Here is a 49,667-nt window from a genome sequence, read left to right on the forward strand (position 1 = left end):
CACCTGGCCTTCCTTGTGCGGGAACGCCTCGTCGTACCGGCCGCCGATGCGGTTGAACGCCTCAGCCTGGATGGCGCGGTACTCCTGACGCGAATTGTCCGGTTCCGATTCGATTGTCATCATCGCCGCCGTTAATGATCAGCCGTCTTTGCCTCCTTCTAGATAGGGGGCTGAGCCTCAACAAGTCAAGACATTCCACGGCTAAATGGGCGTTTTGGCCAGCTATTGTGTCAAAGATCGTTGTAAACTGTGATCCGAGGTGCTTGATCACCGATCTTGATGGGCATCTGACCGCCCACAAAGGGGCAAGAAAAAAGGCGACCGGATGGCGCTGAGCCGTCCCGGCCGCCCTCTGGCGATCCTCGATGTGGAGCTATGGGGATTCGAACCCCAGACCCCTTCCATGCCATGGAAGTGCGCTACCAGCTGCGCTATAGCCCCTTGCGACGCAGTCAGTGTATAGGAGTCCATGCGAGGGTGGTAACCGGACGAGCCGACGTCGTGCCGGAGACGCTGTTCCCGCTGGTACGGGCCGCACGCGAAGCGGGCCCTCCCTCCTCTTTCGAGGAGGAAGGGCCCGAGATCGTCGGCCGAGCGTCAGAATCCCTGCGCGAGCCGATAGTAGGCCTGGTTCCACCGCAGTTCCTTGACGAACTGGCGGGAGGTCGTCGCCTCGTCGATGACGAGCAGTTCGACGCCGAGCATGTCGGCGAAGTCGGTCAGCTCCTCGGACCCGATGGCCGAGGAGAGCACGGTGTGGTGCGGGGCGCCGGCCGTGATCCACGACTCGGCGGAGGTGCGCAGGTCGGGCCGGGGCCGCCACACGGCCCGGGCGACCGGCAGGGCGGGCAGCGGCTCGGGCGGCGCGACCACGTCGATCTCGTTGGCCACCAGGCGGAACCGCTCCCCCATGTCCGACAGGCCGACCACCACGGCGGATCCGGGAGCGGCGTCGAACACCAGCCGCACCGGGTCCTCCCGCCCGCCGATGCTCAGCGGGTGGATCTCGCACGAGGGGGTGTCGGCCGCGATCGTCGGGCAGACCTCCAGCATGTGCGCGCCGAGGATGAGCTCCTCACCCGGCGTGAGGTGGTAGGTGTAGTCCTCCATGAACGAGGTGCCGCCGGGGAGGCCGGCCGACATGACCTTGAGCGTGCGCAGCAGCACCGAGGTCTTCCAGTCGCCCTCGCCGCCGAAGCCGTAGCCGTCGGCCATCAGCCGCTGCACGGCCAGCCCGGGGAGCTGACGCAGCCCGCCCAGGTCCTCGAAGTTCGTGGTGAACGCCTTGAAGCCCCCGCTCTCCAGGAAGTACCGCAGGCCCAGCTCGATGCGGGCCGCATAACGCAGCGACTCGTGCCGCTCTCCACCTGCGCGCAGCTCGGGCGCCATCCGGTAGAGGTCCTCGTACTCCTTCGCGAGGGCCGACACGTCCGCGTCCGTAGTGGCGTCCACGGCCTCGACCAGCTCGTTGACCCCGTAGGTGTTCACCGACACCCCGAACCGCAGCTGCGCCTCGACCTTGTCGCCCTCGGTCACGGCGACGTCCCGCATGTTGTCGCCGAACCTGGCCAGACGCAGCGAGCCGACCTCCGCGCGGCCCGCCGCCGCCCGCGCCCAGGTGGCGATGCGGCCCGCCACCGAGGGGTCGCTCACGTGCCCGGCGATGGTCTTGCGCGGCACGCCCAGGCGCGTCTGGATGTAGCCGAACTCGCGGTCGCCGTGGGCGGCCTGGTTGAGGTTCATGAAGTCCATGTCGATGGAGCTCCAGGGCAGCTCCACGTTGGCCTGCGTGTGCAGGTGCACCAGCGGCTTGCGCAGCGCGTCAAGCCCGGCGATCCACATCTTGGCCGGGGAGAACGTGTGCATCCACGCGATCAGGCCGATGCACTCGTCGTCGCCGTTGGCCTCCAGGCACACCCGGCGGATGGCCGCCGCGTCGGTGAGCACGGGCCGCCACTCGAGCTCGAACGGCAGCGCCTCGCCCAGCTGCTCGGCGATGCGCCGGGACTGCTCGGCCACCTGCCGCAGCGTCTCCTCGCCGTACAGGCCCTGGCTGCCGGTCAGAAACCATAGCCTCACAGGTGACTCCTCTGTCCGTAGACGTTCTGGTAGCGGTCGTACAAGCTGTCGACGTCGGCCTTCTCGATCGGCAGCGGCTGGCCGAGCTGGCAGGAGATGTGCACCGTGCGGGCCACGTCCTCGCACATCACGGCGGCCTTCACCGCCGCCTTCGGCGACTCGCCGATCGTGAACACCCCGTGGTTCTGCATCAGCACCGCCGGGGAGCGGTGCCCGGTCAGGGTCTCGACGATCCCCTTACCGATGTCGTCGTTGCCGATGAGGGCGAACGGCCCGACAGGGATCTCGCCGCCGAACTCGTCGGCCATCGCGGTGAGCACGCACGGGATCGACTCACCGCGGGCCGCCCACGCCGAGGCGTACGTGGAATGGGTGTGCACCACGCCGTTCACCTCCGGCATGTGCCGGTAGACGTAGGCGTGCGCGGCCGTGTCGCTGGAGGGGGCCAGGTCGCCCTCGACGAGGTTGCCGTCAAGGTCGCAGACCACGATCGACTCGGGGGTCAGGTCGTCGTACGACACGCCGCTCGGCTTGATGACGAACAGGTCCTCGCCGGGCACCCGGCCCGAGATGTTGCCCGCCGTCCACACCACCAGACCATAACGGACCAGCTCGGCGTGCAGTCCGCAGACGGTCTTACGGAGATCATCGATCATGCGCTTGCCTCGTTCCTGATGGCGCGGAGCCGGTGGAGCATGCCGCCGTCCGCGAAATGGTCGTGCAGCCCGCGATACTCGGCGTACAGCCGGTCGTAGGCGTCGGCCCGCTCGGCGTCGGGCACGTAGGCGGCGGCCTCCCGCTTGCCCATCGCCGCGGCGGCAGCCGTGATGTCGGGGTACGCGCCCGCGGCGACGGCCGCGTGGATCGCCGAGCCGAGGGCGGGCCCCTGATCGGAGCCGATCACCGACAGCGGGCGGCGCAGCACGTCGGCGTACGTCTGCATGAGGAAGCCGTTCTTGAGCAGACCGCCGGCGACCACGAACTCCTCGACCGGCACGCCCGAGGCCTCGAACGTCTCCACGATCGTCCTGGCGCCGAACGCGGTGGCCTCGATGAGCGCGCGGTAGACGTCCTCGGGGCGGGTGGCGAGCGTCTGCCCGACGACGACGCCGGACAGGGTGTGGTCGACGAGGACCGAGCGGTTGCCGCCGTGCCAGTCGAGCGCGACCAGCCCGTGCTGGCCGACCTTCTGCCCGGCCGCGAGCGTGGTCAGGTAGTCGTGCAGGCCGACCCCGGCCTCCGCCGCCCGCTCCGCGTAGGAGGCGGGCACGCAGTTGTCCACGTACCAGGCGAAGATGTCGCCGACGGCGGACTGGCCGGCCTCGTAGCCCCACAGCCCGGGGACGATGCCGTCCCGCACGACGCCGCACATGCCGGGGACCTCGGCGAGCTGGTCGGAGCACATGACGTGGCAGGTCGAGGTGCCCATGATGGCGACCATCTGGCCCGGCCGCACGGCGTCGGCCGCCGCGGCCGTGACGTGGGCGTCGACGTTGCCGACCGCGACCGCGATGCCCTCCGGCAGCCCGGTCCACTCGGCGGCCCGCGCGGTCAGGTGACCGGCGAGCCCGCCGAGCGGAGCGAGATCCTGGCCGAGCTTCCGGGTGAACCCCGAGAAGGCGGGGTTCAGCGCGGCCAGGAAGTCCTCGGACGGATAGCCGCCATCCTGGTGGATGGCCTTGTAACCGGCGGTGCAGACGTTGCGGGTCTCCACCCCGGTGAGCTGCCAGATGATCCAGTCGGCGGCCTCGATCCAGCGGTCGGCCCGGGCGTAGAGTTCCGGATCCTCCTCCAGCAGTTGCAGGCCCTTCGCGAAGGCCCACTCAGAGGAGATCTTGCCGCCGTACCGCGGCAGCCACGCCTCGCCGCGCTCGGCGGCGAGGGCGTTGATGCGGTCGGCGTGGGGCTGCGCCGCGTGGTGCTTCCACAGCTTCGGCCAGGCGTGCGGCCGTTCGGGGAACTCCTCGCACAACGGGTGGCCGTCGGCGGTGGCGGGCAGGATCGTGCAGGCCGTGAAGTCCGTGCCGATGCCGATCACCTGCTCGGGCGGGACCTGGGCCGCGGCCAGCGCCTTCGGCACGGCGTGCCGCAGCACGTCGATCCAGTCGGCCGGCGACTGCAGCGCCCAGTCGGGGCCGAGGCGGACGCCGGAGCCCGGCAGCGCGTCCTCGATCACGCGGTGGGCGTACTCGTGGACCGCGCCGCCCACCTCCTCGCCGTCGCTCACCCGCACCACGACCGCACGCCCGGACAGCGTGCCGTAGTCGACGCCGATGACGTAACGCTCGCTGTTAGCGTTCACACATACTCCAAATCGGAGAAGGGAGAGATACTGCCGCTCTGCTTCGCAGCGTCTACCTGCGACGGGCGGTGATCAAGCGCTGAAGCAGGATGAAGGCGAACAGCAGCAGGCCGATGAAGATCTTCGTCCACCACGAGCTCAGCGTGCCCTCGAAGCTGATGATCGTCTGGATCAGTCCGAGCACGAGCACCCCGAGCACGGTGCCGAGCAGATAGCCGCTGCCTCCGGTGAGCAGCGTGCCGCCGATGACGACCGCGGCGATCGCGTCCAGCTCCATGCCGACCGCGTGCAGGCCGTAGCCCGACAGCATGTAGAAGGACAGCAGCACGCCGCCGAGCGCCGAGCAGAAGCCGCTGATCGTGTAGACGGCGATCTTCGTACGGGCCACCGGCAGGCCCATCAGCAGGGCCGACTGCTCGCTGCCTCCCGTGGCGTACACGTTGCGGCCGAGGCGCGTGTAGTGCAGCACGTACGCCGCGGCCAGCACGACCAGCACCGCGATCACCACGCTCGGCGAGATCCACATGTCGCCGACGAGGTCGATCCTCGTCTGCGCGAACGACGTGAACGTCCCGTTCTCGATGGGGATCGAGTCGGTGCCGATGGTGTAGCACAGGCCGCGGGCGAGGAACATGCCCGCCAGCGTCACGATGAACGGCTGGATCTCGAAGTAGTGGATGATCGCGCCCATGCCTAGGCCCAGCACGGCGCCGATCAGCAGCACGAGGCCGATGACCCCGAACGCCGGCCAGCCGTCCTTCAGCAGGCTCGCGGCGATCATCGTGGAGAGCGCGACGACGGACCCGACCGACAGGTCGATGCCGCCGGTGAGGATGACGAACGTCATCCCGACCGCGACCACCAGCAGGAAGGCGTTGTCGACGAAGACGTTGAGCACGATCTGCCCGGTGGCGAAGCCCTCGTAGCGGATGCCGCCCGCGACGAACATCGCCACGAACAGGCCCGCGGTCACCAGGACCGGGATGTACTTCTGCGGGAGCTGGACGCGGCCGGACCGCAGGCCGCCGGCGATGCTCGTCATGCCGACACCCTCACCTTCTCTTCGGTCGCCGGGCTCGGCGCCACCGGGCGCCTGCGGCGGCGGAACGCCTTCTCGCGGAAGGCGGGGGACTGCAGCAGGCAGACGATCGTCACCACGAGCGCCTTGAACAGCAGCGTGGTCTCCGGCGGGACGCCGATCGAGTAGATGGTGGTGGTCAGCGTCTGGATGATGAGCGCGCCGAGCACCGTGCCGCCGAGCGAGAAACGGCCTCCCGCCAGGGAGGTGCCGCCGATCACGACGGCGAGGATGGCGTCCAGCTCGATCCACAGGCCGGCGTTGTTGCCGTCCGCGCTGGAGACGTTCGAGCTGATCATCAGCCCGGCGATGCCCGCGCACAGCGCGCAGAACGCGTACACCATCATCAGCACGCCGCGGGCGCTGATGCCCGACAGGCGGCTCGCCTCGGCGTTGCCGCCGACCGACTCGATGAGCAGGCCGAGCGCCAGGCGCCGGGTGAGGAAGGCGGTGAGCGCGAGCACGACCGCCACGATGATGATCCCGAACGGCAGCGTCAGCCAGTAGCCGCCGCCGATCAGCTTGTACGGCGAGCTGTTGACCGTGGTGATCTGCCCGTCGGTGATGAGCTGCGCGAGGCCGCGCCCCGCGACCATCAAGATCAGTGTCGCGATGATGGGCTGGATGCCGATGCCCGCGACGAGGAAGCCGTTCCACGCGCCGAGGATCACCGACAGCACCAGCGCGATCCCGACGGCCCCGAGGACCCCGCCCACCGAGTTCTGGTCGGACAGGTCGCTGATCTGCAGGCAGGCCAGGGCGCCGGCGACCGCCACGACCGACCCCACCGACAGGTCGATGCCGCCGGTGGCGATGACGAGTGTCATGCCGAGCGACACGAGGATCAGCGGCGCTCCGAACCGGAAGATGTCGATGAGGCTGCCGTAGAGGTGGCCGTCCTTCATCTGGATGCGGAAGAAGTTGTCGGTGAAGAACAGGTTCAGCAGCAGCAGCCCGGCCAGGATGACCAGTGGCCAGAACAGGCGATGCCTGATGAACCGCGTCATGATCTGGCTCCGCTCGCGATCGTCTCCGTCAGGGTGTCGGTGGTCAGGCGCTCGTCGTTGTCGAGCTGGGCGACCATCTTGCGGTCCCGCAGCACGCCGACCTTGTGGCTGAGCCGCAGCACCTCCTCCAGTTCCGCGGAGATGAACAGCACGGCCATTCCGCCGTCGGAGAGCTGCGCGACCAGGCGCTGGATCTCCGCCTTGGCGCCGACGTCGATGCCGCGGGTGGGTTCGTCGAGGATGAGCAGGCGGGGCTCCAGGATCAGCCAGCGGGCCAGCAGCACCTTCTGCTGGTTGCCACCGCTCAGGTTCTTGACGAGCTGCTCGGGGTCCGCCGGGCGGATGTTCAGCGCGGCGATGTACTTGTCGACCAGCTCGTCCTGCTTGCGCCGGGGAATCGGCCGGGTCCAGCCGCGCGCGGCCTGCAGGGCGAGGATCACGTTCTCCCGGACGGTGAGGTCGGGGATAAGACCCTCGGCCCGCCGGTTCTCCGAGCAGAAGGCCAGCTTCCTGGCGACCGCCGAGCGTGGCGTGCGCAGGCTGACCTGCTCGCCGCCGATCTTCAGTGTGCCGCCGCCCGCGTGGTCCGCTCCGAACAGCAGCCGGGCGACCTCCGTACGGCCCGAGCCGAGCAGCCCGGCCAGGCCGACGACCTCCCCCTCGTGGATGGTGAGCGTGAACGGCTCGATCGCCCCGCTCCGGCCCAGCTCCACCGCCTCCACCAGCGGCGCGGCCTCATTGGCGGGCGGGCGGCCCTCAAGCTTCTCCAGGTCGGCCAGCTCACGGCCGATCATCTTGCCGACCAGCTCGACCTGGCTCAGCTCGCTGGTGAGGTACTCCCCCACGAGCCTGCCGTTGCGCAGGATCGTCATCCGGTCGGAGATCTCGTAGATCTGGTCGAGGAAGTGGGAGACGAACAGGATCGCGATGCCCTGCTCCTTCAGCCGGCGCATCACCCGGAAGAGCTGGGCGACCTCACCGGCGTCGAGGCTGGAGGTCGGCTCGTCCAGGATGAGCACCTTCGCGTCGATGTCCACCGCCCGCGCGATCGCCACCATCTGCTGGATCGCCAGCGAGTACGACGACAGGGGCGCCGACACGTCGAGGTCGAGGTCGAGCCTGGAGAGGAGCTCCGCCGCCCGGCGGCGCATCTTCTTCCACTGGATCCGGCCGAGACGGCGCGGCTCACGGCCGATGAAGATGTTCTCAGCCACCGACAGGTTCGTGCAGAGGTTGACCTCTTGGTAGACGGTGCTGATGCCCGCGTGCTGGGCGGCGAGCGGGCTGTGGAAGACGACGCGCCTGCCCTCAAGCTCGATCTCGCCGGCGTCGATGTCGTACACACCGGTCAGGACCTTGATCAGGGTCGACTTTCCCGCGCCGTTCTCGCCCATCAGCGCGTGGACCTCGCCCGGCAGCAGCCGGAAGTCGACGCCGTCCAGTGCCTTCACACCGGGGAACTGCTTGCCGATCCCGCTCATCCGCAGGATCGGCGCGGGTGCGGCCATGCGGCGCCCCTCTCTCCTCTGTGTTTCCCGCTCACCATCGGGGCGCTCACTACCGTCGTCCTCCCTCGTCGCGCTTGGTCGCTTCGCTCCCGCGCGCTCCTCGGTCCAGATCGACGGCGCGCCCCTCCGGATCGCTCGGTCCTCGTGGGAAGGGCCGCCCCCCCCACGCGGGGAGCGGCCCGGAACCCGATCAGTACTTGCGGTTGGGCAGGGCCTCCTTGGCCTGCTCCTGGGTGAAGGTGGTCTCCTCGGTCACCACCCGCTGGGGCACCTGCTCGCCAGCGATGACCTTCTTGGCGAGGTCCATGAGCTGGGTGCCGAGCAGCGGGGAGCACTCGACGATGTAGTTGATCTTGCCGTCGGCGAGGGCCTGCATGCCGTCGCGGACCGCGTCAACCGTGATGATCTTGATGTCCTTGCCGGGCACCTTGCCCGCGCCCTCGATCGCCTCGATGGCGCCGAGACCCATGTCGTCGTTGTGCGCGTACAGCACGTCGATGTCGGGGTTGGACTTGAGGAAGGCCTCCATGACCTCCTTGCCCTTGGCGCGGGTGAAGTCGCCGGTCTGCGAGGCGATGATCTTGAACTTCGGATCGGCGGAGATGATCTCCTGGAAGCCGGCCTTGCGGTCGTTGGCGGGCGCGGAGCCGGTGGTGCCCTCCAGCTGGACGATGTTCACGTCGTCCTTGCTGTCCTTGTACTCCTCGACCAGCCACTGACCGGCCTTCTTGCCCTCCTCGACGAAGTCCGAGCCGAGGAAGGTCTTGTACAGGCTGGTGTCCTTGGAATCCACGGCCCGGTCGGTCAGGATGACCGGGATCTTGGCGTTCTGCGCCTCCTTGAGGACCGTGTCCCAGCCCGACTCCACCACCGGCGAGAAGGCGATCACGTCGACCTTCTGCTGGATGTAGGAGCGGATGGCCTTGATCTGGTTCTCCTGCTTCTGCTGCGCGTCGGAGAACTTCAGCTCGATGCCGGCGGTCTTGGCCGACTCCTGGATGTCCTTGGTGTTGGCGGTACGCCAGCCACTCTCCGCGCCGACCTGGGCGAAGCCCATGACGATCTTGTCGTCGCCGCCACCGGACGAGCCGCCCGCCGACGTCGAACCGTCGTCGCCGCTGCCGCAACCGGCCATCGTCAGGGCCGTGGCGCCGGCCAGGATCAGCACCGAGATCCTCTTCAACACTATGGGGATCCTTCCTTCCTGATAGCGCTAACACCACGGCGTGGTGCGGCGCTGATTATCGTTGTCTCCGTACGGCTATCGCGCGGCCGTGCTTCCCCTGAGCACGAACTGGGGAGGCACGACGAGACGCTCGTGAGGGAGCGGCTCGCCCGACTCGATCTGCCTGAGCAGCACGTCGATGCTGCGCCTGCCGACGGCCCCGAAGTCCTGTCTGATCGTGGTGAGGGGCGGGGAGAAGAACTCCGACTCAGGGATGTCGTCGAAGCCCACGATGCTGATCTGCTCGGGGACTTTCACCCCCTCCTCCGTGAAGGCGCGCAGGAGGCCGAGCGCCATCTGGTCGTTGGCGACGAACACCGCGGTGACGTCGCCGGCCATCGCGGCGAGCCGCTTGCCGGCCTGGTAACCCGACCTCGGGCTCCAGTCGCCGGTCAGCGTGGCCGGCACGGGCCGCCCCGCGGCGGTCAGAACCGCGCGCCAGCCCTCGATCCGGCCTTCGGCCTCCAGCCAGTCCGCCGGGCCGCTGACATGCCAGACCGTCTCGTGGCCGAGTTCGAGCAGGTGCGAGGTAGCCAGCCTGGCGCCCTCGACCTGATCGACGCTCACCACGGAGACGTCGCCCTGATGCCAGCCCTCGACGGCCACGGCGGGCATGCCCGCCGGCAGGTCGTCGAGCGCCCGGGCCGCCGAGCGCTGCGGAGCGACGACCACGATGCCGTCCACCCCCTGCTCGGCGAGGTAGCCGATCGCGTCGTTCACGCCGGCCCTGTCAATGGTTCGCAGGCTCACGATGCTGACGAAGTAGCCCGCGTCCCTCGCGGCCTGCTCGATTCCGTAAACCGTGCTCGCGGGGCCGTACAGCGTCGTGTCGAAGCTGACCACACCCAGCGTGCGCGAGTGCTTGGTGACCAGGGCCCGGGCGACGAGGTTGCGGCGGTAACCGAGCTGGTCGATAGCCCGCATGACCCGGGTGCGGGTCTCGGCGCGGACGTTCGGATGGTCATTGAGCACCCGCGAGACCGTCTGGTGCGACACCCCGGCCAGTCTGGCCACGTCGGCCATGACGGGCGGGCGGCGGTCGACATTGGGTCCCACTGGCGCTCCTCTCAAGTACTTGGGAAGACTGTGAGCGTTAACACGACCTCTCGTCAAGAAGGCGGCCGGTCACGGTCCGATCACACCGAAACATCCCGTTAACGTGGCATTGGCGGACACGCCATAGGGGCCTTAACTGGTGACCGAATCCAGTCTGTTAACGCTCACTCTTCGAGTGCGACAGGGTGTCAGGGACGCCAGGATCCGAGGGACCTTCCCCGACCAGCGTGTTCACGCCGCCGACGCCGAACAGTGGTCCGGCACGGACGCCCGGCAAACCCCTCGGCCGCCCGTCCCCTTACCGAGGCGACGTCCACCAGACGGACATGGCTGTCAAAGAGGGCATCCCCCTCACGGCCTCCCCCGCCGGGCTTCAAGCCCGTCACGCTCAGCACCCCGGTAGCGCTCGACCGCCCAGATCGCTGCTCCAGATCCAGTAGCTCACCCCTCCACGGGCGAGTCGGCCACGGCGGCGTGCCCGGTAGTCCCGCGTGCGGTAACCGCGACCCCTACCGGGATCACCTGCGGCGCCGCCGCGCCTCTCGGCCACCATCGAAAGAGAGACGGAGCCGCCACAGATCGGCGGCTACCGCTGACCTGGTCATCGTGGGCGTCATTCCCGCGCCCGTCTGGTGCGGCCGTGGTAGGTGAAGGCCCAGCGGTCTTTGCCGGTTCGGCGTCTGGTGTAGCGGTGGGGGTGCTGGTAGCGGTCGCGGTTGTGGAACTGGCAGGCCGGGCCGAGGAGTTTCAGGTCGGTGAGGCCGCCGGTGCTCCAGTTGTCGGCGTGGTCGATCTGGCACATGGTTGCGGGCAGGGGGCAGCCGTCGATCCAGCAGGTGGCGTAGCGGGCGAAGATCGCTCGCCGCTGGGCGGGAGTGGCCAGGCGGACTTTGCGGCCCATGTCGAGGACCTGGCCGTCAGCGTCCATGACGATCCGCATGAGGGTGGAGGTGCGGGCCAGCCGGTGCACGCTGGTGACGGGCAGGACCTGTCCGGTCGCCAGCAACAACCCCGGCACCATCCCCAACCCAACACCCAACCCCGCCCTTGGCGCTGCTCCTCGTGGCGCTCCCGGTGTCGATTCGCCGCACGCCTCACGGCTGCCCTGCTCATCGCTGCTGGGCCCATGCGGGACCTCCCCCGCAGGCCGGGGCCCGGCGTGGGTGCGGTGGGCATGGGTATCCCCCGGAGGATCGGGTGAGCGCCACTCACCCCACCGCGACTCCCAGGATGGCCCCTCCTGCGGTTCCTCCTGGTTCGGCCGACCCGGCTGCGGCGAGCGCGGCGAGTCCTGCTGTGGCTTGCTCCGCTCCTGGTCGCTGTGCCGCTGGTCGCTCTGCTGTGGTTCCTGCCGCGACTCGCTCCGCTGCCCGGTCCTCGCCTGCGCGCGGCCGGTCACGTCAGCACCGGGCTCCTCATCGCGGGGGCCGGCCGAGCCGCCAGTCGCAGTGCCACCCGCTCCGCCGACCGTGCTGGCACCTGTGTCGACGTCGGTCGTGCCGTACTCACCGGGAGCGCTGGTGTCCTCGCTACCTTCGCTGACCGGTGCGACCACGGCCTCCCCTGCCTGCCACGCCTCGCGGACAATCCCGGCCTCCCAAGAGTCCTCGGCGTCGTCGCCGCCGTCGCTGTCCTGGTCGTCCAGAGTGTCTTCGAGGGTCCCGTCCTGCTCGGGGCCTTCGGCCGTCTCCGTCGCCGGGTCGGCCGCAGGGCCGGTGGTGAAGTCGGCGTCGGTACCCGACGCGGCCTCGGGGTCAGTGGTGGCCTCGGGGTCGGGGCCAGGTTCCGGGTCGGGGTCAGTGGGGAGGGACTCGGCGTTGACCAGCACCAGAAGCTCGGTGGTGATCTGCTGCTCCAGCAGCGCGATGAACGCGTCCGCCTGACGCTCCGCCAGCGACCGGTCATCGCCCTCCGCCCCCGGCCGGGCGTAGGCGTCCAGCAGCGCCCGCAACCGGGCCGCCGCCTCACGCGGCAGATAAAACTCCCCCTCCAGCCCACCCCCCTTGCCCAGGCGCACCCGCAACGACCGCCGCCCGTAATCAGCCCGCTCGCCGCACTCCTCACCGTCGGGGTCCAGCACCGCCCGCAGATACCGCCCCGCCTTGGCCACCTCCGCCGCACCCGCCCGCCCCGCCAACTCCACCAAGATCGGCTCGGCCAGCCCCGCCTGCTCATCCGACAGCCCGGCAACGGCGGCGCAGATCGCCTCCACCATCCCCGCCGCCAACCCTCCGGTGGCGAACATCTCCCGCACGGTGGGTAGCCGCGCCAGTTCGATGCCCAGGGTGAGCAGGCGGCCCGCACCCCCGACGGTCATCCCTCCGGCGGTGCGCAGCCAACTGCGGGTGGAGGCGTGCCCATGCTGTCTGGCCTGCCCCGCCCGATGCACCCGCCCCACCCGCTCAGCCAGCGCGCACGTGATGCGATCGCGTGCGAACAACAGATCCTCGGCCTCGGCAAGGCAGATCTCGGGCGTATCGGGGACCGGCGCCAACGCCAGCGCCTGCGCCGACTCCCGCAGCGAGGCGACCAGCACCCACGACGACCGAACCCGCCGATCGCCCCCACCACCGGCGCCCGCCCCTCCCTCGGGACCACCGGCACCGGCATCGGCACCACCGGCGTCCGCACCGGCAGGATCAGCGCCGTCCGGTGCCGCCGCTCCAACAGCCTCACTGTCGGGAGACCCGCTGGTGGTGGCCTCGCCGGCCGCGACCTCGGCGTTGTCCACAGGCTTGTCGCGGGCGAGCGAACCATCCGTCGACCACAAAGGAGAATCAGCGATCAGCCGATCCCACCAGCCGTCGTCACCGCTATTCGAACGCTGGTGGCGTTCAGGATCGAGGTCGAACAGATCCATCGCACCTCCAGATACAATTCGAACTCCTGTATGAATTTTCTCCCGACTGCCTCCCCTCAGGCAACTTCACCAGGCGATTTGTTGGAGCCACAGGACACGCGGCTAAAGAGGCGAAAGAGGCGCGGGTGCGGGCGGACGCACATCATGCGCCCGCCCGCACCCGCGCCCGTGCCGCTACTTGGCCTTGTTCTTGTTGTAGACGTCGAAGGCCACGGCCAGCATGAGCACGCCGCCCTTGATGGCCTGCTGCCAGTCGACGCCGAGGCCGAGCAGGGACATGCCGTTGTTCATGACACCCATGACGAGGCCGCCGACGATGGCGCCGACGACGCTGCCCACACCGCCGGACGCCGAGGCGCCGCCGATGAAGGCCGCCGCGATCGCGTCGAGCTCGAAGTTGGTGCCCGCCTTCGGCGTGGCCGCGTTGAGCCGGGCGGCGAACATCAGCCCGGCGAGGGCGGCCAGCACGCCCATGTTGACGAAGACCAGGAGCTTCGTCTTCTTGGTCGCGATGCCCGACAGCGCCGCCGCGCGCTCGTTGCCGCCCACCGCGTAGATGTGACGGCCCATCACCGTGCTGGTGGTGACGAACGAGTACCCGACGGTCAGCACGATCACCACGAGGCCGACGACCGGCAGCCCCTGGTAGACCGCGAGCACCCAGGTGAACGCACCGATGACGACGACGATGGCGACCGCCTTGAGTGCGAACCACAGCATGGGCGTCACGGCCAGGCCGTACTCACGTCGCCGGGCACGGGAGCGCCAGTCATTCCAGACGATCAGCGCCGCCGCGGCGAGGCCGAGCAGGATGGTCACCAGGTGCAGGTCGCTCCCGCCGACCTCGGGTACGAAGCCCGACCCGAGCTGGCGGAACCCGGTCGGGAACGGCGCGATCGACTGCCCCTGCAGCACGACCATGCTGAGCCCGCGGAACAGCAGCATTCCGCCGAGCGTGACGATGAACGACGGGATCCGGGCGTAGGCGACCCAGAAGCCCTGGAAGGCGCCGATCAGGCCGCCGGTGATCAGCGCGCCGAGCACGACCAGGGGCCATGGCAGGCCCCAGTTCACGATCGCCACCCCGGTCAACGCTCCCACGAACGCCGCCACAGAGCCGACCGACAGGTCGATCTCCCTGTTGATGATCACCAACATCATGCCGATGGCCAGAACGAGCACGTAGCCGTTCTGCATGATCAGGTTGGTGACGTTCAGCGGCTTGAGCAGGATGCCGTCGGTCAGGATCTCGAACAGCACGACGATGACGACCAGCGCGGCGATCATCCCGTACTGCCGCAGGTTTCCCCGGAGACGCGGGCCGGCCGCTCCGCCCGAGGACGCGGAGGCGGTCGCCGGACGGTCCACAAGGGTCATCGGGCCACCGCCTGGGTATTGGTCATCAACCTCATGACGGCCTCCTGTGTCGCTTCCCGCCGCCCGATCTCACCGGTGATCCGGCCTTGGTTCATCACGTAGATCCGGTCGCACATGCCGAGGAGTTCGGGGAGCTCCGAGGAGATCAGGAGCACGCCCTTCCCTTCGGCCGCGAGCCTCTGGATGATCGAGTAGATCTCGTACTTCGCGCCCACGTCGATGCCGCGCGTGGGCTCGTCGAGGATGAGCACGTCGGGGTTGGTGTACACCCACTTACTCAGCACGACCTTCTGCTGGTTGCCGCCGCTGAGGTTGCCGGTCTTGGCGAAGACGCCGGGCGCCTTGATCCGCATCCGGTCGACGAACCCCTCGGCGTCGGCCACCTCCCTGTGCAGGTCGATGACCGACCGCCGCGAGACCCGGTGCAGGCTCGCCAGGGTGATGTTGCGCCGGATGTCCTCGTCCAGCAGCAGGCCGAGCTCCTTGCGGTCCTCCGTGACGTACGCCAGGCCGGCCGCGATGGCGTCGCCGACGGTCGCCAGGTGCAGCTCACGGCCGTCCTTGCGGACGGTGCCGCTGATCCGGGTGCCGTACGAGCGGCCGAAGACGCTCATCGCCAGCTCGGTGCGGCCCGCGCCCATGAGCCCGGCGATCCCGACGATCTCGCCGCGCCTGACCGCGAGACTCACGTCGCGGACGACCTGCCGGTCGGGCACCGTGGGGTGGAAGACGTTCCATCCCTCGATCTCGAACAGCACCTCGCCGATCTCCGGCGTCCGGGGCGGGTAGCGGTGGTCGAGGTCGCGCCCCACCATGCCCCGGATGACGCGGTCCTCGTCGATCCCGTCCGCGACCGGGAGCGTCTCGATCGTCCGGCCGTCCCGCAGGATCGTGATCGCGTCGGCCACGGCCATCACCTCGTTCAGCTTGTGCGAGATGAGGATCGAGGTGATGCCGTGGTCGCGCAGGTCCCGCAGCAGCCGCAGCAGGTTCTCGCTGTCGGCCTCGTTGAGCGCCGCGGTCGGCTCGTCGAGGATGAGCAGCCGCACGTCCTTCGCCAGCGCCTTGGCGATCTCGACGAGCTGCTGCTTGCCCACGCCCAGACCGCTGACCTGCGTGTCCGGGTCCTCGCGCAGGCCGACCTTCTCCAGCAACCGTACGGTCTCCTCGGAGGTGGCGTGCCAGTCGATGACGCCACGCCGTGACCGTTCGTTGCCGAGGAAGACGTTCTCCGCGATGGACATGCCGGGCACCAGCGCCAGCTCCTGGTGGATGATGACGATGCCGGCCGCCTCGCTGTGCCGTAGCCCCTTGAACGCGCAGGGCCGGGAGTCGAGGAGGATCTCCCCCTCGTACGTCCCGTGCGGGTAGACCCCGCTGAGCACCTTCATCAGCGTCGACTTCCCGGCGCCGTTCTCGCCCACCAGGGCGTGGACGGTGCCGCGCTCGACGTCGAAGTTCACGTCGTCGAGCGCGCGTACACCGGGGAACTCCTTGGTGATCCCCCGCATGCGGAGGATGTGGTCGGGCATTTCAGCCTCTTTCACAACAAGTGCTCAGCTGTTGAGCTGGGCCTCGGTGTAGTAGCCGCCGTCGACCAGAACCTGCTTGTAGTTGTCCTTGTCGACCGACACGGGCTTCAGCAGGAACGAGGGCACCGTCTTGACGCCGTTGTTGTAGCTGTCGGTGTTGTTGACCTCGGGCTGCTTGCCCTGCATGACGGCGTCCGCCATCGAGGCCGCCACCTTGGCCAGCTCGCGGGTGTCCTTGTAGACGGTCTGCGTCTGCTCACCGGCGATGATCGACTTAACCGAGGCCAGCTCGGCGTCCTGCCCGGTGATGATCGGCAGCGGCTTGCCCGCCGAGCCGTACCCGACGCTCTTGAGCGCGGAGATGATGCCGATGCTGATCCCGTCGTACGGCGAAAGCACGGCGTCGATCTTGTCGGAGGTGTAGTTGGCGCTCAGCAGGTTGTCCATACGGGACTGGGCGGTGGCACCGTCCCAGCGCAGCGTCGCGACCTGGTCCAGCTTCGTCTGGTTGCTGCGCACCACGAGCTTGCCCGAGTCGATGTACGGCTGGAGCACCGACATGGCGCCGTTGAAGAAGAACACGGTGTTGTTGTCGTCGGGGGAACCGGCGAACAGCTCGATGTTGAACGGGCCCTTGCCGTCCTTCAGCCCGAGCTTCTCCTCGATGTAGCCCGCCTGCTGCACGCCGACCTGGAAGTTGTCGAACGTGGCGTAGTAGTCGACGTTGGGGGTCTTCATCAGCAGCCGGTCGTACGCGATGACGGGGATCTTCTGGTCGGCCGCCTGCTGCAGCACGTCGGTGAGGGCCGAGCCGTCGACGGCGGCGACGACGAGTACCTTCACGCCCTTGGTGATCATGTTCTCGACCTGGGAGACCTGGGTCTCCACCACGTCCTCCGCGTACTGCAGGTCGCTGTCGTAGCCCAGCGCCTTGAACTGCTGGACCATGTTGTCGCCGTCCTTGACCCAGCGCTCGGACGACTTCGTGGGCATCGCGATGCCCACGGTTCCCTTCTCGCCCGCGGTGGTCGCGTCTCCGCCGCTACCGGAACCGCCGCAGGCGGCTACCAGCAGCAGGCATAGTCCACCCACTACCGCGCTCATGAGTCTGCGCATGAGACAATCTCCTTTGGAATGGTTGTTCCGCGCGTCCCGCCGGGGGCCTAGACCGGCGGGACGCGATTTCTCCGCCCGGCATGGCCGGGCGGAAGCTCTCTCAGGGGCTCACTCCTGTGCTCTCCCTCACCACGAGTTCGGGCTCCACCATGCGTCTCGCCTCGCCTTCCATGCCCGCGATGCGGTCCAGCAGGAGCTGGAACGCCTGCCGTCCGACCTCGCCGAAGTTCTGCCGTACGGTGGTGAGGGGCGGCCAGAAGTAGGCCGCCTCGGGGACGTCGTCGAACCCCACGACGCTCACGTCCTCGGGAACCCGCCTGCCCGTCTCCCGCAGCGCCCGCAGCACTCCCATCGCCATGTGGTCGTTGGCCACGAAGATCGCCGTCACGCCGGGCTCGCGGGCGAGCCGCTTGCCGATCTCGTAGCCGGAGTGGGCGGTCCAGTCGCCGACCAGCGGCTCCGGGATCTCCCTGCCCTCCGCCTCCAGCACCGACCGCCAACCGGCCACCCGGCCGCTCGCGTCGATCCAGTTGGGCGGACCCGACAGGTGCCACACCGTGCGGTGGCCGAGACTGAGCAGGTGCCGGGTGGCGCGGGCGGCTCCGGCGAACTGGTCCACCGCCGCCACCGGCACCGGCAGGTCGGCACCCCCGCCGACGTCGACCACCGGGAGACCCGGGGGAAGGTTCCGCAGCCCCTCGGCGGCCGACTCGTGCGGCGCGACGACGATGACGCCGTCCACCGACTGGGACCGGAGGCGGTCGATCCCCCGGGTGATCCATCTGCGGTTGAGCGCGGGCAGGCTGGCGATGCTGACGAGGTAGTCGCTGTCCCTGGCCGCCTGCTCGATGCCGAACAGCGTGGACGCGGGGCCGTACAGGGTGGTGTCGAAGCAGACGACCCCCAGCACGCCCGAGCGGCCGGTCACCAGGACCCGCGCCGCCGAGTTCGGCCGGTAGTCCAGCTCGCGGACCGCCGCCAGGACGCGCGCACGGGTCTCCGGGCGCACCTTCTCCGGGGCGTTCAGCACTCTCGACACCGTCATCGCCGACACTCCCGCCAGCTCCGCGACGTCCTCCATGACCGCCGCCCTGGGGCGTTCGGCCGGGTTCTCTCCAGGCCGGCCTTTCGTCATCCGCCGCGTCCCCGCTCGTTCATCAGGATCCTGAGTGTTTGCGATAACAGGAAGCCGTGTCAATACTGACGTCATCACTGTTAAGTCACGGAGATCGTGAAGCGCTTCCGCCTGATGACCGCGTACGGCTACCGCCTATCCGATGGTATCGCTAACAGCTCAACTCGCCCTCCCGTGCCGGCTCCGACGCCCGTGCGGGTTCGCCGCGAAGCTCGCTGCGCGACAGCCAGGCGAGGGCGCACAGGAGCACGGCCGCGCCGCCCGCCTGTACGGCGGACACGCGCTCCCCGAGCAGCGCGACGCCGATCACGGCGGCGACGAGCGGTTCGAGCAGGGACAGGACCGACGCCGTGGTGCCGCTGACGACACGCAGCCCCGCGAAGAACAGCCAGTACGCGAGCGCCGTCGGCACGGCCGCCAGATAGGCGAGCAGCAGCACGTTGGTCACGGCGTGCCCGGTGGGCAGCAGCCCTCCCGCGGCGGCGAGCGGAAGCAGGCAGGCCGCTCCCCCGGCGAACCCCCACGCGGCCGTGCCCTCGGCTGGCATGCCGCGGGTGGCGAGGGTGACCAGGGAGTAGGCCGCCGCCGACAGCAGCGAGTAGCCGGCGCCCGCCGGGGTGACCGCGTCCGCCCCTCCCACGAGCATGGCGAGGCCGCAGACGGCGAGCGCGGCGCACCCGAGGGCGGTGCGGCCCATGGGCTCGCCCAGGAAGACCCGGCCACCGGCCGCCACCAGGAGCGGTGCGGCGCCCATAGTGATCATGGTGGCGACCGCGACCCCGGCCTCGGCGATCCCGGCGAAGTAGGCGGCCTGGCAGACGGCCATCGCCGGGCCGACGAGCAGCACCGCCCGCCAGGACGGACGGCTGCGGACGACGGCGAGCAGGAGCACCGCGCCGAAGGCGAAGCGCCAGAACGACACGGCGACGGGGCTCAGTTGTCCCGCGCCGTGCAGCACCGCCCCCACCGCTCCCCCGGTTCCCCAGGCGACCGCGGCGGTGGACACGTAGACAAGACCCTGCCGTACGGACAGGGCTGGAGTGCGATTCATCGATGTCTCTCCAGTGAGGTGGGCCCGATTCCCGTACGCGGGCAGGGGCCACCGGCCGGGCCGCCATGGCCCGGCTCACCGGATGACGCCGCCCGCTAGCGGGCGGGGGGAGGAGAGACGATCAATGTCATGGGGGGCACGGTAGCGCGCCCGCCCGGCCGGCCGCATCACCGTTTAGGAACTTTCGGGGGTGCCGGTGCGCACGGCCGGAGCTCGAAGGCTTAGTCTTGCATCGTGACAGCCCGAGGCGAGGTCAGGTCGCCTCGGGCTGTCCGCTGTCCCGGCCACTTCGGAAGCCGGGCCCTCCCACGACCGACAGGCCCGTCTCCCCTGTCGCGGGAGACGGGCCTGTCGTGGCGAAACCTTGCTCAGATCACCGGGCCGGGGGTGTCGCGCGGCGGCACAGGACCGGTGCCGGGCGCCGGACCCGTGCCGGGCGCGGGCGGGATCGGGCCCGTGCCGGGCGGCGGCAGCGGAGTCTCGCGCGGATACCCGGGGCTCACGGTCTGAGGCGGCATCGGCTCACCGATGTCGTACCCCGTGCCGGACCCGCCGGTGTGCGTGCCGCCCTGGTGCGGGCCGGGAACCTCGCCGCGCCAGGCGCCGGTCTCGCCGCCACGCGACTCGATGAACGTCTTGAAACGCTCCAGGTCGCCCCTGACCCGCATGCGGACGATCTGGAGGGCGTCGGCCGCCTTCTCCAGGAAGCCCTCGGGGTCGTACTCCATCTGGAGCGTGACGCGGGTCGTGGTGTCGTCGATCCGGTGGAAGGTGACGACGCCGGCCTGCCGCGGCGCGTCCATCGAACGCCAGGCCACCCGCTCGTCGGGGTGCTGCTCGGTGATCTCCGCCTCGAACTCGCGGCGGACGCCCGCGATCTCGACGACCCAGTCGGTGCGCGTGTCGCCGATCTGCTTGACCGACTCCACACCCTCCATGAACTCCGGGAAGCTCTCGAACTGCGTCCACTGGTTGTACACGGTGCGGATCGGGACATTCACGTCGACAGAGTGCTCGATCGAGCTCATGCCTCCTCCTTCTCTCGTGGGTTCCCGCATACGCCTGCCCGGACAGGGAGAGCTAAACCCGGCGCGCCGCGTCAGCGGCAGGGCGACCTGCGGCGATCAGCACGCCGTCCGGCCGGACGGGTCAGGCGCGGACGGACGGTGACGCCGTCGCCCGAACGCGCGTGCCGCGCCGCACCCGCCGACCTGCGCACCCGCCCCACCACGAGGTCGCGCACGCCCCGGGAGACGTGGTCGCCCCGCCGCCCGGCGGGCGCGGAAGGCGTCTCGTCCTCCAGCACGCGGTCGGCCGCGGCGTACCAGCCGGTGACCACCTGTGCGGCGAGGGCGGCGAACAGCAGGCCGAACGGCAGCGCCCACCCGCCGCTGACCTGGTGGAGCAGGCCGAACGTGATCGGCCCTGCGCCCGCGATGAGGTAGCCGGCGCTCTGCCCGAAGGCCGAGAGCGCGGCGGTGCCCGCCGCCGTGCGGGTCCGCATGGCCAGCATCGCGAGCGCGAGCGGGAACGTGCCCCCGCCGAGGGCCACGAGGATCGACCACGCCCACAGCGCCTGCCCGGTGAGCAGGCCCGCGAAGCCCGCCGCGTACAGCACCGCGAAGGCGATCACCAGCGGGCGCTGGCCGGACAGCCGGGTCGCCAGCGCGGGCACCGCCATGGAGACGGGGATGCCGAGTCCGGTGAAGACGGCGAGGACCAGGCCGGCCTGGGCGGCGGTGTAGCCGTTGTCCCGCAGCAGCAGAGGCAGCCAGCCGAACATCACGTACGCGATGAGCGACTGCGAGCCGAAGTAGCCGGCCACGGCCCAGGCGAGTCTGCTGCGCAGGAGGCCTTCTGCCCCGGCCCTCAGGGGAGTGTCGCGCCGCTCCGGCTCACCGCGCCAAAGCGCGAGCCACGGAATCGCGGCGACGGCGGCCAGGGCCGCCCACACCCCCAGTGCCAGGTGCCAGTTGCCTCCCGATGCCTGCTGCACGGGAACGGTCGCGGCGGCGGCGACCATCGTCCCGGCGGCGAGAGCCGTCGAGTAGACGGTGGTCATCGCGCCGGCCCGCCGCGGGAAGTGCCTCTTGATCAGCGCGGGGATGACGACGTTGCCGACCGCGCCGCCCGCCAGCGCGACCGCGCTCGCCGCCATGAACGGCACGGCGGAGTCGACGAGGGAGCGCGCCGCCTGCCCCACCGCGAGCAGGACGATGCCGGCCAGCAGCAGCCTGTGCTCCCCCACCCTGCGGGACATGGCCGGGGTCAGCGCGCCGAACAGGGCGAAGCTCATCACCGGCAGCGTGGTGAGGAGCCCCGTCATCGCCCCCGACATGCCGAGGCCCTCGCTCACCTGGTCGAGGACGGTTCCCAGGCTGGACACGGCGGTGCGCAGGTTGAGCGCGGCGAGGGCGATGCCCCCGGCGATCAGCCACGCCATCGATCCCCGCCGTGCTCCCCATGGTGCACGCGGCACGCCCCTCCGCGCCACGATCGCACTCATCGCCGCAACATCTCCCCTCATCCAGTCATCCTACGATTCACTCGATACCAAAGCCCCCACAGCTCTCATTTGTTCCCGAACTCCCGAAAATCTCTTAAGAGCGCCGGACGCCGCGCAGCAGCCACAGCAGGCCGACGACGGGCAGCACGAGCGGCACGAAGCCGTACCCGCTGCCGAACCCTGACCACACGGTGGCCTCGGGGAACGCGGCGGGGTCGGCCAGGCTCAGCGTGCCGACGATCAGCACTCCGGCAAGCTCGACCAGGCAGGCGGCCAGCGCCAGACGCCGGGCGCCCCGGGCCAGCGCCACCGTTAGCACGATGTAGACCACTCCGGCGAACGCCGACAACGCGTACGCCAGCGGCGCCTCGCCGAACCGCGTCGCCATCTGCACGGCGGCGCGGGACGTCGCGGCCAGCGCGAAGATCCCGTACACGGCCACGAGCACGCGCCCCGGCCCCGTTCCGGCGGGAGCGCTCATGCCCCCGCGTTCCAGACCTGCAGCAGCCGGCCGGTCATGACGGCCACGGTGAACGCGGCCACCGCGATGACCCCGGGACCCCAGCGCGTGCGCTCGGCCCGGCCCCACCACATGGCGGCGGGCGGGATCACCACGGTGCCCGCCAGATAGCCGACGAAGGTCGCCTTCTCCGCGACGCGGCCGACCCCGGCCAGCGCGAAACCCGCCTGCGCGAGCACGGCCAGCTCCAGCAGCCCCAGCCCGACCAGCAGGACCGGCCCCATCGGCCGGTCCCGTACGGCGGTGACGACGGCGGCCAGCGCCAGCAGCAGAGCGGCGCCGATCAGCCAGCCGGAGTACGCGCCGTTCATGCCGCGCTCGGGGCGGGGATCGCAGACATGGCCAGTAGGCTACCGGTCCGCGCACCCGCCCCGTCGCACGCCCCTTTCTGGTCAACGCTGTCTGGTCAGCGCTGCCGGGTCAGCGCCGCCGGATCAACGCTGCCGGATCAACGCTGCCGGGTCTCCGCGAGCAGCTGGTCGACCGCGTCCTCCGGCTTCCCGTTGACCGCGTACGCCCCGCGCTGCCGGGAGGCGGAGCTGCCCCGGCGCAGCGCGGCGTCGGCGAGCTCGGAGACGATCGTCCAGTCGCCGAGCTCCTCAAGGGTCGGCCGCAGGTCCTCCAGCATCCAGGCGATGATCCGCGGGGCGGGCTCCGGCCGGCTCGTCACCGGCGAGAGCAGGTCGCCCTCCAGCCCGTCGCGGGCCGCCCGCCAGTTGGCCGCCCGCAGCAGGGCGAGGCGCTGCTCGCCGACCGGCGGCTCGCCCCGCTCCACGGCTTCCATCTCCCTGGTCATGAGCGCGCGGAACAGCCCCGCGAGCAGCACCACGTCGTCCGCGAGCGGGCAGGAGTCACAGATCCGCATCTCCACCGTCGGCACGTGGGCGCTGAGCCGCAGGTCGAAGTAGACCATGCCCCGGTCCTCGATCACGCCCGAGGCCACCAGGTCCTCGGCCGTCCTGTCGTACGCGGCGGCGTCGGCGAACGGGCCGAGCGGGCCGGCCGTCGGCCAGCGCTGCCACGTCAGGGCGCGGCTGCTGGCGTAGCCGCTGTCGCCGTCCATCCAGTACGGCGAGCTGGCGCTGAGCGCGAGCAGCGGGGGGAGCCACGCCTCGACGCGCTGGGCGGCGAGCACCGCCACGTCCCTGTCGTCGATCTCGACGTGCACCTGCGCCCCGCAGATGAGCTGCTCCTCGGCGAGGAACCGGTAGGACTCCCACAGGTACTGGTAGCGCTCCCCCGGGGTGAACGTGTAACCGTCGATTCCGGTGATCGGGGTCGTGCCGGAGGCGACCACGCCGACCCCCAGCGGCTCGCCGGCCGACACGAGCGCCTGGCGCAGCCGTACGATCTCGGCCCGCACGTCGGCCAGGTCCTCCATCGGGGTGCTGTTGGTCTCCACCACCGACCGCTGCAACTCGGCCGCGAACCCCTCGTCCGGCAACCGCTCCAGCATCGACTCCGCGAGCGGCGTCAGCCGCCGGGTCTCGAGATCGACGACAAGGAACTCCTCTTCAACGCCGACAGGCCGTCTCTTCGTCATGAACCGCAACTACCCCGCTGGCGCGAAATAGGCCTGACCTGGGGCAGAAGTGCCGGATGAGCTCGGATCCCGAGAGCGGGTGATCACATGTCCACAGCCATACGTGTGGAGCTATGGGGACTCGAACCCCAGACCCCCTCCATGCCATGGAGGTGCGCTACCAGCTGCGCTATAGCCCCTTGCCACCGCTCTGGGTGTTCCCGTCGCGGCGCTCGGCGAGCATATAGGGATGCCCGTCCGTTTACCTAATCGTCACCTGTCACACCTGTATCAGGCGTCGGCGGTGGCGGCCGGGCTGTCGTCGCTGCTGACCGGCTCCGGCAGCGTTCCGGCGTTGTGCTCCAGGAGGCGCCAGCCGCGGCGGCCCTCCTCAAGGACCGACCACGAGCAGTTGCCGAGGCCGCCCAGCGCCGACCAGTGCTCCTGCGGCAGCCCGAGCAGCCGGCAGATCCCGAGCCGGAGCGCGGCGCCGTGCGAGGCCACGACCAGCAGCCCGTTCTCGTCGAGACGGGACGCCCAGCGCCCGACGGCGTCGGCGACACGGTCGGCGACGTACGCCACGTCCTCGCCGCCCGGCGCCTCCCACGCCTCGTACTCGACCGGCCAGCCCGCCCTGATCTCGTCGCGGGTCAGGCCCTCCCACTCACCGCCGCCGCGCTCGCGCAGGTCCTTGTCGACGACGACGTCGATGCCGGTGAGCCTGCCGAGGGCCGACGCCGTGTCGTACGCGCGCCGCAGGTCGGAGGAGACGAGCAGGGTCGGCCGCAGCGCCGCGAGCAGGGAGGCCGCCCGGGCCGCCTGCGCGACGCCGGTCTCGTCCAACGGGATGTCGGTGTGTCCCTGGAAGCGCTTCTCCACATTCCACAAGGTCTGCCCGTGCCGCAGGCAGACCACGCGACGGCTCATCGCGCCGCCCCTGCGAGCTCGGCCGTCACCGGGCCGCTCCGTGCCCACGCTGGGCGGCCACCCGCTTGACGCTCTCCGGCAGCTCGATGGACGGGCAGTCCTTCCACAGGCGCTCCAGCGCGTAGAAGTTGCGGTCCTCCTCGTGCTGCACGTGCACCACGATGTCGAGGTAGTCGAGCAGGACCCAGCGGCCCTCCCGCTCACCCTCCCGGCGTACGGGCTTGGCGTCGGCCTCGACGCGCAGCCGCTCCTCGATCTCGTCGACGACCGCGCGGACCTGGCGGTCGTTGGAAGCGGAGCAGAGGAGGAAGGCGTCGGTGATGACGAGCTGGTCACTCACGTCGTAGGCGATGATGTCGTCGGCCAGCTTCTCCGCGGCGGCCTCCGCCGCCACCCGCACGAGCTGGATCGATCTCTCGGATGCTGTCACGATTCGGTTCTGTCCTCCGTCGACGGGTTGTTTCCAGGGTGCACAGTTCGCGCGTCCCCCACAACCGGCTTTCCCCGGGAGACCCTACCGGCACACCTCGGCGATTCCAGAGTTATGCCCGGAACCAGGAATTCAACGTCATTCGCGACCCCTGAATTCCCTGCGCGAACGAGCCGTCAGGACTCAGGATCGCGGTAGAGGTGGCGCTTGTTGATGTACTGCACGATGCCGTCGGGGACCAGATACCAGATGGGCTCCCCCGCGGCCACGCGATCCCGGCACTCCGACGAGGAGATCGCCAGGGCCGGGATCTCGACCAGGCTGACCTTGCCCGCCGGCAGGCCGGGGTCCTTCAGCGTGTGGCCTGGCCGGGTGCAGCCGACGAAGTGCGCGATGGTGAACAGTTCCTCGACGTCGCGCCAGCTGAGGATCTGCGCGAGCGCGTCGGCGCCGGTGATGAAGTACACCTCCACCCCCGGGCCGTACAGCGCGGCGATGTCCCGCAACGTGTCGATCGTGTACGTCGGGCCCGGCCGGTCGATGTCCACCCTGCTGACCGAGAACCGGGGGTTCGAGGCGGTGGCGATGACCGTCATCAGGTAGCGGTCCTCGGACGACGACACGGTCTGCTCGGCCTTCTGCCAGGGCCGGCCGGTCGGGACGAACACCACCTCGTCGAGATCGAAATGGTGGGCCACCTCGCTGGCCGCCACCAGGTGGCCGTGGTGGATCGGGTCGAAGGTCCCGCCCATGACGCCCAGTCGCCGGATCGCCGTCCCGTTTCGCATGCAGGGACCATAACGCCCCTGTCGGACACCGCCGGATACCGGCCCGGCCCGTACGGCCCGCGCTCCTCACGGCGTCACGCGCGCGTCCGGCCGGTGAGACATAGCATGCGGGACATGACCACTCCCGATCGCAATCGCGTGCAGCTGACCGGTATCAGCTCACGAGCCTACGAACATCCCGCAGACCGTTCCGCGCTGGTCGCGATGCGGTCGCTGTCCGGCTTCGACGCGGTGCTCAAGCGCACCTCGGGTCTGTTCAGCGAGCGCCGGCTCCGCCTGATGTTCCTGGCCTCCGCGGTGCGCACGACCGACACCCAGTTCCGCGCCCTCCACGACATGGGCCGTGACAGCGCCTACATCCTGGACCTGCACCGGATCCCCGAGATCTACGTGCAGCAGGACCCGAGGGCGTACGCGATGGCGATCGGTTTCGACGAGCCTTTCATCATCGTCTCGACGGGGCTGCTCGACCTGATGGACGACGAGGAACTGCGCTTCGTCATCGGCCACGAGACCTCGCACATCCTGTCCGGCCACGCCGTCTACGGCACGATGCTCGAGATCCTGACCCGCCTGGCCACGCGGGTCGCCTGGATCCCGCTCGGCTACATCGGCCTGCGGGTCATCGTCGCCGCCCTGGAGGAGTGGCAGCGCAAGGCGGAGATGTCCGCCGACCGCGGCGGCCTGCTCGCCGGGCAGGACCCCGAGGCCGCGCTGCGGGCGCTCATGAAGCTCGCCGGCGGCTCGCGCCTGCACGAGATGAACATCGAGGCGTTCCTCGACCAGGCCAGGGAGTACGACACCGCGGGCGACGTCCGCGACGGTCTGCTGAAGGTCCTCAACATGCTCGGCACGACCCACCCCTTCGCGGTGACCCGGGTCGCCGAACTCGACCGGTGGCGCCGCAGCGGAGCGTACGACCGGATCATCGCCGGCACCTACCCGCGGCGCGAGGACGACGGCAACGCCAGCATCACCGACGAGATGAAGGCCGCGGCCAACGCCTACCGCGAGTCGTGGGCGCAGTCGCAGGACCCGTTCATCGGCGTGCTTCGCGACGTCGCCGAGGGCGCGGTCAACGCCGGCGAGCGCATCTTCAACCGCTTCGCCCGCCGCGAGAACTGACCCCCGGAGACACACCCGCGAGGGTCGCCGGAGGCGGTCAGAAGAAGTCAGAAGAAGAAGGCCACGGCGCGCACGGCTGCCGCGCAGAGCGCGACGAAGCCGCCCAGGACGGCGAGCGCGCGCAGGCCCTCCCGCCGTAGACCGGGAATGGCCGCTCCCGCGCGCTCGATCTCCCGGCCGATGATCGCGCCGCTGACGACACCGAACACGACACCGGCGATGGTGACGGGCACCGGCCGCGTCCACCATTCCGGCTCGAGCCGCGCCCCCGAGCCCGCCCACAGCGCCGCGAACGCCGCCGCGGCGGCGGGCAGCCCCGGCCAGGCGACGGCCGAAAGCAGCGAGCCCGCCAGTGTGAGCGGGAACGTCAGCGCACGCAGGAGCGCGCGGGCGCGGCCGGGTCTGCGGCCGCGCACCAGCCAGTGGCTAGTCCATACGGCCCTGGTCACCACGGCGAACGCCGCCGTGATCGCGAAGGTCGCGAGCGGGTAGACCACCGACGTCACCACGCAGGGAACGGCAAGCAGCGCGACCAGGACCAGGGCCGCGTTCCCGGTGGGGATGCCGAGCGCCCCCTCGGGCGCGTGCGTGTCCGCGCGGCCGCCCGCGGGCCGGACCTGTGGGGCCTTCGCGGCGGGGTCCGCCGTCTTCCCCGCCGCGGCACGCGCGGGCGCCTCCGTACGGACCCGCGCGACCGCCTCGGCGGCGGGACGGCGGGCGGCCGGCTCCGCCCCGGCCCTGTCCCCGGCCCTGTCAGCTCTGTCGGCCCTCTCTGCTCTGTCGGCGGACGTCTCGCTGACCCGGGCCAGCCGGGACAGGCGGTCGGCCAGCAGGGCGGCGGTGGGACGGCGGGCCGGGTCGCGGTGCAGCGCCGCCCGCACCAGCGGCAGCAGGGCCGCGGGCACCCCCACGAGATCGGCCTTGCCGTTCAGCACGGCGTACATCTGCGACTCCGCCGTGCCCCGCCCGAAGGTCGGCCGTCCGGTCGCGGCGAACGCCACGGTCGCGGCCCAGCCGTGGACGTCGGCGGGCTCGCCCACCGTCTCGTCCGAGAACACCTCGGGAGCGCAGTAGCCGGGCGTGCCGAGGAACGCGCCGGTCACCGTGACCCGCGTCGCGTCGAGCACCTGGGCGATGCCGAAATCGATCAGCACCGGGCCGTCCTTGCCCAGCAGGACGTTGGTCGGCTTGACGTCGCGGTGCACGACCCCGCCCGCATGGATGATCGCCAGCGCCGCCGCGAGGCCCTGCGCCAGCGCGACGAGCCTGGACTCCTTCAGCGGCCCCCGTCGCCGGACGGCGTCGAGGAGGTTCTCCCCCTTGATGTACTCCATCACGAGGTACGGCCGGTCGCCGGACAGGTCGGCGTCGAGCACCTGGGCGACGTACGGGCTCTCGACCCGGCGCAGCGCCCGCACTTCGCGTTCGAGACGTAACCGGGCGTCCGGGTCGTTCTCTATGGGGTCGCGGAGCATCTTCACCGCGACGGGGTCGCCCCGGCGGCCCACGGCGAGGTACACCTCACCCATGCCACCCCGGCCCAGTCGCTCCTGCAGCGTGTAGGGGCCGACCCGCCCTAGACGTCCAGCCATAGGAGCGCCAACCATAGCGGCCCGGCCGCCGGAATCGGCGGAGGCGCGCCGTCGGCGGCGCGCCGAAGCCGCCGCCGACCGGCGCACCAGGCCGCGGCGGCGCCGGGGCGGCCCGCTGTCCGTGCTCACGCGTGTCCGGGCGTCAGCCGCGTACGTGCCCCTCGCCGGTGTAGATCCACTTCGTGGAGGTGAGCTCCGGCAGTCCCATCGGGCCGCGGGCGTGCAGCTTCTGGGTGGAGATGCCGATCTCCGCCCCGAAGCCGAACTCCCCGCCGTCGGTGAAACGGGTCGAGGCGTTCACCGCGACCGCCGCCGAGTCGACGGTCGCCACGAACCTGCGGGCGGCCTGCTGGGAGCGGGTCACGATGGCGTCGGTGTGGGCCGAGCCGTACCTGCGGATGTGCGCGACCGCGTCGTCCAGCGAGTCGACCACGGCCGCGGCGATGTCGAGCGAGAGGTACTCCATGGAGAAGTCCTCCTCCGTCGCGGCCACGACGTCGGCGCCGTAGGCCCGCACCCGCTCGTCCCCGTGGACGGTCACCCCCGCGTCCTTGAGCGCCGTCAGCGCCCTGGGCACGAACTCGTCGGCGATGGCGGCGTGCACGAGGAGCGTCTCGGCCGCGTTGCACACCGAGGGCCGCTGCGCCTTGGCGTTCACCAGGATCTTGAGCGCGGTGTCGATGTCGGCGTCGGCGTCCACGTACACGTGGCAGTTGCCCACCCCCGTCTCGATCACCGGCACGGTCGACTCCTCGACCACGCTGTTGATCAGCGAGGCGCCGCCGCGCGGGATCAGCACGTCGACCAGCCCGCGGGCGCGCATCAGGTGCTTGACCGACTCACGGGTCCGGCCCGGCACGAGCTGCACGGCGTCCGCCGGCACCTCGGTCGCCGCCAGCGCCTCCTGCATGACGCGCACCAGCGCGGTGTTGGAGGAGTACGCGCTGGACGACCCGCGCAGCAGCACGCCGTTGCCGCTCTTGAGGCACAGCGCGGCCGCGTCCACGGTCACGTTGGGCCGGCCCTCGTAGATGATGCCGATGACGCCGAGCGGCACCCGCACCTGACGCAGCTCGAGGCCGTTGGGCAGCGTGCTGCCGCGCACGACCTCGCCGACCGGGTCGGGCAGGTCCGCCACCTCGCGGACGGCCGCCGCGATCTTCGCGATCCGGCCGGCGTCGAGCCGCAGCCGGTCGATCATCGCCTCGGAGGTGCCGTTCTCCCTGGCCCGGTCCACGTCCGCGGCGTTGGCCGCGACGATCTCGTCCGTGGCCGCCTCCAGGGCGTCGGCCACGGCACGCAGCGCCGCGTCCTTCGGCGCGCGCGGCATCGGCGCGAGCACCGTCGCGGCGTCCCGCGCCGCCCGCGCGACCTTCAGAAATTCCTCTGCCTCAGACATTGCCTCGCGCTCCGTCACTTGTGGTGGTGAACAGGCTCCAATATCACGATGTCGTCCCGGTGGATCAGCTCGCGCTCGTACTCCGGGCCGAGTGCGCTGGCCAGCTCCCGGGTGGAGCGGCCGAGCAGGTCGGGGATCTCCCCCGCGTCGTAGTTGACCAGCCCCCGGGCCACGACGGCGCCCGACGGCGAGCACAGGTCGACCGGGTCGCCGGCGGCGAAGTCGCCCTCGACCTTCACGACCCCCGCGGGCAGCAGCGACTTGCGCCCCCCGACCACGGCCTCGACCGCGCCGGCGTCCAGGTGCAGGCGGCCCCTTCCGGTCGTGGCGTGGGCGAGCCACAGCAGGCGGGTGCCGGGGTGGCGGCCCCCCGGGTGGAAGCAGGTGCCGATGTCGGCCCCGGCGAGCGCCTGCGCCGCGTGCGCCGCCGCGGTCAGCACGACAGGGACACCCGCCCCTGTCGCGATGCGGGCCGCCTCCACCTTGGTGATCATGCCGCCGGTGCCGACCCGGCCGGAGGTGCCGAGCTCGACTCCCTCCAGGTCCTGCGGCCCCCGGACCTCGGCGATGCGGGTGGCGCCGTCCTTGCGCGGGTCGCCGTCGTACAACGCGTCGACGTCCGACAGCAGCACCAGCCCGTCGGCGTGGGTGAGATGGGCCACCAGCGCGGCGAGCCGGTCGTTGTCACCGAACCGGATCTCGTCGGTGGCCACCGTGTCGTTCTCGTTCACGACGGGCACGATGCCGAGTTCCAGCAGCCGGGCCAGCGCCCGCTGGGCGTTGCGGTGGTGGACCCGGCGCATCATGTCGTCGGCCGTCAGCAGCACCTGCCCCACGCGCAGGCCGTACCTGGCGAACGAGGAGGTGTAGCGGGCGACCAGCACGCCCTGCCCGACCGAGGCGGCCGCCTGCTGGGTGGCCAGGTCCCTGGGCCGGTCGCGCAGCCCCAGCGGCCCGAGCCCCGCGGCGATCGCGCCGGACGACACGAGCACGATCTGCGTGCCGGCCTTGCACCGGGCCGCCAGCACGTCGACCAGCGCGTCCACCCGGTCCACGTCGATCGTGCCGCGGGGCGTCGTCAGTGACGACGACCCCACCTTCACCACCAGCCGCGCGGCCTCGCGGATCCGCTCCCTGCCTGTCACGCCATCTCCCCGATCTAGCCGAGTCTCGCGTCGCTGCCGCGCGGGCCCATGGTCGCCTCCGTGCCCTGCGACGGCTGCCAGTCGAAGACGTAGCCGCCCTCCATCGGGCCGATGATCACCTCGGCGCCGGCCGCCGCGCCTGCCTTGATCAGCGCCTCCTCCACCCCGAGCCGTTCGAGGCGGTCGGCCAGGTAACCGACGGCCTCGTCGTTGGAGAAGTCGGTCTGCCTGATCCACCGCTCGGGCTTCTCACCGGTCACCTGGAAGCGGTTCTCGTCGACGCGCCGCACGGAGAACCCGGTCTCGCCGAACTGCCTCGGCCGGATGACCAGCCGCGTGGGCTCCTCGACCGGAGCCTGCGCCCGCGCCGTCGCCACCATCTCCGCCATCGCGAACGCCAGGGGCCGCAGGCCCTCGTGGCTGGCCGCGGAGATCTCGAAGACCCGCAGGCCACGCTCCTCCAGCATGGGCGTGACGATGTCGGCGAGGTCACGGCCGTCGGGCACGTCGACCTTGTTCAGCGCGACCAGCCGCGGCCGGTCCTGCAGCGACCCGTACGCCGCGAGTTCCGCCTCGATCACCTCGAAGTCGGTGACCGGGTCGCGCCCGGGCTCGACCGTCGCGCAGTCGAGCACGTGGACGATCGTCGAGCAGCGCTCGACGTGCCGCAGGAACTCGTGGCCGAGGCCCCGGCCCTGCGACGCCCCCGGGATGAGCCCCGGCACGTCGGCGACCGTGAAGACCGTCTCGCCCGCCGTCACCACGCCCAGGTTGGGGATGAGCGTCGTGAACGGATAGTCGGCGATCTTGGGCCGGGCCGCGGAGAGCGCCGCGATCAGGGACGACTTGCCCGCGTTGGGGAACCCGACCAGCGCCACGTCGGCGACCGTCTTCAGTTCGAGCGCGATCTCGGCCTCGTCGCCCGGCTCGCCGAGCAGCGCGAAACCCGGGGCCTTGCGCTTGGCGTTGGCGAGCGCGGCGTTGCCGAGGCCGCCGAAGCCGCCCTGCGCGGCGACGTACCGGGTGCCGGCGCCGACCAGGTCGACCAGCACCTCACCGGTCCTGGCGTCCTTCACGACCGTGCCGTTGGGCACGGGAAGGACGATGTCCTCCCCGTTGGCGCCGTCCCGGTTGGAGCCCATGCCCTGCTTGCCGCTGCCCGCGCGGCGGTGCGGCCGGTGGTGATACTCCAGCAGAGTGGCGGTGTTGGGATCCACCTCCAGGATGACGTCGCCGCCGCGTCCCCCGTTGCCTCCGTCGGGCCCGCCCAGCGGCTTGAACTTCTCCCGGTGGATGGAGGCGCAGCCGTTGCCCCCGTCACCCGCCTTGATGTGCAGGACGACGTGGTCCACGAAGTCGGCCATCAGCCGCTCCCCCTTACTGCCGTATGAAAAAACGAATGAGGCGGACCGAATGCTCGATCCGCCTCATCGTGCTGCTAGCTGGTGTCCCCGGCGGATCTACTCCGCGGCCGGGACGATGCTCACCGCGCGGCGACCGCGCTTGGTGCCGAACTGCACCCGGCCCGCGGCCAGGGCGAACAGCGTGTCGTCACCACCACGGCCGACGTTGTCGCCCGGGTGGAAGTGCGTGCCGCGCTGACGGACGATGATCTCGCCGGCGTTCACCAGCTGACCGCCGAAACGCTTCACACCGAGGCGCTGAGCGTTCGAGTCACGACCGTTCCGGGTGGACGAGGCGCCCTTCTTGTGTGCCATGATTCACTCCCTTTCGGGGGTAAGCGGGGGTCGTCCCCCGGGAAACTACTGTCCGGGGTTGATGCCGGTTACCTTGACCTGGGTGTACCGCTGACGGTGACCCTGGCGCTTCTTGTATCCGGTCTTGTTCTTGTACTTCAGAATCCGGATCTTCGGCCCCTTGGTCTCGCCGAGGATCTCGGCGGTCACCTGGAACCGGGAAAGCGTGGCAGCGTCGGTGGTGACATCGCCGTCGTTGACGACGAGCACCGCCGGCAGCGACACCGAGGAGCCAACCTCGCCGCCGACCTTGTCAACCTCGAGGACGTCCCCGACGGAGACCTTCTGCTGCCTGCCGCCGCAACGAACGATCGCGTACACCGCGGAACCCTTCTACTGGCTAAATGCTGAGATGCCGCGCCCCGCATCCAGCTGCTGTCGATTGACGACCGGCGATCCGGGCAGGCGCGCGAAGCCAGGCACGCCGACACCAGGCGCACCGGTTGACCAGGGTACCGGATATTCGGCACCCAGGTCGAACCGAGCGGATCGCCGGATGACGAAGTCGCTACTCCGCCGTCTTCCTGCGGGAACGTCGCCGCCCCCGGGGAGCCGGCGCGGAGTCGTCGCCCTCGTCGGAGTTGGCGGGTTCGGCGCCGATGGCGTCGGTGACGCTCTCGCGCGCCGAGCCCGACGCCGCGGCGACCGATCCCTCGCTCGCCGCCAGTTTCTCCGCCACCGACTTCTCGATGGCCATCTTGCCCTGCGTGCCGCGCGGCTCGGGCTTCGACTCGACCGGCTCGGTCGACACGATGATCCCGCGCCCGTGGCAGCAGTCGCACGGCGTGGAGAACGCCTCCAGCAGGCCCTGACCGACCCGCTTACGCGTCATCTGCACCAGGCCGAGCGAGGTTACCTCGGCCACCTGATGCTTCGTCCTGTCCCGCGCCAGGCACTCCAGCAGCCGCCGGAGCACCAGGTCGCGGTTGCTCTCCAGCACCATGTCGATGAAGTCGATCACGATGATGCCGCCGATGTCCCGCAGCCTGAGCTGACGGACGATCTCCTCGGCCGCCTCCAGGTTGTTGCGGGTGACGGTCTCCTCGAGGTTGCCGCCCTGCCCGGTGAACTTGCCGGTGTTGACGTCGACGACCGTCATCGCCTCGGTCCTGTCGATCACCAGCGAGCCGCCGGACGGCAGCCACACCTTGCGCTCCATCGCCTTGGCGATCTGCTCGTCGATCCGGTAGGCGGAGAAGGCGTCGGTCTCCCCCTCCCACTTCGTCAGACGCTCGGCGAGGTGCGGGGCGACGTAGCGGACGTACTCGTCCACCGTCGTCCACGCCTCGTCGCCCTCGACGACCAGGGAGCCGAAGTCCTCGTTGAAGACGTCGCGGACCACCCGCACGGTCAGGTCGGGTTCGCCGGACAGCAACTCCGGCGGGCTGGCCGACTTGGCCTTGCGCTGGATGTTCTCCCACTGAGCCGACAGCCGGGCCACGTCGCGGCTGAGCTCCTCCTCCGAGGCGCCCTCCGCCGCCGTGCGCACGATGACGCCCGCGTTCTCCGGCATGACCTTGCGCAGGATCTGCTTGAGCCTGGCCCGCTCCTTGTCGGGCAGCTTGCGGCTGATCCCGGTCATCGAGCCGTCCGGCACGTAGACCAGGTAGCGGCCGGGGAGGCTGATCTGGGAGGTCAGCCTGGCGCCCTTGTGGCCGATCGGGTCCTTGGTCACCTGGACGAGCACCGACTGCCCGGACTTCAGCGCCGCCTCGATCCGCTTGGGCTGGCCCTCCATCCCGGCGGTGTCGAAGTTCACCTCGCCGGCGTAAAGCACCGCGTTGCGGCCCTTGCCGATGTCCACGAACGCCGCCTCCATGGAGGGCAGCACGTTCTGGACCTTGCCGAGGTAGACGTTGCCGACGTACGACTGGCTGGACTCGCGGTCGACGTAGTGCTCGACCAGGATGCCGTCCTCGAGCACCGCGATCTGGGTGCGGCCGCCCTGGCGGCGCACGACCATGACCCGCTCGACCGACTCGCGGCGGGCCAGGAACTCCGACTCCGTGATGATCGGCGGACGGCGGCGGCCCAGCTCGCGGCCCTCACGGCGGCGCTGCTTCTTCGCCTCCAGCCGGGTCGATCCCCGTACGCCCTGGACCTCGTCCGCCGAGGTGGACCTGGTGGCGCGGGGCGCCCGGATGCGGACGACGGTGTTGGGCGGGTCGTCGGGGGCCAGTTCGGCCTCCTCGGTGCCGCGACGACGGCGACGGCGGCGACGACGGGTGCCCGTCTGGCCCTCGGAGTCGTCCTCCGCCTGCTCGTGGTCCTCCTCGTCGCCCGACGCGGCCTGCGGCTCCTCGCCCTCTGCCTCGCCCTCGGACTCCTCGCCGTCCTCGGCGTCCCTGCCGCGGGCGCCCCGGCCGCGTCCGCCACGACGGCGACGCCGCCTGCGGGCGCCGCCCTCGGTGTCGGACTCGTCCTCGCCGGACTCGCTCGTCTCCTCAGGCTCCTCGGCTTCCTCGTCCTCGGCCCGCGCCGGCTCGGCGGGGGGCGAGGTGGGCCGCTGCGCGGGCACCGCGAACGGGTCGGGGGCCTGGAAGATCGGCTGGAACAGCGCCGACGGCGCCTGGAAGGTCACCGACGGCACGGACGGCTGCTGCGCCGACAGCCCGAAGGGGTCGGCCACCACGTCCCGCCGCCCGCCGTCTTCCTCGATGTCGATGTCCTCGATGTCGATCGGCTCGTCGTCCAGCGGCTCCTCGTCGGGGAGGTTGAGCCCGAGAGCGGCGGCGACCTCCGCCTCGGCGGCGCTCATCGCCCTGGATCGTTCCGGCGCCGGCTCTTCCGCGCGGGCGCGGCGCCGCCGCCGGGAAGCGGTGGGCACGGCGGGCTCCTCGGCCTGCGTCGCACGCTCCGGCTCGGGGGACGGCTCGGTCTCCTCGGTCCTCTTGCGGGTGCGGCGACGCCGGGCCGGCGTGGCCGGCTCGTCGTCCACGGCCGCATCAGGAACGACCGCCTCAGGAACGGCCGCCTCAGGAACGGACGTCTCCGCGGCCGGTGTCTCGATGACCGGTGCCTCGATGACCGGTGTCTCGGCGGCCGGAGTCTCCACGACCTCGGCGGTCTTGGCGCGGCGGCGGGTGACCCGCTTGGGCCGCTCCTTCGCGACCGGCTCCTCCTGCGCGACCGGATCCTGCGTCGCCACCGCCTCGTCCCGCGCCGGCGACACTGTCTCGGCGGCGACGACCGTGGTCACGGGCGGCGGCAGGTCCTCCGGCTCGGGCGGAGGCCCGGCCGGACGGCTCGCCGATCGCCGGCGGGGCGTTTTTGACACGACCGAGGGACCCGGGGAGACCGCGTCTCCCCCGGCGTGGCCGTGTTCTTCTGTCGTCGTGTCACCTGTCGTGCCACCGTCAAGGCTCACAGCCCCGTCAGTGGGCTCGTTGTCGAGCATGCGGGCGTTCTCCCGTCAGCCTCCGGGCACGTTGCCGCGCCGCGCGGAGGATCTCGTCTCTCTCGCGGTCCGCCGGGCTTCCTGTCGGCGCCTCGGCGGCAAGTCTTATCGGTCTCCGCCTGCCCGATCGAAGGCGAACGGGTCGGCGGGCTCACCGGTCGCGTCGAGCGGCCCCTGCGCCAGCCTGGTCACCGCTGGGGGTGACGGCGGCGCGAAGCCTGCCACGAGACGCAGACCCATGAGCACGTCATCGGGCCGGACGGCAGGTGTTTCGTGCCGAACAACCATACGAAGTATGACACAGGGTTGAACGGTCTCCTGGCCTGCCGGAATTCCCGGCTCCTCCACCACGGCGAGCCAACGCACCGCCTGCCGGGCGTCGAATCGCCGCATTCCCTTCTTGGTCAGGCGCTCGACCTCCACCAGGCCGGCCGCCAGGAACTCCTTCACCGCGCGCTCGGCCTCGCCCGGATCGGCCCCGGGGAGCCGCAGCTCCCACATCGAGCCCTCCAGCCGGTCGGCCAGGTTCCCGTCCCGCGCCTCCACCACGTCGAGCACGTCCAGCCCCGGCGGCAGCGAGGCGTCGAGGTCGTCGCGGACCCGCCGCGGGTCGCACGGCCGGTTCACCCCGATCTCGAGGTACTCGGCCTCGCTCGCCACTCCGGTGGGGGCGGCGCCGGCGTAGGAGATCTTCGGGTGGGGGTTGAAGCCCGCGCTGTAGGCCACCGGGATACCGGCTCGGCGGACCGCCCTTTCGACGGCGCGGGAGATGTCGCGGTGGCTGGTGAAGCGCAGGCGGCCCCGCTTGGCGTAGCGCACGCGCAGCCGCTGCACCGTGGGTTCGGGCGCGGGCCCGTCGGGAACGGGTTTCAGAGGTCCGTCGTCCTTCCGATGTCGATCGATCGTCATTCAGGATAGGCCGTGAGCGTCAGATCACGGTCAGTGGCAGCAGTTTTCTGCCCGTGGGGCCGATCTGGATCTCCGTCCCCATCGTGGGGCAGACGCCGCAGTCGTAGCAGGGCGTCCAGCGGCAGTCCTCGACCTCGACCGAGTTCACCGCGTCCTGCCAGTCCTGCCACAGCCACTCGCGGTCGAGGCCGGCGTCGAGGTGGTCCCAGGGAAGCACCTCGTGCTCGTCCCGCTCGCGCGTCGTGTACCAGTCCACGTCGACCGGCACGTCGGCGAGAGCGCGCTCCGCCGCCGCCATCCAACGCTCGAACGAGAAGTGCTCGCTCCAGCCGTCGAACCGGCCGCCGTCCTCCCAGACGGCGCGGATGACCCTGCCCACCCTGCGGTCGCCCCGCGAGAGCATTCCCTCCACGATCGAGGGCTTGCCGTCGTGGTAGCGGTAGCCGATGGCCCTGCCGTACTCCTTGTCGGAGCGCAGGGCGTCGCGCAGCGCGCGCAGCCGGCGGTCCACCGTCTCGTGGTCGGACTGGGCCGCCCACTGGAACGGGGTGTGCGGCTTGGGCACGAACCCGCCGATGGAGACCGTGCAGCGGATGTCGCGCGAACCCGTGGCGTCACGGCCCGCCTTGATGACCTTCTTGGCCAGGTCGGCGATGCCGAGGACGTCCTCGTCCTCCTCGGTCGGGAGCCCGCACATGAAGTAGAGCTTCACCTGCCGCCACCCGTTGGAGTAGGCGGTGGTGACCGTGCGGATCAGGTCCTCCTCGGTGACCATCTTGTTGATCACCTTGCGCATCCGCTCCGACCCGCCCTCCGGCGCGAACGTGAGCCCGGAACGGCGGCCGTTCCTGGACAGCTCGTTCGCCAGGTCGATGTTGAACGCGTCGACCCGGGTGGACGGCAGGGACAGGCCGGTCTGAGTGCCCTCGTACCGGTCGGCGAGGCCCCTGGTGATGTCGGCGATCTCGGAGTGGTCCGCGCTGGACAGCGACAGCAGCCCGACCTCGTTGAAGCCGGACTCCCTGATCCCCGCCTCGACCATGTCGCCGACCGTGGTGATCGACCGCTCACGCACCGGACGGGTGATCATCCCCGCCTGGCAGAAGCGGCAGCCCCGGGTGCAGCCCCGGAAGATCTCCACGCTGAACCGCTCGTGCACGGTCTCGGCGAGCGGCACCAGCGGCTTCTTCGGGTACGGCCACTCGTCGAGGTCCATGACCGTGTGCTTGAACACGCGCGTCGGCACGCCGTCGCGGTTGGGGACGACGCGCTTGATGCGGCCGTCCGGGTGGTACTCGACGTCATAGAACTTCGGGACGTACACCCCGCCGGTGGAGGCGAGGCGCAACAGCAACTCGTCGCGGCCGCCGGGCGAGCCCTCGCCCTTCCACTCGCGCAGCACCTCGGAGATCGCGATGACGATCTGCTCGCCGTCGCCGAGCACGGCGGCGTCGAGGAAGTCGGCGATGGGCTCCGGGTTGAACGCGGCGTGGCCGCCCGCCAGCACGATCGGATCCTCGTCGGTGCGGTCCACCGCGTCCAGCGGGATCCCCGCGAGGTCGAGCGCGGTGAGGAGGTTGGTGTAGCCGAGTTCGGTGGCGAACGACACCCCGAGGACGTCGAACGCGCGAACCGGCCTGTGGCCGTCCACGGTGAACTGCGGAACGCCCTCGGACCGCATGAGCGCCTCGAGATCGGGCCACACCGCGTAGGTGCGCTCCGCCAGCGTCTCGGGCAGCTCGTTGAGGATCTCGTAGAGGATCTGCACCCCCTGGTTGGGCAGGCCGACCTCGTAGGCGTCCGGGTACATCAGGGCCCACCGGACGGTCGCCTCGTCCCAGTCCTTGACCGTCGAGTTAAGCTCGCCCCCGACGTACTGGATCGGCTTCTGCACCTTCGGCAGCAGCGGCTCCAGGCGGGGAAACAACGACTCGACAGACATGCCTCCAGGGTATCGGCTCCCGGGAGTGTCCCCTGCGGATCTTCCGGCCTTCGGAGGGGGTGCCAGGTCGCGCCGCCGGCCGCTCGCCGCCGCCCGGCGAGCGTCAGACCGGCCGAGATCTCAGATGGATCGCCTGCAGGATGGCTATCGCCGTCATGTTCGCGAACGTCGCGGTGCCTCCGTAGGAGACGAACGGCAGCGGCACTCCGGTGATCGGCATGATGCCGATCGTCATGCCGACGTTGACGAGCGTCTGGAAGGCCAGCCACGCGACGATGCCGCCGGAGACGAGCGCGCTGAACCGGTCGCCGCACATCCGGGCGATCCGCGCCCCCCGCAGCAGCACCACGCCGAGCAGGGCGACCACGGTGACCGACCCGACGAAGCCGAGTTCCTCGCCCGCGACGGTGAAGATGAAGTCGGTGTGCTGCTCGGGCACGAACCGTCCCGTGGTCTGGCCACCGTGGAACAGGCCCTTGCCGAACACCTCGCCCGACCCGATCGCCACCAGCGCCTGGGTGCTGTTGTACCCCACGCCCCGCGGGTCGCTGGACGGGTCGATGAGGGCGGTGAACCGCGCCACCTGGTACGGCTTGAGCAGCCCCATCGACCACACCGCCGCCCCCGCCAGGGCCGTGAGCAGCACGCCGGCCACCACCCAGCGCTTGCGGATCCCGGCGAAGACGATGATCGCGCCGGTCGTCGCCATCAGCACCATCGTGGTGCCGAGGTCCGGCTGCAGCATGACCAGCGCCGCCGCGCCGCCCGCCGCCGCCAGGGACAGCGCGACACCCGAGGCCCTCGGCCGGTCCTTCTTCTTCCCCTTCTCCGACACGGGGACAAGCAGCCGCGCCAGGATCACCACCAGTGCCGGCTTCATCAGCTCGGCCGGCTGCAGGGCGAAGCCCCCGCCCAGCAGGATCCACGAGTGGTGGCCGTTGATCGTCGATCCCATCGGGCTGATGACCAGGATCAGCCCGAGGACGGCGATGCCGTACAGGACCGGCGCGTACGTGCGCAGCCAGCGGTAGTCGGTCACGGCCACCGCGCTGTAGAGGGCCAGGCCGATGAGCAGGTTGAGCACGTGCTTCTTCGCCATGCCCGTCGGCTCGATCGACGACCAGGTGCGGGTGGCCGACCACACCAGCAGGGTGCCGATCGCGCTGAGCGCGACCACCGCCCCGAACAGCAGCCAGTCCATCCGCCAGACGACCGATCCCCGGCCGACGACCCGGCTCGCGAACGACCCCCGCCGTATTCCGATGGCCTCAGTCATGGCTGGCCCGCCTCACTGCGTGTTGTCGCGGCTGATGGCCGGCAGCCGTGTCACCGGTTTGCCGTCCGGAAGCGCCGGCTTGACCGGCTTGCTGTTGTCCCCCTTGCCCAGTCCGAAGATGCCCTCCCAGATGCGCCGCGCGGCGGGCGCGGCGGTCGAGGCGCCGAAGCCACCCTGCGCGACCATGACCACGGTGACCAGCCGCGGGTGGTCGGCCGGCGCGAAGGACGCGAACCACGACGTGTCCTCCTTGCCGTAGACCTCCGCCGTACCGGTCTTGCCGCCGATCTTGACGACGTTCATCGGGAACCCGCGGAACGCGCCCGCCGCCGTGCCGTCGGAGGGCACCTCGCTGAGTGCCTTGCGGATGTACTCGCGCGTCTCGTCGTTGATCGGCAGATGGCCCTCGACCGGAACCGGGATCTCCTGCTTCAGCGAGCCGTCCGGGCGCATCAGCGCCCAGCCGATACGCGGGCTGCGCACGTTGCCGTCCCCGAGCAGCGCCGCGTACGCCCGGGCCAGCTGAAGGGGGGTGACGAGCACGTCACCCTGGCCGATCGAAAGGTTGACCGCCTCGTAGGCGTGGAAGATCGCGCCCTCGACGCAGTTCTCGTGGGCCAGCCGCTTGGCGAACGCGGCCCGGCTCTGGTCCTTCATCTCCGGGTAGCCGGTCTTGGCCCGCCTGCACATCTCGTCCTTCGTGGAGCTCCACAGGTCGCGCTTCCAGCCCCGGGTGGGGATGCGCCCCGCGGACTCGCCCGGCAGGTCGATGCCCGTACGGCGGCCGAAGCCGTAGGCCTTCGCCATGGTCGGCATCGGCTCCTTGACCTTCGACTTGGGCACCTTGCCGCCGTCGCGCAGCCACTCCTCGTACCCGGCCCGATAGAAGACGGTGTCGCACGACTTGACCAGCGCCTCGTGCAGCGAGATCGCGCCGAGACTCATGCCGCCCGCGTTCGGGTACGCCCGGCCCTCGACGGTGTAGGCGCCCGGGCACTGGTAGGTGCCGTGCAGCGGCTGACCATCCGCGACCATCGCCGACACCGAGCTGATCTTGAACGTGGAGCCGGGGGCGTACTCGCCGGCGATCGCCCGTGACACCAGCGGCTTGCCCGACTTGTCCGACAGCAGGCGTCGGTAGTCCTTCTCCGCGATGCCGCCCGTCCAGACCTTGGGGTCGTACGTCGGCCGGCTGGCCATCGCGATCACGCGGCCGGTCTTGATGTCGAGCACCACGGCGGCGGCGCCGTCCGAGTTCGGCACCTCCTGCATGGCCTGGTCGATCGACTTCTCGACGATGCGCTGCACGTTGGCGTCGATGCTGGTCACCAGGATGTCGCCGGGCACCGGGTCCGACTGCTGGTTGACCGTGATGACCTTGCCCATCCGGTCGACCTGGACGTTGCGCAGGCCGGGTGCGCCGCGCAGAGCCGAGTCGTACGTCCGCTCCAGCCCGTCGCGGCCGGTGAGGTCGACACCCGAGTAGTTGGCCTTGAGACCCTCCCGCTTCTCCAGCTCGCTCTGCGTCACCGGTTGCAGGTAGCCGAGGAGCTGGGCCGCGTCCTTGCCGTTCGGGTAGTCGCGGAGCGCCTGGATGTCGGCCGTGACGCCCGGGAAGTCCTCCTGGCGTTCCAGGATCTGCAGCGCCGCCCGCGGGTTGACGTTGTTGGCCACCGGGATCGGCGTGTACGGCGAGCCCGGCCAGCACGGACGGCTGACGCCGGGCCCGCAGGCCCGGATCTCCTGCTTCAGCTTCGACAACGGCACCTTCAGCACGGTGGACAGGCGACGGAGCACCGCGTCGCCGCCGTCCTTCATCCGCTCCAGCCGGCCGCGGTCCACGGAGACCACCAGCGTCGTGCGGTTGCGCACGAGCGGCCGGCCGGAGGAGTCGAGGATCGCCCCCCGCAGGGCGGGAACGCGGACCTCGCGGGTGCGCGTCTCCGTCGCGACCGTGACGAACCGCGACCCCTGCACCACCTGGACCTGCCACAACCGGACGACGAGTATCACGATCATGGCGATGACCAGCACCTGCAGGACGAGCAGGCGCCCCCGCAAACGTGTCATGCCGTCCCCCGTCTCCAGCTCGGCACGAGCTCGCCGCCGCCCGCGCGCCTCCGATGGCCGCCGTGCGTGACCTTGACCGCGTGGAGCGCCAGCGGAGCGGCCACGAGATTGCAGATCGCCGCCCTGGGCCAGGCGGTCGCCAGCACCGGCCACGTGATCCCCGGAGCGCCGAGCAGCGCGCCCAGACCGGCCACCATGCCGGGCGCGATCACGGCGCAGGCCGCCACCGCGGCCAGCGGCAGGCGATCTCCCGCACGGCCGGCCGCGTAGCCCAGGAAGCACAGGACCAGCGCGTACTGACCAAGGGTGTGGTTGGAGGGCGGCAGCAGGTCGTACGCGAGCCCTCCGCAGAAGCCGATCACCGCGCCTGGCACGGCCCCCCGCCTGGTCGCGAGCGCGGCGACCGTCAGGAGCACCAGGTCGGGCGCCCACGAGAACAGCAGCCGGTTCACCACGCTGACCTGCAGCACCAGGGCGACGAAGAGCAGCAGCGCGGCGACGAGGTTGCGGGCCATCGTTCAGTTCCCCCCGCCGCGGCCGTCGTCCGCCGGGGCCCCGTCACGCTCGCGGGGCGCGCGGCCGGGCGCCGCCCCCGCGGAGTCCGTCTCACGTGCCGAGCGCGGCTCCTCTACGGCGTACCGCTCCTGGGCGCCTTGCCGCTCCCCGTCCGCGGCCTGCGTGCCGTGCCGGCCGCGCCGCTCCCGCGGCGCCGCCACAGGCGGGCCCTCCTCCGCGCCGCGGGCCCACTCGGCCTCAAGCGAGGAGCGCCGCTGCCGGTCCTCGCTGCGATCCGGCTTCGGCGGTTTCGGCGGCGCCGGCTTCGGCGGCAGCACCGCGTCACGCGGATCACGCTTCGGCGCCGCGACCACCACGCTGACGACGTCCAGCGTGGAGAAGTTGGTGAAGGGCCGCGCGTAGGCCGTCCTGGTCACCTCACCCGGCGTGTTGTCCACCCGCTCGACCACGCCGATCGGCACACCAGGCACGTACGGCCTGCTCTGCTGCGAACCGAACGAGACGATCCTGCGGCCCACGCCGATCGGCACGGTGGAGTCGAGCAGGCGGAACCTGACGAGGTTGCCGCCGCCGCCCGCCTCGCCGAGGCCGCTCACGACACCGAGCTCGTTGCCGCCCTCCAGCCGCGCCCCCGCGGACAGGGCGGGGTCGGTCAGCAGGGCCACCGTCGAGCTGACCGGGCCCACCTGGACGATGCGGCCGACCAGCCCCACGTCGCTCAGCACCGTCATGTCGGGCCGGATCCCGTCGCCCGAGCCCGCGTCGATCTCGATCGTGTCCTCGAAACCCGCCACCGAGCGCCGCGCGACGACCTGGGCCGGGACGACACGGTAGCGGCCGAGCCCCGCCAGGCCGAGCATGCTGTCCAGCTTCTCGACACGCGCCCGGTCGAGCCGCTGCGCCGACAGCTCGTCCCGCAACTGCGCGTTCTCCTTGCGCAGGTCCGTGATGACACGGCGGGCGGTGGGCGCGTCGCGCAGCATGCCGACGAAACCGGTGATCGGGCGGGTCACGGCGGCGCCGACGCGCTCGGCCTTCCCGAACACGGCGCCCGCGAAGTCGCGGACCGGGCCGAGGACGTGGTCGTTCCCGGCCCGGTGATCCACGGTGATGAGGATCAGCGCCACGGCGAGGAGCAGTCCGAGCGTGAGACGGGCGCGGCGGGTGTCTCTCATGACGCTCCTTAGTTGCGGGGCTCCGGCACGAGCACCTGCTGGAGGGCATCAAAGTCCTCCACGCATCGCCCGGAGCCGAGCGCGACCGAGTCGAGCGCGTTCTCGGCCAAGTGCACCGGCATGCCGGTCTCCTCGCGCAACCGGTCGACCATGCCGCGCAGCAGCGCGCCCCCACCGGTCACGGCGATGCCCCGGTCCATGAGGTCGCCGGAGAGCTCCGGCGGGCACTTGTCCAGCGTCGACTTCACCGCGTCCACGATCGTGTTGACCGGCTCGGCGATCGACCGGCGGATCTCCTCCGCGCTGATGACGACCGTCTTCGGCAGACCGCTGACCAGGTCGCGGCCGCGCACCTCGGCGTGGAAGTCCTCCCCGGTGACGCAGGCGGACCCGACGGCGATCTTCACCTCCTCCGCGGTGCGCTCGCCGAGCATCAGCGAGTACTCCTTCTTGGCGAAGGCGATCACGGCCTGGTCGAGTTCGTCGCCCCCGACGCGGATCGACTGGCTGGTCACGATGCCGCCCATCGAGATGATCGCCACCTCGGTGGTGCCGCCGCCGATGTCGACGACCATGTTCCCCGTCGGCTCGTGGACCGGCAGACCGGCGCCGATCGCGGCCGCCATCGGTTCCTCGACGATGTACACACGGCGGGCCCCTGCCTGGTAGCCCGCCTCCTTCACCGCGCGTTGCTCCACCGCGGTGATACCGCTCGGCACGGCCACGATGATTCGCGGACGCACGAAGTGACGGCGTTTGTGGATCTTCTGGATGAAGTACCGCAGCATCCGCTCGGTCACATCGAAGTCCGCGATGACACCGTCCCGCAGGGGACGAATCGCGACGATGTTTCCGGGCGTCCGCCCGATCATCCGCTTCGCTTCTATTCCAACTGCCACGATCTTTCCGGTCGTGACGTTGATGGCGACGACGGACGGCTCGTTCAGGACGATGCCGCGCCCTCGGACGTAGACGAGAGTGTTCGCCGTGCCAAGGTCGACAGCCATGTCACGGCCCAGGAATGTCAGCTTGCTGCCCATGCGGAAGGAAGCCTTCCTTCAGGTGGTTAGCGGTTACCGGGTTCAGCGGGTGTGCGGGATGACGCATCGCATTCGAATCGTAACGGCACGTGCTCATCACTGGGCACATCGAGCCCTCAAGCCCCCGGAAAATGCCGTGTCCCCCCGCCTAAGCTCGGTCACCCCCTGGAAAAACACGAGAGGCCCCGGTTTGAACCGGGGCCTCTCGTGGGGCAAGGACTAGAAACGGTCCGGAAAGAAAATCTTGATTTCCCGGGCGGCGGACTCCGGCGAATCGGAGCCGTGCACGACGTTCTCGCCGATCTCCAGGGCGTGGTCGCCGCGGATGGTGCCGGGCGCGGACTTCACCGGGTCGGTCAGGCCGGCCAGCGCGCGGAACGCCTCGACGGCCCGGGGGCCCTCCAGCACCAGCGCGACGAGCGGGCCGCCGGTGATGAAGTCCACCAGCTCGCCGAAGAACGGGCGCTCGGAGTGCTCGGCGTAGTGGGCCTTGGCCGTCTCCGCGTCGAGCGTGCGCAGGTCCATCGCCACGATCTTGAGGCCCTTGCGCTCGATGCGGCCGATGACGTCCCCGATGAGGCCGCGACGGACCCCGTCGGGCTTGATCAGGACAAGCGTACGCTCGGACACAGTCTCTTCTCCTAAGGTCGTTGCTGAGGCTCACGTGGCGTCATGCTCGCCGTACGGTGACCCGTGCGGGTCGCGGGCGCACCCCGTCGAGCATCTGGGAGCTCCAGCTTGGGAACTCCATACGCAACGGCAGCTTACCGGTCCGCGACCGCCGCTCCGATCGACCAGGCCGGACGGTGCGGGCACAGGCTGCCGGCGGCGGGCCGGCCGGCATCCTCAGCGGGTGAGCCCCGTGCCCCCGGACGCGCCGTCGGCCTCCTCGGGAGACGGCGTCGGCGCGGGGACCAGCACCTGGCCGTCGCCCGACGCGGCGGCGGCCCGCCGGGTCAGCACGGCGGAGAGCACGATCACTCCGACCACGACGAAACCACCGACGAGCGCCCACATGTGCAGCGCGTCGATGAACCCCTCGACAAGGGCGTTCCCGTTGCCCTGCGCGCTCGCGGCGGCGTCGCGCAGCCGGTTGACCTGGATGCCGGTGCCGAGCAGGAAGCCCGCGAGCACGGCCGGGAAGCACAGCGACAGGCCCAGCATCGCCGAGCCGGGACCCGCCGTGCGGAACGCGCCCGCGAGCGCGACGGCCGCCCCTGCGGCGAGCAGCACGAACGGCACCGTCAGCGGCATGCCCGACGGCGCGGGGACCAGCAGCCTGATCGCGGCCAGCCCCGCGACGACGGCGGCGAGGCCCAGTGCCGTCAGCCGGTTGGCGAACGTCTCAGGCGCCCGCCCCGCGAGCACGGCGGCCACCAGCGCGGTCAGCGTGGCGATCAGGAACGGCACCCACAGACCTTTGAGGCCGGGGCCGCCCAGCGGGCCGCCGAGCTCGATGTAGGTCATCTGCGCGGCCGTCGGCAGCACCACAAGCCCGACCGCGACGTTGACGAAGGCGAGCGTACGGCCACCCTGCCCCTCGAACGTGCCGAGCACCGCGAGGCCCAGCATCGCCAGAACCGCGACGGCCGCGGCGACGACGACCAGGTGCGGCGCCCAGTCGAAGGTGATTCCCACGCCCAGGACCGCGATGGCGGCGGCCGGCACGATCGCCAGGGCGAGCCGCCCGCGCTCGGCGGGCGTCGGCCGGCCGAGCATGGGCGGGGTCTCCCCCTCCGCCCGCGTGCCGCCGTCACCGGAGATCATCCAGAGCACCAGGTACGCCGCGGCGAGAGCCAGCGCCACTCCGGTGAGCAGCGGGTACGGCTGGAGGGTGACCTGCCAGGAGGTCACGTCGCGGATCGCCCACAGGGCGAGCGCCTGGGCCGTCAGCAGCGAGGCGGCGAGCGCGCCCGCCCAGATCGGCAGCAGCACCCGGCGCCGGGACCGCTCGGCGACCGCGACCAGCGTGGCCGGCACGAGCATGCCCGCCCCGATTCCGTGGAGCACGCGCAGCACCCCTACCAGCGCGACGGTGTCGGTGTACCCCCCGGCGACGTCGGCGAGCGCGAGCAGAGTGAGCCCGGCCACGAGGATCGGCGCGGCGCGGAACCTCCGCACCGCGACCGCGGCCAGCGGCACGGTCACCAGCATGGCGGGCAGCGCCAGGCCGTGGGCCCGGATCATGTCGACCTGAGACACGCCCGGCGGCAGCAGCGCCGCCACGACCGAGATCGTGTTCGGAATGGCGACGATCGCCAGAGGGAGGGCCACCAGGGTGAGCAACCCGATGACGACGTCGACCAGCAGAGGGACGCGCACGGCACGGACCGGCGCCGCGGTCCTAGCCTGCGGTACGGGAGGGACGGCCATGGTTGCCGACTTTAGCGCTTCGTCGTCCCTTCGACACGGCGAGCGACGAAGATGGCCGTTATCCACAGGGCAGCGAAGATCACCCCAAGGAAGAACATGACGGGGACGAGGAATCCTGTGGCGATTGTCAGGACTTCAAGCACAGTGCCCGCGATGTACGCGGCAGGGCGCTTCAGCATGCCGACGACCACCACGCACAGGACGGCGAGCCCGAGCCCCACGGTCAGCGCGACCGGAACGGACACGTCGTTGACGGTGATCGCGACTGGGGTGACGAGCGCCACGACGATCGCCTGCATCCCGAGGACGGTCGCGCAGAGCCGGCGCATGCCGGGGGTGACCTCGAACACGGCGCCGCTCACTTCGCGACCTTGAGCAGGACGCGGGCGTCTCCCGCGGTCACGACCGAACCGGTGATGAGGACGCCCGAGCTGAGCTCGTCGCCCTGGTCCGCGAGCGCGATGCCCGTGTCGATGGCGTCGTCGAGCCGGTCCTCGACGTGCACGCGGTCGGGGCCGAAGACCGCCTCCGCGCGGGCCGCCAGGTCGTCCGGGCTCAGCGAGCGGGCGGAGGAGTTACGGGTGACCACGATCTCCTCGACCACCGGTTCCAGCAGGTCCAGAATCGTGTCGACGTCCTTGTCCGCCATCACGGCCACCACCGCGACGAGCCGGGTGAACCCGAACGCCTCGGTCATGGCCTCGACCGTCGCCTCCATCCCCGCGGGGTTGTGCGCCGCGTCGACCAGGACCGTCGGGCCGCGTCGCACGACCTCCAGCCGCCCCGGGCTCCTCACCTGGGCGAAGGCCTGCCGCACGACCTCCTCGGCCAGCGGGTCGTCCCCGGCTGTCAGCGTCTCCACGGCCGCCAGCGCCCCCGCCGCGTTGCCCGCCTGGTGCGCGCCGTACAGCGGCAGGAAGACGTCCTCGTACACCCCCTTGAGGCCCCTGAGCTGCAGCACCTGGCCGCCCATGGCGAGCTCGCGATGCAGCACGCCGAACTCCAGCCCTTCGCGGGCGACCACCGCGCCGACCTCCACGGCCCTCCGCATCAGCACCTCGGCGGCTGCCAGCGGCTGCTGCGCCAGCACGGCCGTCGCCTTCGGCTTGATGATGCCGGCCTTCTCCCCGGCGATCGTCACGACGTCGGGCCCCAGATAGTCCGTGTGGTCGAGCGAGATCGGCGTGACGACCGCGACGGTCCCGTCCGCGACGTTCGTCGCGTCCCAGGTGCCGCCCATGCCGGTCTCGATCACGGCGACGTCCACGGGCGCGTCCGCGAACGCCGCGAACGCCATCCCCGTCAGCACCTCGAAGAAGCTCAGCCTGCCCACCCTGGCGTCGATCATCTCCAGGTAGGGGGCGATGTCCTCGTACACCTCGGCGAAGCGCTCCTCGGACAGGGGCTCGCCGTCGATCACGATCCGCTCGCGCATCGACTGCAGATGAGGGCTCGTGTAGCGGCCGACCCGCAGGTTGCGTTCGCGCAGCAGAGCCTCGGTCATCCGCGCGGTGCTCGTCTTCCCGTTGGTTCCCGCGATATGAACGATCTTGTACGAGTTCTGGGGATCTCCGAGGACCTCCATCAGCGCGGTGATCCGGTCAAGAGTGGGGCTGAAATCCCACTCCACCCCCCGTGCCATGATCGCTTGCTCGACGGCTCGATATTCCACGACCCTCAGCGTACGGGAACCCATGCGCACCTCCTCAACGAGGCGGTGGACCCTTGACCATCGCCGTGGCGCCGGCCCTCGGAGCAGATTCCGGAAATGCGAAAGCCCCGGCCGTCGGCCGGGGCTCAAAACACGTGAAGGCCACCCCAACCGGGATGGCCTCCACGTTATTCGAAAGATTGTCCGGCGGCGTCCTACTCTCCCACACCGTCCCCGGTGCAGTACCATCGGCGCTGGCAGGCTTAACTTCCGGGTTCGGA

Annotated in this window: 42 protein-coding genes, 2 tRNA genes and 1 rRNA gene (1 of these 45 cut by a window edge); 1 reads left to right on the forward strand and 44 read right to left on the reverse strand. The window is 70.7% G+C overall.

What is annotated here, in order from left to right; all coding sequences use genetic code 11:
• The 25 genes from HHX31_RS24965 to nadD all read right to left on the reverse strand — a co-directional run.
• A protein-coding gene (locus HHX31_RS24965; RefSeq protein WP_211590277.1) for a class I SAM-dependent methyltransferase crosses the window boundary here: on the reverse strand, positions 1–120 show its beginning. 549 nt of this gene lie to the left of the window's left edge; only the first 120 of its 669 coding nucleotides appear in the window; it begins with the start codon at positions 118–120; its stop codon lies beyond the left edge, outside the window.
• Between the two features lie 248 nt (positions 121–368).
• Positions 369–441 (reverse strand) — tRNA-Ala (locus tag HHX31_RS24970).
• 156 nt (positions 442–597) lie between these two features.
• Positions 598–2,079, reverse strand: a complete 1,482-nt coding sequence (gene araA, locus HHX31_RS24975) for an L-arabinose isomerase (RefSeq protein ID WP_169950786.1) — start codon at positions 2,077–2,079, stop codon at positions 598–600.
• Complete coding sequence (locus tag HHX31_RS24980; RefSeq protein WP_169950787.1) at positions 2,076–2,735, reverse strand: L-ribulose-5-phosphate 4-epimerase; 660 nt, start codon at positions 2,733–2,735, stop codon at positions 2,076–2,078. The genes araA and HHX31_RS24980 overlap by 4 nt, the downstream gene beginning before the upstream one ends.
• Complete coding sequence (gene araB, locus HHX31_RS24985) at positions 2,732–4,381, reverse strand: ribulokinase (protein WP_169950788.1); 1,650 nt, start codon at positions 4,379–4,381, stop codon at positions 2,732–2,734. The genes HHX31_RS24980 and araB overlap by 4 nt, the downstream gene beginning before the upstream one ends.
• 52 nt (positions 4,382–4,433) lie before the next feature.
• On the reverse strand, positions 4,434–5,423 hold the full coding sequence (yjfF, locus tag HHX31_RS24990) for a galactofuranose ABC transporter, permease protein YjfF (protein WP_169950789.1): 990 nt from the start codon (positions 5,421–5,423) through the stop codon (positions 4,434–4,436).
• Positions 5,420–6,466 (reverse strand): ABC transporter permease, encoded by a 1,047-nt coding sequence (locus tag HHX31_RS24995; protein WP_169950790.1) that lies wholly within the window; start codon positions 6,464–6,466, stop codon positions 5,420–5,422. Before HHX31_RS24995 ends, yjfF begins: the two co-directional genes overlap by 4 nt.
• A complete protein-coding gene (locus HHX31_RS25000; RefSeq protein WP_169950791.1) occupies positions 6,463–7,974 on the reverse strand; it encodes a sugar ABC transporter ATP-binding protein in 1,512 nt (503 codons plus the stop codon). The genes HHX31_RS24995 and HHX31_RS25000 overlap by 4 nt, the downstream gene beginning before the upstream one ends.
• Before the next feature lie 190 nt (positions 7,975–8,164).
• On the reverse strand, positions 8,165–9,160 hold the full coding sequence (locus HHX31_RS25005; protein WP_311932226.1) for an ABC transporter substrate-binding protein: 996 nt from the start codon (positions 9,158–9,160) through the stop codon (positions 8,165–8,167).
• Positions 9,161–9,235: 75 nt separating this feature from the next.
• Complete coding sequence (locus HHX31_RS25010; protein WP_169950836.1) at positions 9,236–10,222, reverse strand: LacI family DNA-binding transcriptional regulator; 987 nt, start codon at positions 10,220–10,222, stop codon at positions 9,236–9,238.
• Between the two features lie 646 nt (positions 10,223–10,868).
• Entirely contained in the window at positions 10,869–13,115 is a 2,247-nt protein-coding gene (locus HHX31_RS25015) for an HNH endonuclease signature motif containing protein (protein WP_169950792.1), read from the reverse strand.
• Positions 13,116–13,289: 174 nt separating this feature from the next.
• A complete protein-coding gene (gene mmsB / locus HHX31_RS25020) occupies positions 13,290–14,492 on the reverse strand; it encodes a multiple monosaccharide ABC transporter permease (RefSeq protein ID WP_169950793.1) in 1,203 nt (400 codons plus the stop codon).
• Positions 14,489–16,024 carry a multiple monosaccharide ABC transporter ATP-binding protein gene (gene mmsA, locus HHX31_RS25025; RefSeq protein ID WP_169950794.1) on the reverse strand — a complete coding sequence of 512 codons (1,536 nt, stop codon included), beginning with the start codon at positions 16,022–16,024 and terminating at the stop codon, positions 14,489–14,491. Before mmsA ends, mmsB begins: the two co-directional genes overlap by 4 nt.
• A gap of 24 nt (positions 16,025–16,048) precedes the next feature.
• A complete protein-coding gene (chvE, locus tag HHX31_RS25030) occupies positions 16,049–17,140 on the reverse strand; it encodes a multiple monosaccharide ABC transporter substrate-binding protein (protein ID WP_169950795.1) in 1,092 nt (363 codons plus the stop codon).
• 100 nt (positions 17,141–17,240) lie between these two features.
• A complete protein-coding gene (locus HHX31_RS25035; protein WP_249346487.1) occupies positions 17,241–18,275 on the reverse strand; it encodes a LacI family DNA-binding transcriptional regulator in 1,035 nt (344 codons plus the stop codon).
• A 151-nt stretch (positions 18,276–18,426) separates the two neighbouring features.
• Entirely contained in the window at positions 18,427–19,326 is a 900-nt protein-coding gene (locus HHX31_RS25040; RefSeq protein WP_169950796.1) for a DMT family transporter, read from the reverse strand.
• Positions 19,327–19,694: 368 nt separating this feature from the next.
• Positions 19,695–20,354, reverse strand: coding sequence for an SRPBCC family protein (locus HHX31_RS25045; RefSeq protein WP_169950797.1), 660 nt, complete (start codon positions 20,352–20,354; stop codon positions 19,695–19,697).
• Positions 20,355–20,425: 71 nt separating this feature from the next.
• Positions 20,426–21,832, reverse strand: coding sequence for an MFS transporter (locus HHX31_RS25050; RefSeq protein ID WP_169950798.1), 1,407 nt, complete (start codon positions 21,830–21,832; stop codon positions 20,426–20,428).
• Positions 21,833–21,926: 94 nt separating this feature from the next.
• On the reverse strand, positions 21,927–22,313 hold the full coding sequence (locus HHX31_RS25055; protein ID WP_169950799.1) for a hypothetical protein: 387 nt from the start codon (positions 22,311–22,313) through the stop codon (positions 21,927–21,929).
• Positions 22,310–22,663, reverse strand: coding sequence for a hypothetical protein (locus HHX31_RS25060; protein ID WP_169950800.1), 354 nt, complete (start codon positions 22,661–22,663; stop codon positions 22,310–22,312). Before HHX31_RS25060 ends, HHX31_RS25055 begins: the two co-directional genes overlap by 4 nt.
• Before the next feature lie 137 nt (positions 22,664–22,800).
• The gene (locus HHX31_RS25065) at positions 22,801–23,895 is read right to left on the reverse strand and encodes a glutamate--cysteine ligase (protein WP_169950801.1); all 1,095 of its coding nucleotides are present in this window, start codon (positions 23,893–23,895) and stop codon (positions 22,801–22,803) included.
• Between the two features lie 106 nt (positions 23,896–24,001).
• Positions 24,002–24,074 (reverse strand) — tRNA-Ala (locus HHX31_RS25070).
• 91 nt (positions 24,075–24,165) lie between these two features.
• Positions 24,166–24,801, reverse strand: coding sequence for a histidine phosphatase family protein (locus HHX31_RS25075; protein ID WP_169950802.1), 636 nt, complete (start codon positions 24,799–24,801; stop codon positions 24,166–24,168).
• A gap of 25 nt (positions 24,802–24,826) precedes the next feature.
• Positions 24,827–25,231: a ribosome silencing factor gene (gene rsfS, locus HHX31_RS25080; protein WP_142645833.1), complete on the reverse strand. Its 405-nt coding sequence runs from the start codon at positions 25,229–25,231 to the stop codon at positions 24,827–24,829.
• Between the two features lie 176 nt (positions 25,232–25,407).
• On the reverse strand, positions 25,408–26,019 hold the full coding sequence (nadD, locus tag HHX31_RS25085) for a nicotinate-nucleotide adenylyltransferase (RefSeq protein WP_169950803.1): 612 nt from the start codon (positions 26,017–26,019) through the stop codon (positions 25,408–25,410).
• A 105-nt stretch (positions 26,020–26,124) separates the two neighbouring features.
• On the opposite strand from nadD, the gene HHX31_RS25090 reads away from it, so the two are divergent.
• Positions 26,125–27,144, forward strand: a complete 1,020-nt coding sequence (locus HHX31_RS25090) for a M48 family metallopeptidase (RefSeq protein ID WP_396711618.1) — start codon at positions 26,125–26,127, stop codon at positions 27,142–27,144.
• Positions 27,145–27,191: 47 nt separating this feature from the next.
• Here HHX31_RS25090 and HHX31_RS25095 read toward each other — a convergent pair whose 3' ends face one another.
• The 19 genes from HHX31_RS25095 to rrf all read right to left on the reverse strand — a co-directional run.
• On the reverse strand, positions 27,192–28,736 hold the full coding sequence (locus tag HHX31_RS25095) for a serine/threonine-protein kinase (RefSeq protein ID WP_169950805.1): 1,545 nt from the start codon (positions 28,734–28,736) through the stop codon (positions 27,192–27,194).
• Between the two features lie 142 nt (positions 28,737–28,878).
• Positions 28,879–30,135 carry a glutamate-5-semialdehyde dehydrogenase gene (locus HHX31_RS25100; RefSeq protein ID WP_169950806.1) on the reverse strand — a complete coding sequence of 419 codons (1,257 nt, stop codon included), beginning with the start codon at positions 30,133–30,135 and terminating at the stop codon, positions 28,879–28,881.
• A 14-nt stretch (positions 30,136–30,149) separates the two neighbouring features.
• Positions 30,150–31,280, reverse strand: coding sequence for a glutamate 5-kinase (gene proB, locus HHX31_RS25105; protein ID WP_311932227.1), 1,131 nt, complete (start codon positions 31,278–31,280; stop codon positions 30,150–30,152).
• Positions 31,281–31,294: 14 nt separating this feature from the next.
• Complete coding sequence (gene obgE / locus HHX31_RS25110) at positions 31,295–32,644, reverse strand: GTPase ObgE (protein ID WP_169950807.1); 1,350 nt, start codon at positions 32,642–32,644, stop codon at positions 31,295–31,297.
• Between the two features lie 96 nt (positions 32,645–32,740).
• Positions 32,741–32,998, reverse strand: a complete 258-nt coding sequence (gene rpmA, locus HHX31_RS25115) for a 50S ribosomal protein L27 (protein WP_079320039.1) — start codon at positions 32,996–32,998, stop codon at positions 32,741–32,743.
• A 45-nt stretch (positions 32,999–33,043) separates the two neighbouring features.
• Positions 33,044–33,358, reverse strand: a complete 315-nt coding sequence (gene rplU, locus HHX31_RS25120) for a 50S ribosomal protein L21 (RefSeq protein WP_169950808.1) — start codon at positions 33,356–33,358, stop codon at positions 33,044–33,046.
• 187 nt (positions 33,359–33,545) lie between these two features.
• Complete coding sequence (locus HHX31_RS25125; protein WP_169950809.1) at positions 33,546–36,434, reverse strand: Rne/Rng family ribonuclease; 2,889 nt, start codon at positions 36,432–36,434, stop codon at positions 33,546–33,548.
• A 105-nt stretch (positions 36,435–36,539) separates the two neighbouring features.
• Entirely contained in the window at positions 36,540–37,268 is a 729-nt protein-coding gene (locus HHX31_RS25130; RefSeq protein ID WP_169950839.1) for a TIGR03936 family radical SAM-associated protein, read from the reverse strand.
• A gap of 94 nt (positions 37,269–37,362) precedes the next feature.
• Positions 37,363–39,285, reverse strand: a complete 1,923-nt coding sequence (locus tag HHX31_RS25135; RefSeq protein ID WP_169950810.1) for a TIGR03960 family B12-binding radical SAM protein — start codon at positions 39,283–39,285, stop codon at positions 37,363–37,365.
• 103 nt (positions 39,286–39,388) lie between these two features.
• Positions 39,389–40,561 (reverse strand): rod shape-determining protein RodA, encoded by a 1,173-nt coding sequence (gene rodA, locus HHX31_RS25140; RefSeq protein ID WP_169950811.1) that lies wholly within the window; start codon positions 40,559–40,561, stop codon positions 39,389–39,391.
• Between the two features lie 12 nt (positions 40,562–40,573).
• On the reverse strand, positions 40,574–42,631 hold the full coding sequence (gene mrdA, locus HHX31_RS25145; protein WP_169950812.1) for a penicillin-binding protein 2: 2,058 nt from the start codon (positions 42,629–42,631) through the stop codon (positions 40,574–40,576).
• The gene (gene mreD, locus HHX31_RS25150; RefSeq protein ID WP_169950813.1) at positions 42,628–43,146 is read right to left on the reverse strand and encodes a rod shape-determining protein MreD; all 519 of its coding nucleotides are present in this window, start codon (positions 43,144–43,146) and stop codon (positions 42,628–42,630) included. The genes mrdA and mreD overlap by 4 nt, the downstream gene beginning before the upstream one ends.
• A gap of 3 nt (positions 43,147–43,149) precedes the next feature.
• Positions 43,150–44,322, reverse strand: coding sequence for a rod shape-determining protein MreC (gene mreC, locus HHX31_RS25155; protein ID WP_169950814.1), 1,173 nt, complete (start codon positions 44,320–44,322; stop codon positions 43,150–43,152).
• A gap of 8 nt (positions 44,323–44,330) precedes the next feature.
• Positions 44,331–45,362, reverse strand: a complete 1,032-nt coding sequence (locus tag HHX31_RS25160) for a rod shape-determining protein (protein ID WP_169950815.1) — start codon at positions 45,360–45,362, stop codon at positions 44,331–44,333.
• Between the two features lie 219 nt (positions 45,363–45,581).
• Complete coding sequence (gene ndk / locus HHX31_RS25165; RefSeq protein WP_169950816.1) at positions 45,582–45,992, reverse strand: nucleoside-diphosphate kinase; 411 nt, start codon at positions 45,990–45,992, stop codon at positions 45,582–45,584.
• Positions 45,993–46,208: 216 nt separating this feature from the next.
• Positions 46,209–47,735, reverse strand: a complete 1,527-nt coding sequence (locus HHX31_RS25170) for a hypothetical protein (protein ID WP_211590279.1) — start codon at positions 47,733–47,735, stop codon at positions 46,209–46,211.
• 11 nt (positions 47,736–47,746) lie between these two features.
• Positions 47,747–48,097, reverse strand: coding sequence for a DUF4233 domain-containing protein (locus tag HHX31_RS25175; RefSeq protein ID WP_311932229.1), 351 nt, complete (start codon positions 48,095–48,097; stop codon positions 47,747–47,749).
• Positions 48,094–49,431: a folylpolyglutamate synthase/dihydrofolate synthase family protein gene (locus HHX31_RS25180; RefSeq protein WP_249346490.1), complete on the reverse strand. Its 1,338-nt coding sequence runs from the start codon at positions 49,429–49,431 to the stop codon at positions 48,094–48,096. The genes HHX31_RS25175 and HHX31_RS25180 overlap by 4 nt, the downstream gene beginning before the upstream one ends.
• A gap of 157 nt (positions 49,432–49,588) precedes the next feature.
• Positions 49,589–49,667: ribosomal RNA gene (gene rrf / locus HHX31_RS25185) — 5S ribosomal RNA — on the reverse strand; the annotation flags it as partial.

The sequence above is a fragment of the Microbispora sp. H11081 genome (assembly GCF_012999535.1).
Classification (GTDB): domain Bacteria; phylum Actinomycetota; class Actinomycetes; order Streptosporangiales; family Streptosporangiaceae; genus Microbispora.

Coding starts and splice junctions, on each gene's coding strand:
- HHX31_RS24980 (WP_169950787.1), bottom strand. CDS start 2,735: ATGATCGATGATCTCCGTAAGACCGTCTGCGGACTGCACGCCGAGCTG.
- yjfF (WP_169950789.1), bottom strand. CDS start 5,423: ATGACGAGCATCGCCGGCGGCCTGCGGTCCGGCCGCGTCCAGCTCCCG.
- HHX31_RS24995 (WP_169950790.1), bottom strand. CDS start 6,466: ATGACGCGGTTCATCAGGCATCGCCTGTTCTGGCCACTGGTCATCCTG.
- HHX31_RS25000 (WP_169950791.1), bottom strand. CDS start 7,974: ATGGCCGCACCCGCGCCGATCCTGCGGATGAGCGGGATCGGCAAGCAG.
- HHX31_RS25010 (WP_169950836.1), bottom strand. CDS start 10,222: ATGGCCGACGTGGCCAGACTGGCCGGGGTGTCGCACCAGACGGTCTCG.
- HHX31_RS25015 (WP_169950792.1), bottom strand. CDS start 13,115: ATGGATCTGTTCGACCTCGATCCTGAACGCCACCAGCGTTCGAATAGC.
- mmsB (WP_169950793.1), bottom strand. CDS start 14,492: ATGACCCTTGTGGACCGTCCGGCGACCGCCTCCGCGTCCTCGGGCGGA.
- mmsA (WP_169950794.1), bottom strand. CDS start 16,024: ATGCCCGACCACATCCTCCGCATGCGGGGGATCACCAAGGAGTTCCCC.
- chvE (WP_169950795.1), bottom strand. CDS start 17,140: ATGCGCAGACTCATGAGCGCGGTAGTGGGTGGACTATGCCTGCTGCTG.
- HHX31_RS25035 (WP_249346487.1), bottom strand. CDS start 18,275: ATGACGAAAGGCCGGCCTGGAGAGAACCCGGCCGAACGCCCCAGGGCG.
- HHX31_RS25040 (WP_169950796.1), bottom strand. CDS start 19,326: ATGAATCGCACTCCAGCCCTGTCCGTACGGCAGGGTCTTGTCTACGTG.
- HHX31_RS25045 (WP_169950797.1), bottom strand. CDS start 20,354: ATGAGCTCGATCGAGCACTCTGTCGACGTGAATGTCCCGATCCGCACC.
- HHX31_RS25050 (WP_169950798.1), bottom strand. CDS start 21,832: ATGAGTGCGATCGTGGCGCGGAGGGGCGTGCCGCGTGCACCATGGGGA.
- HHX31_RS25055 (WP_169950799.1), bottom strand. CDS start 22,313: ATGAGCGCTCCCGCCGGAACGGGGCCGGGGCGCGTGCTCGTGGCCGTG.
- HHX31_RS25060 (WP_169950800.1), bottom strand. CDS start 22,663: ATGAACGGCGCGTACTCCGGCTGGCTGATCGGCGCCGCTCTGCTGCTG.
- HHX31_RS25065 (WP_169950801.1), bottom strand. CDS start 23,895: ATGACGAAGAGACGGCCTGTCGGCGTTGAAGAGGAGTTCCTTGTCGTC.
- HHX31_RS25075 (WP_169950802.1), bottom strand. CDS start 24,801: ATGAGCCGTCGCGTGGTCTGCCTGCGGCACGGGCAGACCTTGTGGAAT.
- nadD (WP_169950803.1), bottom strand. CDS start 26,019: ATGCGAAACGGGACGGCGATCCGGCGACTGGGCGTCATGGGCGGGACC.
- HHX31_RS25090 (WP_396711618.1), top strand. CDS start 26,125: ATGCGGGACATGACCACTCCCGATCGCAATCGCGTGCAGCTGACCGGT.
- HHX31_RS25095 (WP_169950805.1), bottom strand. CDS start 28,736: ATGGCTGGACGTCTAGGGCGGGTCGGCCCCTACACGCTGCAGGAGCGA.
- HHX31_RS25100 (WP_169950806.1), bottom strand. CDS start 30,135: ATGTCTGAGGCAGAGGAATTTCTGAAGGTCGCGCGGGCGGCGCGGGAC.
- obgE (WP_169950807.1), bottom strand. CDS start 32,644: ATGGCCGACTTCGTGGACCACGTCGTCCTGCACATCAAGGCGGGTGAC.
- rpmA (WP_079320039.1), bottom strand. CDS start 32,998: ATGGCACACAAGAAGGGCGCCTCGTCCACCCGGAACGGTCGTGACTCG.
- HHX31_RS25125 (WP_169950809.1), bottom strand. CDS start 36,434: ATGCTCGACAACGAGCCCACTGACGGGGCTGTGAGCCTTGACGGTGGC.
- HHX31_RS25135 (WP_169950810.1), bottom strand. CDS start 39,285: ATGTCTGTCGAGTCGTTGTTTCCCCGCCTGGAGCCGCTGCTGCCGAAG.
- rodA (WP_169950811.1), bottom strand. CDS start 40,561: ATGACTGAGGCCATCGGAATACGGCGGGGGTCGTTCGCGAGCCGGGTC.
- mrdA (WP_169950812.1), bottom strand. CDS start 42,631: ATGACACGTTTGCGGGGGCGCCTGCTCGTCCTGCAGGTGCTGGTCATC.
- mreD (WP_169950813.1), bottom strand. CDS start 43,146: ATGGCCCGCAACCTCGTCGCCGCGCTGCTGCTCTTCGTCGCCCTGGTG.
- mreC (WP_169950814.1), bottom strand. CDS start 44,322: ATGAGAGACACCCGCCGCGCCCGTCTCACGCTCGGACTGCTCCTCGCC.
- HHX31_RS25160 (WP_169950815.1), bottom strand. CDS start 45,362: ATGGGCAGCAAGCTGACATTCCTGGGCCGTGACATGGCTGTCGACCTT.
- HHX31_RS25170 (WP_211590279.1), bottom strand. CDS start 47,735: ATGGCCGTCCCTCCCGTACCGCAGGCTAGGACCGCGGCGCCGGTCCGT.
- HHX31_RS25180 (WP_249346490.1), bottom strand. CDS start 49,431: ATGGGTTCCCGTACGCTGAGGGTCGTGGAATATCGAGCCGTCGAGCAA.